General features: G+C 61.6%; 61 protein-coding genes, 2 tRNA genes and 2 pseudogenes. 22 read left to right on the forward strand and 43 right to left on the reverse strand.

Features of this window, described 5'->3' with window-relative positions; translation table 11 throughout:
- Positions 1-3: 3 nt before the first annotated feature.
- A complete protein-coding gene (locus F3H96_RS27505) occupies positions 4-186 on the reverse strand; it encodes a hypothetical protein (RefSeq protein ID WP_149804809.1) in 183 nt (60 codons plus the stop codon).
- A 454-nt stretch (positions 187-640) separates the two neighbouring features.
- Between F3H96_RS27505 and F3H96_RS27510 the strand changes: the two genes are divergently transcribed.
- Positions 641-3,238, forward strand: coding sequence for an EAL domain-containing protein (locus F3H96_RS27510; RefSeq protein WP_149804810.1), 2,598 nt, complete (start codon positions 641-643; stop codon positions 3,236-3,238).
- Here F3H96_RS27510 and F3H96_RS27515 read toward each other — a convergent pair.
- From F3H96_RS27515 to F3H96_RS27530, 5 genes and pseudogenes are all read right to left on the reverse strand, one after another.
- Positions 3,225-3,425, reverse strand: a pseudogene (locus tag F3H96_RS27515) (hypothetical protein); the annotation flags it as partial. The gene F3H96_RS27510 and the pseudogene F3H96_RS27515 overlap by 14 nt on opposite strands.
- A gap of 66 nt (positions 3,426-3,491) precedes the next feature.
- Positions 3,492-3,665, reverse strand: coding sequence for a hypothetical protein (locus F3H96_RS30740; RefSeq protein WP_188131554.1), 174 nt, complete (start codon positions 3,663-3,665; stop codon positions 3,492-3,494).
- A gap of 32 nt (positions 3,666-3,697) precedes the next feature.
- Positions 3,698-4,825: a WD40 repeat domain-containing protein gene (locus tag F3H96_RS27520; RefSeq protein WP_188131555.1), complete on the reverse strand. Its 1,128-nt coding sequence runs from the start codon at positions 4,823-4,825 to the stop codon at positions 3,698-3,700.
- Entirely contained in the window at positions 4,822-5,169 is a 348-nt protein-coding gene (locus F3H96_RS27525; RefSeq protein ID WP_149804811.1) for a hypothetical protein, read from the reverse strand. The genes F3H96_RS27520 and F3H96_RS27525 overlap by 4 nt, the downstream gene beginning before the upstream one ends.
- Positions 5,169-5,624, reverse strand: a complete 456-nt coding sequence (locus F3H96_RS27530) for a hypothetical protein (protein WP_244620172.1) — start codon at positions 5,622-5,624, stop codon at positions 5,169-5,171. Before F3H96_RS27530 ends, F3H96_RS27525 begins: the two co-directional genes overlap by 1 nt.
- Before the next feature lie 562 nt (positions 5,625-6,186).
- On the opposite strand from F3H96_RS27530, the gene F3H96_RS27535 reads away from it, so the two are divergent.
- The 9 genes from F3H96_RS27535 to F3H96_RS27575 all read left to right on the forward strand — a co-directional run bounded on the left by F3H96_RS27535 (position 6,187) and on the right by F3H96_RS27575 (position 15,984).
- Positions 6,187-7,860 (forward strand): aromatic/alkene/methane monooxygenase hydroxylase/oxygenase subunit alpha, encoded by a 1,674-nt coding sequence (locus F3H96_RS27535; protein WP_210248180.1) that lies wholly within the window; start codon positions 6,187-6,189, stop codon positions 7,858-7,860.
- A gap of 103 nt (positions 7,861-7,963) precedes the next feature.
- Positions 7,964-9,022: a 2Fe-2S iron-sulfur cluster binding domain-containing protein gene (locus F3H96_RS27540; RefSeq protein ID WP_149804813.1), complete on the forward strand. Its 1,059-nt coding sequence runs from the start codon at positions 7,964-7,966 to the stop codon at positions 9,020-9,022.
- A 52-nt stretch (positions 9,023-9,074) separates the two neighbouring features.
- Entirely contained in the window at positions 9,075-10,133 is a 1,059-nt protein-coding gene (locus F3H96_RS27545; protein ID WP_149804814.1) for an aromatic/alkene monooxygenase hydroxylase subunit beta, read from the forward strand.
- Positions 10,134-10,150: 17 nt separating this feature from the next.
- The gene (locus F3H96_RS27550) at positions 10,151-10,519 is read left to right on the forward strand and encodes an MmoB/DmpM family protein (protein ID WP_149804815.1); all 369 of its coding nucleotides are present in this window, start codon (positions 10,151-10,153) and stop codon (positions 10,517-10,519) included.
- 86 nt (positions 10,520-10,605) lie between these two features.
- Positions 10,606-11,628: an amidohydrolase family protein gene (locus tag F3H96_RS27555; protein ID WP_149804816.1), complete on the forward strand. Its 1,023-nt coding sequence runs from the start codon at positions 10,606-10,608 to the stop codon at positions 11,626-11,628.
- A gap of 4 nt (positions 11,629-11,632) precedes the next feature.
- Positions 11,633-12,430, forward strand: a complete 798-nt coding sequence (locus tag F3H96_RS27560) for an iron-sulfur cluster assembly protein (protein WP_149804817.1) — start codon at positions 11,633-11,635, stop codon at positions 12,428-12,430.
- Positions 12,431-12,505: 75 nt separating this feature from the next.
- Positions 12,506-14,137, forward strand: a complete 1,632-nt coding sequence (locus tag F3H96_RS27565) for a molecular chaperone GroEL (protein ID WP_149804818.1) — start codon at positions 12,506-12,508, stop codon at positions 14,135-14,137.
- Positions 14,138-14,180: 43 nt separating this feature from the next.
- Positions 14,181-15,224, forward strand: coding sequence for an NAD(P)-dependent alcohol dehydrogenase (locus F3H96_RS27570; RefSeq protein WP_149804819.1), 1,044 nt, complete (start codon positions 14,181-14,183; stop codon positions 15,222-15,224).
- Positions 15,225-15,294: 70 nt separating this feature from the next.
- Complete coding sequence (locus F3H96_RS27575) at positions 15,295-15,984, forward strand: MIP family channel protein (protein ID WP_149804820.1); 690 nt, start codon at positions 15,295-15,297, stop codon at positions 15,982-15,984.
- A gap of 89 nt (positions 15,985-16,073) precedes the next feature.
- Here the strand turns inward: F3H96_RS27575 and F3H96_RS27580 are convergent, their stop codons facing one another.
- From F3H96_RS27580 to F3H96_RS27605, 4 genes are all read right to left on the reverse strand, one after another.
- Positions 16,074-18,152: a sigma-54-dependent Fis family transcriptional regulator gene (locus F3H96_RS27580; protein ID WP_149804821.1), complete on the reverse strand. Its 2,079-nt coding sequence runs from the start codon at positions 18,150-18,152 to the stop codon at positions 16,074-16,076.
- An 81-nt stretch (positions 18,153-18,233) separates the two neighbouring features.
- Positions 18,234-18,707: a hypothetical protein gene (locus tag F3H96_RS27585; RefSeq protein WP_149804822.1), complete on the reverse strand. Its 474-nt coding sequence runs from the start codon at positions 18,705-18,707 to the stop codon at positions 18,234-18,236.
- 811 nt (positions 18,708-19,518) lie between these two features.
- On the reverse strand, positions 19,519-19,941 hold the full coding sequence (locus F3H96_RS27600) for a CBS domain-containing protein (RefSeq protein ID WP_149804882.1): 423 nt from the start codon (positions 19,939-19,941) through the stop codon (positions 19,519-19,521).
- A gap of 422 nt (positions 19,942-20,363) precedes the next feature.
- Positions 20,364-20,618 (reverse strand): hypothetical protein, encoded by a 255-nt coding sequence (locus tag F3H96_RS27605; protein ID WP_149804823.1) that lies wholly within the window; start codon positions 20,616-20,618, stop codon positions 20,364-20,366.
- A gap of 449 nt (positions 20,619-21,067) precedes the next feature.
- On the opposite strand from F3H96_RS27605, the gene F3H96_RS27610 reads away from it, so the two are divergent.
- Positions 21,068-21,982 (forward strand): complex I NDUFA9 subunit family protein, encoded by a 915-nt coding sequence (locus F3H96_RS27610; protein ID WP_149804824.1) that lies wholly within the window; start codon positions 21,068-21,070, stop codon positions 21,980-21,982.
- 122 nt (positions 21,983-22,104) lie between these two features.
- Here the strand turns inward: F3H96_RS27610 and F3H96_RS27615 are convergent, their stop codons facing one another.
- The 6 genes from F3H96_RS27615 to F3H96_RS27640 all read right to left on the reverse strand — a co-directional run bounded on the left by F3H96_RS27615 (position 22,105) and on the right by F3H96_RS27640 (position 26,128).
- Positions 22,105-22,443, reverse strand: coding sequence for a 4a-hydroxytetrahydrobiopterin dehydratase (locus tag F3H96_RS27615; protein WP_149804825.1), 339 nt, complete (start codon positions 22,441-22,443; stop codon positions 22,105-22,107).
- Positions 22,444-22,488: 45 nt separating this feature from the next.
- Complete coding sequence (locus F3H96_RS27620; RefSeq protein ID WP_149804826.1) at positions 22,489-22,644, reverse strand: PTD012 family protein; 156 nt, start codon at positions 22,642-22,644, stop codon at positions 22,489-22,491.
- Between the two features lie 67 nt (positions 22,645-22,711).
- Positions 22,712-23,410 (reverse strand): SAM-dependent chlorinase/fluorinase, encoded by a 699-nt coding sequence (locus F3H96_RS27625; RefSeq protein WP_210248181.1) that lies wholly within the window; start codon positions 23,408-23,410, stop codon positions 22,712-22,714.
- Positions 23,407-24,342, reverse strand: coding sequence for an oxygenase MpaB family protein (locus tag F3H96_RS27630; protein ID WP_244620173.1), 936 nt, complete (start codon positions 24,340-24,342; stop codon positions 23,407-23,409). The genes F3H96_RS27625 and F3H96_RS27630 overlap by 4 nt, the downstream gene beginning before the upstream one ends.
- 142 nt (positions 24,343-24,484) lie before the next feature.
- Positions 24,485-25,576, reverse strand: a complete 1,092-nt coding sequence (locus F3H96_RS27635) for a CapA family protein (protein ID WP_149804828.1) — start codon at positions 25,574-25,576, stop codon at positions 24,485-24,487.
- A 93-nt stretch (positions 25,577-25,669) separates the two neighbouring features.
- A complete protein-coding gene (locus F3H96_RS27640) occupies positions 25,670-26,128 on the reverse strand; it encodes a YbhB/YbcL family Raf kinase inhibitor-like protein (RefSeq protein ID WP_149804829.1) in 459 nt (152 codons plus the stop codon).
- 227 nt (positions 26,129-26,355) lie between these two features.
- On the opposite strand from F3H96_RS27640, the pseudogene F3H96_RS27645 reads away from it, so the two are divergent.
- Positions 26,356-26,623, forward strand: a pseudogene (locus F3H96_RS27645) (hypothetical protein); the annotation flags it as partial.
- Positions 26,624-26,979: 356 nt separating this feature from the next.
- Here F3H96_RS27645 and F3H96_RS27650 read toward each other — a convergent pair.
- The 12 genes from F3H96_RS27650 to F3H96_RS27710 form a co-directional block, all read right to left on the reverse strand.
- The gene (locus tag F3H96_RS27650) at positions 26,980-28,680 is read right to left on the reverse strand and encodes an adenylate/guanylate cyclase domain-containing protein (protein ID WP_149804830.1); all 1,701 of its coding nucleotides are present in this window, start codon (positions 28,678-28,680) and stop codon (positions 26,980-26,982) included.
- 931 nt (positions 28,681-29,611) lie between these two features.
- Positions 29,612-29,687: transfer RNA gene (locus F3H96_RS27660), tRNA-Phe, on the reverse strand.
- Between the two features lie 73 nt (positions 29,688-29,760).
- On the reverse strand, positions 29,761-30,021 hold the full coding sequence (locus F3H96_RS27665; protein WP_149804831.1) for a hypothetical protein: 261 nt from the start codon (positions 30,019-30,021) through the stop codon (positions 29,761-29,763).
- On the reverse strand, positions 30,018-30,233 hold the full coding sequence (gene yacG, locus F3H96_RS27670) for a DNA gyrase inhibitor YacG (RefSeq protein ID WP_149804832.1): 216 nt from the start codon (positions 30,231-30,233) through the stop codon (positions 30,018-30,020). The genes F3H96_RS27665 and yacG overlap by 4 nt, the downstream gene beginning before the upstream one ends.
- Positions 30,230-30,856, reverse strand: coding sequence for a Maf-like protein (locus tag F3H96_RS27675; protein WP_149804833.1), 627 nt, complete (start codon positions 30,854-30,856; stop codon positions 30,230-30,232). The genes yacG and F3H96_RS27675 overlap by 4 nt, the downstream gene beginning before the upstream one ends.
- A gap of 19 nt (positions 30,857-30,875) precedes the next feature.
- Positions 30,876-31,094 carry a translation initiation factor IF-1 gene (infA, locus tag F3H96_RS27680; RefSeq protein WP_006200926.1) on the reverse strand — a complete coding sequence of 73 codons (219 nt, stop codon included), beginning with the start codon at positions 31,092-31,094 and terminating at the stop codon, positions 30,876-30,878.
- An 86-nt stretch (positions 31,095-31,180) separates the two neighbouring features.
- Complete coding sequence (locus F3H96_RS27685; RefSeq protein ID WP_149804834.1) at positions 31,181-31,633, reverse strand: low molecular weight phosphatase family protein; 453 nt, start codon at positions 31,631-31,633, stop codon at positions 31,181-31,183.
- Positions 31,634-31,754: 121 nt separating this feature from the next.
- Entirely contained in the window at positions 31,755-32,240 is a 486-nt protein-coding gene (locus F3H96_RS27690) for a UPF0262 family protein (protein WP_149804835.1), read from the reverse strand.
- A 2-nt stretch (positions 32,241-32,242) separates the two neighbouring features.
- Positions 32,243-33,535 carry a histidinol dehydrogenase gene (hisD, locus tag F3H96_RS27695; RefSeq protein WP_149804836.1) on the reverse strand — a complete coding sequence of 431 codons (1,293 nt, stop codon included), beginning with the start codon at positions 33,533-33,535 and terminating at the stop codon, positions 32,243-32,245.
- A 6-nt stretch (positions 33,536-33,541) separates the two neighbouring features.
- Entirely contained in the window at positions 33,542-33,976 is a 435-nt protein-coding gene (locus F3H96_RS27700; RefSeq protein ID WP_149804837.1) for a DUF2948 family protein, read from the reverse strand.
- A gap of 236 nt (positions 33,977-34,212) precedes the next feature.
- The gene (murA, locus tag F3H96_RS27705; RefSeq protein ID WP_149804838.1) at positions 34,213-35,505 is read right to left on the reverse strand and encodes a UDP-N-acetylglucosamine 1-carboxyvinyltransferase; all 1,293 of its coding nucleotides are present in this window, start codon (positions 35,503-35,505) and stop codon (positions 34,213-34,215) included.
- 151 nt (positions 35,506-35,656) lie between these two features.
- Positions 35,657-35,833 carry a hypothetical protein gene (locus F3H96_RS27710; RefSeq protein WP_188131557.1) on the reverse strand — a complete coding sequence of 59 codons (177 nt, stop codon included), beginning with the start codon at positions 35,831-35,833 and terminating at the stop codon, positions 35,657-35,659.
- Positions 35,834-36,159: 326 nt separating this feature from the next.
- Here F3H96_RS27710 and F3H96_RS27715 point away from each other — a divergent pair.
- Positions 36,160-36,234: transfer RNA gene (locus tag F3H96_RS27715), tRNA-Thr, on the forward strand.
- 10 nt (positions 36,235-36,244) lie between these two features.
- On the forward strand, positions 36,245-37,852 hold the full coding sequence (locus tag F3H96_RS27720; protein WP_244620174.1) for a DUF6538 domain-containing protein: 1,608 nt from the start codon (positions 36,245-36,247) through the stop codon (positions 37,850-37,852).
- Positions 37,853-37,959: 107 nt separating this feature from the next.
- Here the strand turns inward: F3H96_RS27720 and F3H96_RS27725 are convergent, their stop codons facing one another.
- Positions 37,960-38,217, reverse strand: a complete 258-nt coding sequence (locus F3H96_RS27725) for a hypothetical protein (RefSeq protein WP_149804839.1) — start codon at positions 38,215-38,217, stop codon at positions 37,960-37,962.
- 489 nt (positions 38,218-38,706) lie between these two features.
- Here F3H96_RS27725 and F3H96_RS30750 point away from each other — a divergent pair, with 489 nt between their 5' ends.
- Positions 38,707-38,865 (forward strand): hypothetical protein, encoded by a 159-nt coding sequence (locus F3H96_RS30750; RefSeq protein WP_188131566.1) that lies wholly within the window; start codon positions 38,707-38,709, stop codon positions 38,863-38,865.
- 14 nt (positions 38,866-38,879) lie between these two features.
- On the forward strand, positions 38,880-39,173 hold the full coding sequence (locus F3H96_RS27730; RefSeq protein WP_149804840.1) for a hypothetical protein: 294 nt from the start codon (positions 38,880-38,882) through the stop codon (positions 39,171-39,173).
- 480 nt (positions 39,174-39,653) lie between these two features.
- Here F3H96_RS27730 and F3H96_RS27735 read toward each other — a convergent pair whose 3' ends face one another.
- Entirely contained in the window at positions 39,654-40,532 is an 879-nt protein-coding gene (locus tag F3H96_RS27735) for an RNA ligase family protein (RefSeq protein ID WP_149804841.1), read from the reverse strand.
- Positions 40,533-40,653: 121 nt separating this feature from the next.
- On the opposite strand from F3H96_RS27735, the gene F3H96_RS27740 reads away from it, so the two are divergent.
- Positions 40,654-40,839 carry a DUF3606 domain-containing protein gene (locus F3H96_RS27740; protein WP_127299312.1) on the forward strand — a complete coding sequence of 62 codons (186 nt, stop codon included), beginning with the start codon at positions 40,654-40,656 and terminating at the stop codon, positions 40,837-40,839.
- Positions 40,836-41,018 (forward strand): hypothetical protein, encoded by a 183-nt coding sequence (locus tag F3H96_RS27745; RefSeq protein ID WP_149804842.1) that lies wholly within the window; start codon positions 40,836-40,838, stop codon positions 41,016-41,018. Before F3H96_RS27740 ends, F3H96_RS27745 begins: the two co-directional genes overlap by 4 nt.
- 447 nt (positions 41,019-41,465) lie before the next feature.
- Here F3H96_RS27745 and F3H96_RS30755 read toward each other — a convergent pair whose 3' ends face one another.
- The 5 genes from F3H96_RS30755 to F3H96_RS27765 all read right to left on the reverse strand — a co-directional run bounded on the left by F3H96_RS30755 (position 41,466) and on the right by F3H96_RS27765 (position 46,269).
- Positions 41,466-41,630: a hypothetical protein gene (locus tag F3H96_RS30755; RefSeq protein ID WP_188131558.1), complete on the reverse strand. Its 165-nt coding sequence runs from the start codon at positions 41,628-41,630 to the stop codon at positions 41,466-41,468.
- A 29-nt stretch (positions 41,631-41,659) separates the two neighbouring features.
- Entirely contained in the window at positions 41,660-42,577 is a 918-nt protein-coding gene (locus F3H96_RS27750) for a hypothetical protein (RefSeq protein WP_149804843.1), read from the reverse strand.
- Between the two features lie 853 nt (positions 42,578-43,430).
- On the reverse strand, positions 43,431-43,907 hold the full coding sequence (locus F3H96_RS27755; protein WP_149804844.1) for a hypothetical protein: 477 nt from the start codon (positions 43,905-43,907) through the stop codon (positions 43,431-43,433).
- Positions 43,908-45,025: 1,118 nt separating this feature from the next.
- Positions 45,026-45,499, reverse strand: a complete 474-nt coding sequence (locus tag F3H96_RS27760) for a hypothetical protein (RefSeq protein WP_149804845.1) — start codon at positions 45,497-45,499, stop codon at positions 45,026-45,028.
- Between the two features lie 221 nt (positions 45,500-45,720).
- Entirely contained in the window at positions 45,721-46,269 is a 549-nt protein-coding gene (locus F3H96_RS27765) for a recombinase family protein (protein WP_149804846.1), read from the reverse strand.
- 185 nt (positions 46,270-46,454) lie between these two features.
- On the opposite strand from F3H96_RS27765, the gene F3H96_RS27770 reads away from it, so the two are divergent.
- Positions 46,455-46,649, forward strand: coding sequence for a hypothetical protein (locus F3H96_RS27770; RefSeq protein ID WP_149804847.1), 195 nt, complete (start codon positions 46,455-46,457; stop codon positions 46,647-46,649).
- A gap of 329 nt (positions 46,650-46,978) precedes the next feature.
- Here the strand turns inward: F3H96_RS27770 and F3H96_RS27775 are convergent, their stop codons facing one another.
- Entirely contained in the window at positions 46,979-47,401 is a 423-nt protein-coding gene (locus F3H96_RS27775) for a hypothetical protein (protein ID WP_149804848.1), read from the reverse strand.
- Between the two features lie 817 nt (positions 47,402-48,218).
- On the opposite strand from F3H96_RS27775, the gene F3H96_RS27780 reads away from it, so the two are divergent.
- Positions 48,219-48,737 (forward strand): hypothetical protein, encoded by a 519-nt coding sequence (locus tag F3H96_RS27780; RefSeq protein WP_149804849.1) that lies wholly within the window; start codon positions 48,219-48,221, stop codon positions 48,735-48,737.
- A 257-nt stretch (positions 48,738-48,994) separates the two neighbouring features.
- On the forward strand, positions 48,995-49,828 hold the full coding sequence (locus F3H96_RS27785; RefSeq protein WP_210248182.1) for an alpha/beta hydrolase: 834 nt from the start codon (positions 48,995-48,997) through the stop codon (positions 49,826-49,828).
- 65 nt (positions 49,829-49,893) lie between these two features.
- On the opposite strand, the gene F3H96_RS27790 is transcribed toward F3H96_RS27785, so the two are convergent.
- The 7 genes from F3H96_RS27790 to F3H96_RS27815 form a co-directional block, all read right to left on the reverse strand.
- Positions 49,894-50,187: an NAD(P)H-dependent oxidoreductase gene (locus F3H96_RS27790; protein ID WP_149804850.1), complete on the reverse strand. Its 294-nt coding sequence runs from the start codon at positions 50,185-50,187 to the stop codon at positions 49,894-49,896.
- Positions 50,188-50,214: 27 nt separating this feature from the next.
- Complete coding sequence (locus F3H96_RS27795; protein WP_149804851.1) at positions 50,215-50,691, reverse strand: DoxX family protein; 477 nt, start codon at positions 50,689-50,691, stop codon at positions 50,215-50,217.
- A gap of 11 nt (positions 50,692-50,702) precedes the next feature.
- A complete protein-coding gene (locus F3H96_RS31365) occupies positions 50,703-51,170 on the reverse strand; it encodes a hypothetical protein (RefSeq protein WP_244620175.1) in 468 nt (155 codons plus the stop codon).
- Positions 51,171-51,237: 67 nt separating this feature from the next.
- Positions 51,238-51,483, reverse strand: coding sequence for a putative DNA-binding domain-containing protein (locus F3H96_RS31370; RefSeq protein WP_244620176.1), 246 nt, complete (start codon positions 51,481-51,483; stop codon positions 51,238-51,240).
- Complete coding sequence (locus F3H96_RS27805; protein WP_149804886.1) at positions 51,470-52,495, reverse strand: DUF692 domain-containing protein; 1,026 nt, start codon at positions 52,493-52,495, stop codon at positions 51,470-51,472. The genes F3H96_RS31370 and F3H96_RS27805 overlap by 14 nt, the downstream gene beginning before the upstream one ends.
- 43 nt (positions 52,496-52,538) lie before the next feature.
- Entirely contained in the window at positions 52,539-52,808 is a 270-nt protein-coding gene (locus F3H96_RS27810) for a DUF2282 domain-containing protein (RefSeq protein ID WP_149804852.1), read from the reverse strand.
- Positions 52,809-53,041: 233 nt separating this feature from the next.
- Positions 53,042-53,902 carry a hypothetical protein gene (locus F3H96_RS27815; RefSeq protein WP_149804853.1) on the reverse strand — a complete coding sequence of 287 codons (861 nt, stop codon included), beginning with the start codon at positions 53,900-53,902 and terminating at the stop codon, positions 53,042-53,044.
- A gap of 230 nt (positions 53,903-54,132) precedes the next feature.
- Between F3H96_RS27815 and F3H96_RS27820 the strand changes: the two genes are divergently transcribed.
- Positions 54,133-54,402 (forward strand): hypothetical protein, encoded by a 270-nt coding sequence (locus F3H96_RS27820; RefSeq protein WP_188131562.1) that lies wholly within the window; start codon positions 54,133-54,135, stop codon positions 54,400-54,402.
- Positions 54,403-54,537: the final 135 nt, after the last annotated feature.

Consider the following 54,537-nt stretch of genomic DNA (forward strand, 5'->3'; position numbering starts at 1 on the left):
CATTCAGGGCTGCGTCAAACCGATCCGACAGGCAGCGTTGTTAACGTCCGTTGCCGGGCGCCGCGGCGATCTGAAACGCCAACGGTTTTCTAACTGCCGCGCAGTCACTTCGTGCAGCCCATCCGGGTCCGAAAGCAAAATGTCTTTGAGGGCGGCGCTGGCGGTCTTACTTTCAGTCTTGGTCATGGTGGCGTTCCTTCCAGGGAATCGGTGACGTTTGAGCATCGCCAGCCTGCCGTGCGCCCCCCTCTCAGCGAATTTGCAGAACTCTCAGCACACTACCGTCTTACTCGATTGTTTTTTACGCTCTGCAGCGATGATCACTGCGACTTTGACAATCTATAAACTCATGCCAACAAATGCCTGTTCCAGGAACTGCTTCACCAGCGGAAGTTTCTCCTGTCTTGCCACCGCCGTGCATATGACGATTTGGAGTGGGTAAGGACAAAATCTGTCCAAAGCTCGCCAACATCGCCACTTCCTCGACATTTGTTCCGGCGGAATCCGGAGCGGCACTGGGAACGGCGTCTTCTTAAGTCAGAATTAAGGCGTCAGGGACAATACTACAGAAAAGCACCTCTAACATCTTTACGGAATTGGCGCTTGCGGACAGGATTGGTCTCGTAAGATCGGCGTTCATATGAAGCGACTGAAGGATATCAGTGTCAGAACAAAGCTCTCGCTGGGCTTTGGCCTCGCGTTGCTGTGCATCGTTGCATTAGGGGTGTTTGGTGTCGCGCAACTTCGATCACTCAACGAGGTCACCAGCGAGATCACCGGCGTTTGGTTGCCGCAGGTTCAGATCGTTGGCGAGATGAAGCGAAATCTCGCGGGGCATCAGCTCAACGCGACACTGCGCATGCGCGGTACCGACGCCCGGCAGGCAGTCGGCATCGACAAGGAGATGGCGAGGGAAAGCGAAGAGATGCTCCAAGGCCGGCGCGCCTATCGCCGAAGCGCCGGATCGCCCGCCGAGCAGCAGCTATTCGATCAATTCGTCAACCTCTGGACGGCCTACCAGGACTCCCTCGCATCGATATTTCCGCTCCTCGACAATGGAGAGCGGGCGACGGCCGCGAAAGAATTCGAGACAGTTTCGCTCCCAACGGTTGCCGCGGCCGCACAGCGACTGAATGGCCTGCTGGAGCTCACCAACCAGCGCAGCACGGCTGCCGCGGCCATGGCCGATCGCACCTACACCGTCGCGCAGCGATTGACCTGGGCAGCGATTGTCTTTGCTGCCCTGTGCCTTGGCCTGCTTGTCATCTGGATAAGCCGCAACGTCAGCAAGCCGATCCTTGCCGTGAGCGAGGCGATGCATCGGTTGACGCTGGGCGAGCGCGGCTCGACCCTGGCTGCGCTTACAAGGGATCGGCGGGACGAGGTTGGGGTGTTGTTCTCGGCCTTTGCCGGTTACCGAGCCAGTCTGGAGCGCAGTGACGCCTTAGCCCGCGAGGCCGAGCTGGAACGGCAGCATCTGGCCGCCGCGGCCGCGAACATGCCCGTGGGCTTGTGCATGTTCGATGCCGAGCGGCGACTGGTTTTCTGCAACCAGGCCTATGCCGACCTCTATCACCTGCCGGAGACCCTGACCCGACCGGGGTCGCAGTGGGTCGATCTGATGCGGTTCCGGATCGCCGCGGGGCTTTATGTAGGCCAGGACCCGGACAGGTATCTGGAAGAGCTCTCGGCGACCATTGACCGCGCCGAGCGTATCGTGAGCCTGGTGGAACTCAGGGACGGGCGCACCATCGACCTCATTCATCAGCCCCTGCCGGGCGGCGGGTGGCTTGCCACGCATCACGACGTGACCGACTTGCGGCGCAGTGAGGCCCGCATCTCCCACATGGCGCGCCACGATGCGCTTACCGATCTTCCGAACCGCATATTGTTCCGCGAACGCGCCGAGGAGACTTTGGTCGAGATGGAACGCATGGGTGGCAAGGTCGCCTTCCTTTGCCTCGATCTCGATCATTTCAAGACGGTCAACGACACGCTAGGGCATCCGGTTGGCGACGCCTTGCTGAAGGAGGTCGCTGCCAGGCTGACGCAGGTCGTCGGTGAAGGCGACACAGTGGCCAGGCTCAGCGGCGACGAGTTCGTGATCATTCAAAGGGAGGCGGCTCAGCCGGTCGAGGCCACGGCCCTCGCGCAACGGGTCATCGATGCGCTGAGCGCGCCCTATGTCGTCGATGGTCATGGGGTTGTGATCAGCGCCAGCGTCGGCATCTCGATTGCGCCGAACGATGGCAGGAACGCCGACCAGCTGCTCAAGAACGGCGACATGGCGCTCTATCGGGCAAAGGCCGAGGGGCGCAGGACGTATAGGTTCTTCGAGCCGGAAATGGATGCCCGCATGCAGGCGCGGCGGTTTCTCGAACTCGATCTGCGCGAAGCGCTGGAACGAGGGCAATTCGAGATCTACTACCAGCCGCTCCTCAATCTCGGCCGCGGCGAGGTCAGCTGCTTCGAGGCGCTGCTGCGCTGGCATCACCCGACGCGCGGCATTGTCTCCCCGGCCGAGTTCATTCCCCTGGCCGAGGAGATCGGCCTGATCGTCCCGATCGGCGAATGGGTGATCAAGCAAGCCTGTCTCGACGCGGCACGCTGGCCCGATGGCATCAAGGTCGCCGTCAATCTGTCGCCGACGCAGTTTCGCAACGCGCGCTTGCTCTCGGCGATCGTCGAGGCACTGGATGTCTCGGGATTGCCCCCGAGCCAGCTCGAGCTTGAAATCACCGAGACTGTGCTGCTGGCCAACACCCAGGCGACGCTCGCGATGCTGCAACAAATCCACATGCTGGGCGTGCACATCGCGATGGACGATTTCGGAACCGGATACTCGAGCTTGAGCTATCTGCGCTCGTTCCCGTTCGACAAGATCAAGATCGACCAGTCCTTCATCAAGGACGCCAATGACGTCGACAGCTCCGTAGCCATCATCCGGGCAGTCACGAGCCTTGGCAGCAGCCTTGGAATGCAGACCACAGCCGAAGGGATCGAGACGGCCGAGCAGCTCGAGCGGGTACGAAGGGAAGGCTGCACCGAGGCGCAGGGCTTCCTGCTCAGCCGGCCGCTGCCTGCCCGGGACATTCCCGAAATGCTGGGGCGGGTGCGCGCGGTCGTAGTTGGCGACATAACCGAGCCCGCACCTGAAATGACGGGGGAGCGGAACAGAACGCAGGTCTCCACCGGTCGACGTCGCATCAGCGCGCCTGCCTCGTCTAACCGGGGCTGACGCGAAGACCACCTCTGCCTGCGACGCACCGGATTCGGACGCCGAGATGATGCAGCAACAGTCCCGGTTGCGCCTTGAGCTCAGCGGCCGGGCCCTCATGGACGATATGGCCGTTGTTGATGATGTAGACCCGGCTCGCCAGCGCGAGCGTCGCGGCGAGGTTCTGCTCCACCAGCACGATCGTCTGGGGCGAGATCGACGGCGCTGCCATAGCCGGTCTCTTGAGGGCGGCCCCGTCAAGGCGCCTTGACAGTCAATTGGTCTTCAGCGGGCCGGCTTTATTCTCGGCAATCCATCGAGCGGCGAGCACCAGCGCGCCCATGCTGAAATCCTTGCCGTGCTTGGCCACCATCTCTTCCGATAATTTGGCGAGCCGTTCGAAAAAGTCGTCCTTGCTCTTTTCCTCGGCTGTGAGTTCGGCTTGCATTCCATTCTCCTGTTTCGTGAGGTTCGCCGCCGTTATTTTAGAAGCAGCGCTGGGAGCGTAATGATCGCAGCAGTGCCATCCACCATGCCCGCAGCCAGATGCTGCCCGTCGCCGGACCAGGCCAGCGCGGTGATCGCACTGCCACCAGGTTTCACGACAAGTTCGTCGCGCGATCCGATCTGGGCGACAGTGATACGGCCATTGGCGTAGCCGGCGGCAATGTTTTTCCTCTGCGGGTGCGCTGTCACCGTCTCGACGGGAATCACCCCGGAGCGACCTGTCACCAGCGCACCGGAACTTGGGTCATGAAGCGGCGGGGCTGCCATCGACCAGCCGGCGATACGGAACGCGCCCGATGCAAACAGAGCGTTCTGCGGCTGGCTCCAGCACACCGTCCGGACCGGCGAGGGAAATCCACCGACAATGCCCGATCGGCCGTCAATCAGACTGACCAGGACAAAGCCTCCGGTCTCGAGTCCGCATGCCAGCCATGAGCCGTCACCGCTCCAGCGGAGCGACGTCGAGCCTGCCGGCGTGGAAAAATTGCGTATCGGCAGCGGATCGCCGTCGACGGTCCAGATCAACACTCCATCGCCGGAATCGAAGGCAAGCTGTTTCCCGTCCGGCGAGAAGGCAATTGCGTTTGTCGACGAGGACGCTGCTTGCGGCAGCTTCATCACGTCGGCGTGGGCGCGTGACAGGAAGACGTCATGTCCATTGCTGAGTGCAGTCGTGTCCATCTCAGCGTTATGATCGATGGCGACGATAGGTCCCTCGATATTGATAGGTGTCTCCATCACTTCCCCGTCCGCCGCCAGGTGGACTGCCTGGCCGGTCGTCGTACCAACGAGGAAGCCGGAACGCAGATAGCTCGTGATCGGCACGTCACCATCTCCCAACGCTGATGTGGCGATCAGCGGAACCGGGGGCTTCTGGCGCGGTCGGATCGTCGTTTGTCCGAGGTCGCCGCTTACCCTGATCCTAGCTTCCGGCGGCTCCTGATCAGCCACCGGCCCGAGGGCGACGGTTCCGTCCACGGACGTGAATGCGACCGTAGAACCGTCGGCGCTGAAACACACATCGGCAACCGCTCCCGGGCGCCGCCAGCTTCGTGCCAGCAGGTCGAATGGTGTCAGGTTTTGCATTGCTCGTTGGTTCACGGCTTGTCTCCACCACTGCCGCTCGTTGCCTGCGCAAGCGCGCAGTCGACATCTGCGATCTCGCCCTCGATTGCCACGATTCGGTCCTCGCTCTTCAGGCATGCCTGCCTAGCTGCCGCGGCACTCTCTTCAGCGTCATGCAAATCCTGCACCAGTTGCGCGCTGCCGCCGTGTCTCCCGATTTCGAGCTGCAGGCGCAGCACCTCCATCTCGGTGCCGGACAGCTTTTGATGGAACCGCAAGGCTTCGGCGGTGAGCGCCGAGACGTCGGCGACAAGAGCCAACCGGCGAGTGACCAGCGCGGCCAGTCCGGCATCCCTTCTGTTCCAGGAGTCGCCGCCCATCACTTTCCCTCCGCCGGCTTTTCGAAAGCCGAGAGCAATCCCGGCAGACCGCCGACTTGTGACTGGAACTGCCTTTCGGCGGTCTCGATATGGTTCTTCAGTTGGTCCCAGATGTCGACGCGGATCATGGATGTCGTGTCGCCGGTAAGGCGCTCGATTTCGGCGATCCGAAACTGACGCGATAGCGAAACGCCGGAAAACACGAAGTCGCGCAACAGGATCGCATGGCTCTCGATGAACAGGTGGATCATCGGATGCGTCTGCGTGGTCACGCCGCTGGCGGCAAGCTCGGCCCTTATGAAATCCTGGAAATGGCTTTGCAGCCGGTGCTGACTCTCGCCCAGGAAGCGCATGACGAAGACGAGATCGCGCGGCATGAGCCGGACGAGTTCGGCCGTCACGTCGTCCGACTGTTTGGACTGGGAAAAACCCGGGCTGTCATCATTGCTCGGCATCATCTCTCTCGTCGTTGGGCTCTCGCTCGAGATCAGCCATCAAATAATGTACGAAATAATCGAAATGAATAGGTGTCGGTTAATTTATTTGTACACCGCTCGCCGAGAGAATATATTGCGTTGCACAATGAATGTGTAAATATTACATATGTAATATACAACTGTAAAATATCGTTACAGTTATCCGGACGTTCGCTGGACAGACCCACGGGCATCTTCGGCCGAGCGTTGATCGCAGGCTCCAATTTCAAACTGGCACGACGCTTGCTTTACCTATTTGCATAAGAAGCCCATCGCGTTCCGACGCGGTGCCAAAAGAACGAAGGACCGGAGGAAGCAGCAGCATACGCGCTTCGATACGCCCATCGCAAAGAGCGACTGGCGTGTCGCAGCTCCCGCAGCCTCCCGGAAAACCTTTGCCGAGATCCACTTGAATGGCTTGGCCCCGTGTCGCGCCTGAGGGCGCAACCCTTTGTCGTGCCATTCGCAAACTCACTGGCGGCGTTGTGTGCCGTCTCATGCCCTGGATCGAGGGATCCATGGCTCAACCTGGTGGAGGCTTATGACGATGTCGTCGTTGACACTTAACAAGATTACCTCGCAGCGCGGTATTTCCGTGGGCGAGGCGACCAAGAAGATTTCCGACCTCGGTTGGAACCCGACCTATGTCCAGGAAGCGATGACGTTTCCAACCGACTACAAGATCGCCAAGGCGCCGCGCGATCCGATGAAGCAGGTGCTGCGCTCCTATTTCCCCATGCAGGAGGAGAAGGACAACCGCGTCTACGGCGCCCTCGACGCAGCGCTGCGCGGCGACATGTTCCGCAATGTCGAGCCGCGCTGGGTGGAATGGATGAAGCTCTTTCTCGCCATCATTCCCTTCCCGGAGATCTCGGCCGCCCGCTCGATGGCGATGGTGGCACGGCTTGCGCCGGGCGAGGACCTCAGGACCGGCTTCACCATGCAGATGGTCGATGAGTTCCGCCACTCCACCATCCAGATGAATCTGAAGAAGTGGTACATGGAGAACTACATCGACCCGGCGGGCTTCGACATCACCGAGGAAGCCTTCGGCAAGTGCTACGCGACCACCATCGGCCGCCAGTTCGGCGAAGGCTTCATCACCGGCGACACGATGACGGCCGCTTGCATGTACCTGACCGTCGTTGCCGAGACGGCGTTCACCAATACGCTCTTCGTCGCCATGCCCTCGGAGGCCGCGCGCAACGGCGACTACGCGCTGCCGACCGTCTTCCTGTCGGTGCAATCCGACGAGAGCCGGCATATCGGCAATGGTCACTCGCTGCTGATGGCGGCGCTGAAGGAGCCTGAGAACCATCTGCTGCTTGAGCGCGATCTGCGCTACGCCTTCTGGCAGAACCACGCCATCGTCGATGCCGCCATCGGCACCTTCATCGAATACGGCACCACCAACCGCGACAAGAACAAGGAATCCTACGCGGAAATGTGGCACCGCTGGATCTACGAGGACTACTACCGCACCTACATGCTGCCGCTCGAGAAATACGGCATCAAGGTCCATCACGACGATGTCCAGGCAGCCTGGGAACGCATCACCAAGAAGAATTACGTCCACAAGGTCGGCCAGTTCTTCGCAGTCGGTTGGCCGGTCAACTTCTGGCGCATCGAAGCCCAGACCGACAAGGACTTCGAGTGGTTCGAGCACAAATATCCGGGCTGGTACGCCGAGTTCGGTGACTTCTGGAAATGGTACGCCAAGCTCAGCCACAAGGGTGAGAAGGTGCTGCTGTTCAACAGCGATGTCGGCTACGTCTATCCGCACCGCTGCTGGTCCTGCCTGGTGCCTTGCCTGATCCGCGAGGACATGGTGGTCGATGAGATCGACGGGCAGCTGCACACCTTCGCCCACGAGCTCGACCGCTGGACCGCCGTCGAAGCCTTTGCCGACGAGTATCAGGGCCGTCCGACGCCCGCGATGGGCCGCTTCAGCGGCAAGCGCGAGTGGGAAACGCTCTATGACGGCTGGGATCTCGCCGATGCGATCAAGGATCTCAACTTCGTCCGCTCCGACGGCAAGACGCTGATCCCGCAGCCGCACCTGCGCTTCGGCGCCGACGAACAGTGGACGCTCGACGACGTGCGCGGCAACATTCTCGGATCGCCGCTCAAGGCGCTTCGCAGCATGTCGCCGGCGGATCGCGAGAAGCACCTGGCCGAGTATCGGGCGGGCTTCACCATCACACCCTTCAACTGATCATCCGTGCGCGGGGGCCGGGTTCCGACCCCCGCGACATTCCGGACGAAGGCCACTTCCCGCCCATAGGGGCGGGGAACGGAGAGGAATTGGGAGGTTATCGATGACTGGTGCTCACACGGTGCGGCTGGAGCCGGTCGGCGTCGAGTTCGAGGTCGAGCACGGCGAAACGGTCCTGAACGCGGCATTCCGCCAGGGCATTGCGCTGCCGCATGGCTGCAAGGAAGGGCAATGCTCGGCCTGCAAATGCGTGCTGCTCGAAGGCGAAGTCGACATGCTGAAATACTCGACCTTCGCGCTCAACGACATGGAGAAGGAGAGCGGCCACGTCCTGTTGTGCCGGTCGATCGCCTATTCCGACATGCAGGTCGAGCTCCTCAACTACGACGAAGAGGTTCTGGCGAAATCGATCGCGGTGAAGACGTTCAAGGGCCGGATCTCGAAGTTCGAGCATCTGACCCACGATATCCGCGGCATCGAGATCGAACTCGGCTCGCCGATAAAATTCTGGGCTGGGCAATATGTCGACATCACAGTCACCACGCAAAAAGGGGAGACGATTACGCGCTCGTTCTCCATGGCAAATACGCCGGACCAAACCCAAAGGCTCTCCTTCATCATCAAGAAATATCCCGAAGGAAAGTTCTCCGGAGAGCTCGATTCCGGCGGCATCCGTGTCGGAGCCGAGGTTACCGTCGTCGGGCCCTACGGAACCTGTTTCCGGCGGGAGCAGCGGCAAGGTCCCCTGATCCTGGTCGGCGCCGGATCCGGCATGTCGCCGGTCTGGTCGATCCTCAACGACCACCTGAAGAGCGGCGAGAAGCGGGACGTCTATTTCTTCTATGGCGCGCGCACGCCCAGCGACCTGTTCTATCTCGACAGCATCGCCGAGCTCGCCGGTCGACACCCGGAGCTGAACTTCATCCCGGTTCTGTCGCACGTCAACTGCGAGGCCTGGGACGGCGAACGCGGCTTCGTGCACCAGAGCGTCGATGCCAAGCTCAAGCAGCTCGCGGTCGACGGGCAGGGAGACGTCTACGCATGCGGTCCGCCACCAATGATCGATGCGCTGCAGCCCGTCCTGTTCATGAACGGCTTCGAGACCGAACGCATCTTCTTCGACCGGTTCACCACATCGTCCAACGCCACCCCGGCCCATTGAGGCGGGCCGGAGCCGACGACTTCAGAGCAACTGCAACAAGGGAGTGAAGACAATGGTAGCAACGTCGAGTTCAGTAGGATCGGGAGCCGCGGGAGCTGCGGTGTTCGCCGATTCGGACAGCCGCAAGTATCGGTACTTCGATCCGAAAGGTCAGCGCGCCACCCATTACGAGGATGTCACGGTCGACGTGCAGCCCGACCCCGAGCGCTACCTGATCCAGGACTGGATCATTTCCTTCTCGAACGGCAAGGGCGCCTACATCAAGGACAACACGGCTGCCAAGAGCTCGAACTGGCATGCGTTCCGGGCCCCCGACCAGGAATGGGAGCGCACGCATTATCAGCGCCAGTCGAAGATCGAGACGATGGTGCAGAGCGTCATCACCAATGCCCGCCGGGCCGGCGCGCCGAAGACGTTCGACAAGGTCTGGGCCAAGCTCCTGCAGGCGCATCTCGGGGCATGGAAGCATGCCGAGTTCGGCCTCGGCACGTCGCTCATGCAGGCGCAGCGCTACGGCTACACGCAGATGATCAACAATGCAACGCTGACCAACTCCTCCTACAAGCTGAGGCTCGCCCAGGACATCACCCTCTATCTGGCCGAGATCGGCATGGACATCGCCGGCTGGGACGACGAGCTCGGCAAGAAGCACTGGCTCGAGGACGGCGTCTGGCAGGGCACCCGCGAAGCGGTCGAGACCATCATGGGCACGACCGACTATCTCGAGCAGTACTTCGCCATCAACATCGTGTTCGAGCCGCTGGTCGGCGAATTGTTCCGCTCCGGCTTTCTCATGCAGGCGGCGGCGGCCAACCACGACTTCATCACGCCGCCGGTGATTTCGGCGGCTGAAGCCGACTACGAGCGCAACCTCGCCAACACCATCGACCTGATCTACCTGCTCGCCAACGACGACAAGCACGGCGCGGCGAACAGGAAGCTCTTCCAGGGCTGGGTGAACAAGCACGAGGCGCTCGCCGACAAGGCAGCCACCGGCCTCCAGCCGATCTGGTCGATGCCGCATTCCAAGCCGGTTTCCTTCACCGACGTTCGCGCCCAATCCGAGGAACGGATCGGCAAGATACTCGGCGAACTCGGCCTCAAGCGCTGAACAGGGAGAAGACTATCATGTCAGTAGCAGCACGCGACGCCTCGCAGTCCAACATCTTCAAGTCGATGAAGGACATCACCTTCGAGCAGACGATCTCGCACCAGTGCGGCGTCACCATGAACGACTCGGTCGAGGCCCGCGCCATCGCCGAATTCATGGGCAAGAAGCCGGGGGTCATCGTCACATACCAGCCGGCCATGATCCGCATCGACGGCAACGGCAAGCTGATCTTCAAGATGGACGAGATCAGCGAGTATCTCGGCCGCGAAATGACCGCCGAGATCTTCGAGGTCAACACCTCCACCCACTACGGCCGCATGGCGCGCATCGACGACAACACCGTGATCCTGTTCGGGAACATGGACGAGGTCTTCGAATATATCTGAGGAAGCCCCCGGCGCGCTGCCTGGGTGCGGCGCGCCGGCTCCATCAACGCGACGCCCCATCAACATGACGACTGCGGAGGCAAGAAATGTACAGGACACCTGAAGGCAAGGACATCTTCGTGGTCGACGGCCACACCCACTTCTGGGATGGCAGTCCGGAAAACCAGAAGAACATCCACGGCAAGCAGTTCATCGACTGCTTCTATGCTTATCACACGGGCCTGAGCCCGAAGGAACAGCTCTGGGAGAAGGGCAAGTTCGAGAAATACAGCGCCGACGATCTCTACCGCGACCTGTTTATTGATGGTCCGGACGACGTGGCGATCGTCCAGTCGACCTATCTAAGGGATTTCTACAAGAACGGCTTCAACACGATCGAGCGCAATGCCGAGGTCGCCAAGCGCTATCCCGAGCGCTTCATCGTCAACGGCGCCTTCGATCCGCGCGATGGCGAGAAGGCGCTCGAATACATCCACTTCATGAAGGAGACCTACGACATCAAGGGCGTGAAGATGTACACGGCCGAATGGAATGGCGCCTCCAAGGGCTGGAAGCTCACCGATCCCGACGCCTACAGGTGCTTCGAGCTTTGCGACAAGCTGGGCATCAGGAACATCCATGTCCATAAGGGCCCGACGATCATCCCGCTCAGCAAGGATGCCTTCGACGTGCACGACGTCGACCATGCGGCGACGGACTTCCAGGGCCTCAACTGGATCGTCGAGCATTGCGGGCTGCCGCGCCTCGACGATTTCTGCTGGATCGCGACGCAGGAAACCAACGTCTATGGCGGCCTGGCAGTGGCGCTTCCCTTCATCCACTCGCGCCCACGCTACTTTGCCGAGGTCATCGCCGAGCTGCTGTTCTGGATCGGGCCGGAAAAGATCCTTTTCGGCTCCGACTACGCGATCTGGACGCCGCGCTGGCTGGTCGAGCGGCTGTGGGCCTTCGAACTGCCGGAAGACATCAGGAAGGAGCGGGGAGTCGATCTCACACCCGAGACCAAGGAGAAGATCCTCGGTCTCAATGCCGCGCGCCTCTACAACATCGACATCGAAGCCAAGAAGAAGGCGCTGGCAAGCTCGCCCTTCAGCATCGCTGCGGAGTAGGCCCATGGCAACCGCCAGCGTTTCCGGTAGCCGCGAGAAGGAGCTCTGGCGGCGCCTCGGCGAGGTCAGCGACCCGGAACTCGACGAACCGGTCACCGAGATGGGCTTCGTCGAGCGGGCCGAGATCACGGGCGACGGCAGCGTTGAGGTCGACTTCCGCCTGCCGACCTACTGGTGCTCACCCAACTTCGCCTTCCTGATGCTCGACGGCGTGCGCAAGGCGCTCGACCAGCTCTCCTGGTCGCCCGCCTATCGCGTCAAGCTGCACGACCACATGTTCGCGGAAGAGGTCAATCGCGGCATCGAAGCGGGCAAGAATTTCGGCGACATATTCGCCGGGCTTGCCGGAGATGAGGATATCGGCGCGTTGCGCGAAACCTTCAGCATGAAGGCCTTCAAGCGGCGCCAGGAAGCGGTGCTGCTTGGCCTCAGGAGGCAAGGGCTGACGGATCGCGAGATCCTCGGCATGGACCTGGGCGCCTATGACGCCGCCCGTCTCGGGTCCGGCGAGATGACCAGCCAGAAGGCGAGATACCGGGCAGCGCTTGTCGAGCGCTTTCCGTCACGCAGGCGGGGCGATCCTGTCTTCGCGACCTGGGAGGGGCGGCAAATCCCACCCGCGGCCCTCGACGCCTATCTCGCCGAGCTGCGCTCCGTGCGCATCAACATGGAGTTCAACGGCGCGCTTTGCCGTGGGCTCAAGCAGGCAAGATACAAGGAACTGGACGTGATCGACGGCGAGCCGACGCTGGTCGATTTCATCCTGGACCGCGTGCCGGAGCGAAGCGCCCCGGTCACCTAAGCGAACCGAAAGCAACGGCCTCCTTCGCACGAGGCCCCCAACCAACAAACCGCCCGTAAGGCGGAAGGAGGAGTCATGCCAAAAATTATGCTTCACAATTCCGAGGCCCGTCGTGCTCTTGCCCGTGGCGTCTTTCGGCTGGCGACGGCCGTCGAGCCGACGCTAGGACCCAAAGGCATGAACGCCATGATCGACCGGCCGATCGGGACACCGATGGTGACGCGCGACGGCGTCAGCATCGCTTCCGAGATCGAACTCCATAACCGCTTCGAGAACATGGGAGCGCAGGTCGTCCGCGAAGTGTCGATGCAGACCAACGAGGTCGCCGGCGATGGCACGACGACCGCCATCGTGCTCGCCAACGCGCTCATCCAGGGCGGCGTCGAGGCGAATGAGCGCGGCGCGAAATCCGTCGATCTGTGCAAGGGCATCGAGCTTGCCGTGGGCGCGGTGGTCTCGGCCCTCAAGGCATCTGCCAAGCCTGCCAAGGGCAACGGCATCCTCGCTTCGGTAGCCAACATCGCCGCGACCGACGCCAGGCTTGGGGCGCTGGTGGCGGAGGCGCATGAGCGCGTCGGGGCCGATGGCGTCATCACCACCGACTTCAGCGTAACCACCGAGACCACGCTCGACGTGGTCGAGGGCATGTCTTTCGACCGCGGCTACCTCTCGCATCACATGGTCACCGATCAGGAGAAGATGGAGGCCGTGCTGGAACGGCCCTTCATCCTGATGACCGATCTCAAGATCAAGGAGCCCAGCGCCCTCGATACCGTGCGTCGCATCGCCGAAGAGGCCGGGCGGCCGCTGCTGATCGTGTCCGAGGAAGTTTCGCCGGAGGTCGTGGTGACGCTGCTCGGCAAGCAGGGGCCGGGCAAATACCTCATCGTCCATCCGCCGGAATACGGCCATTGGCGCAAGGCGATGATGGAAGATCTGGCGATCATCACCGGCGGCAGGGTGATTGCTCGCGACCTCGGCGGCCGGCTGGAGGACATCACGATCGACGATCTCGGGACCGCAGACCGGGTGAAGACCAGTTCCTCCTACACCTCGATCATTCGCGGCGGCGGCGACCCTGCCGCGATCCAGTCCCGCCGGGCCCAGGTGCAGCGGCAGTATGAGGCCGCGCCGCCGAACATCGAGCAGGACAAGCTGCGCGAGCGCCTCGCCAAGCTCTCCGGCGGCACCGCCATCCTCTATGCCGGCGGCGTCACGCCGGTCGAGCAGAAGCGGACCATCCAACTGATCGAGGATTCGCTGAATGCGGTGCGCGCCGCTTGCGAGGAGGGCGTGGTCGCCGGCGGCGGTTCCGCGCTTGCCCAGATCGCGCCTCTGCTCGACAAAGTGGCTGCCGGCGTCAATGGCGACGTCGCGGAGGGCGTGCGCCTGGTCCGCTCGGTGCTGACACGTCCGCTATGGCGCATCGCTGCCAATGCCGGCGCCGATCCCGAGGCTGTGGTGGCCGAGGTGACGCGCATCAACGGCGGCTATGGCTACAACGCATCCGCCGGCAGCTACCAGAACATGTTCGAAGCCGGGATCATCGACCCCGTCCGCGTCACCTATACGGCTCTCGCCAACGCGGCGTCCGTGGCGACGCTGATCCTGACCACCGAAACCTTGATCGGCGACCTTGCCGAGGACGAGGACCCGACCGCCGGGCCGGCGCTCGGCGGGGGCGCGGAAAAGCTTGGCCGCGCCTGACGCGGCATTCACCGAACGATTTCGACGTTGAAAGGACACGACGATGAAAGCTGCCAGACTCTACGAATACGACCCGAAAATGAACGTGAAGCTGAAGATCGAGGAGGTAGCCGCCCCGACGATCACCGCGCCGGATGAGGTGATCGTGCGCGTCGGCGCCGCCGGCTTGTGCCGCACCGACCTTCATATCATCGAAGGGGTGTGGAAGCCGACCATGGACCCCGACGGCAGTCTTTTGCCCTACATCATGGGTCACGAAAATGCCGGCTGGGTCGAGGAGGTCGGCAGCGGCGTCAGGTCGGTCAAGCGTGGCGATGCCGTGATCTGCCATCCGTTCCGCTCCTGCGGCATCTGCCTCAACTGCCGTCATGGCGAGGACATGTACTGCGACAATGGCCAGTTCCCCGGCCTTGGCATGAATGGCGGCTTCGCCGAATACTTCATCACCAGCGAGCGCTCGCTGATCAAGCTCAACGCCAACGTCACGCCGATTGAGGTGGCGCCGTTGGCCGACGCCGGCATCACCGCCTACCGCGCCGCCAAGCGGGCCGCAAAACTCCTGCGACCCGGCAGCTATTGCGTCCTGCTCGGCATCGGCGGGCTTGGTCATATCGCGCTGCAATCACTGCATGCGATTTCGGGCTGCCGGATCATCGCAGTGGATCGCGAGCCGGCGGCGCGTGTGCTGGCCAAGGATCTCGGCGCCGACTTCGTGCTCGATGGCGGCCCGAATGTCGTCGAGGAGGTCAAGGCGATCACCGGCGGCGGCGCGCATGTGGTCATCGACTTCGTCGGCGAGCTCGGTGTCGAGAACATCTGCTGGAAGATGGTGCGCAAGGGCGGACAGTTGTTCGTCGTCGGCTATGGCGGCGCGGTCAACGTGCCGACCGCCCATCTGGTCATCGAGGAGATCAACATCGGCGGCAGCCTGGTCGGTAATTTCACCGAGCTTGTCGAGCTGATGGAGCTGAACGCCGACGGCAAGGTGAAGATGCACTACACCGAGTACAACCTCGCCAGCATCAACACCGCGCTCGACGACTTCAAGAACCGGCGCTTCACCGGCCGCGGCGTCATCGTTCCCTGAACAACTCTGGGCTGAACGCCGTGCGAAAGCGGCGTCCGGTCCCAGCCAACACAAATCTGGAGAGGAAGAAGTGAACAAGTACATCTGCGAATTCGTCGGAACCTTCGCGCTGGTCTTCTTCGGCTGCGCGACGGTACTCTTCATGCGCTCCGAGGTCGGACTGCTCGGCGTGGCAATGGCATTCGGCCTGTCGGTAATTGCGATGGCCTATTCGATCGGGCCAATTTCAGGAGCCCACCTCAACCCCGCCGTCAGCCTCGGCTTCTTCGTCTCCGGCCGGATGAAGCCGAACGACCTGGTCGGCTACGTCGTCGCGCAATGCGTGGGTGCGATCATCGCGTCGGCCGTGCTCTACGTGATCGCGCAGGGCAAGGGCGGCGGCTATGACGTGGCGGCGAACGGGTTTGCCCAGAACGGCTGGTCGGCCTATTCGGCGACCTCGGCGTTCCTGTTCGAGGCGGTCGCCACATTCCTGTTCCTGGTCGTCATCCTTCGTGCGACCGCCGAAGGCGGCGCCGGTCCCCTCGCGGGCCTCGCGATCGGGTTGACGCTCGTCATGATTCACCTGGCCGGTATTGCGGTGTCCGGATCTTCGGTCAATCCCGCCCGCTCGCTCGGCCCGGCGCTGTTTGCCGGCGGGACGGCGCTATCGCAGCTCTGGCTCTATATTGTTGCGCCGTGCCTGGGTGCTGCCGCCGCGGGCCTCGCATTACGCGCAGGCATGGTCGGCGCGGGCGAACCGGCGCCTCAGGCCGCCTGATCAACGGCCCTTGCGGCCGGCTCGATCTGCAGGTCAGCAGTCCCCAAACCCATGGCGCAGATGCCATGGGTTTTCTCTTTGCCAAGATGTCAGACGAAGCCGCGTCGTATGCCGTATTGGCCAAGCTTGCGGTAGAGCGTCGGCCGCGAGATGCCCAGTCTCTGGGCGACCCTGCTGAGATTCCCGCCCTCAGCGGCAAGCGCGTTCCTGATCGCTTGGCGTTCGGCATCCTCGAATGTGCAGACCGGCGCCTCGAGCATGGCCGCGGGATGATCGCTGTGTGCGGTCGCGTCGTCTCGATTGCCGGCGGTGATTTCCCACGGGAGGTCATGGAGGTCGATGGTGCTGTTGCGCGCCAGGATATGCAGGCGCTCCATCAGGTTTTTTAGCTCGCGCACATTGCCCGGCCAGCGATAGGCAAGCAGCGCGTCGAGCGCGTGGCCTGAAAATTCCAGTGGATCGTTGCCGGCCTTCGCGGCGATCTGGCGGTTGAAATGCTCGACCAGCAACAAGACATCCTCGCCACGCTCGCGCAGGGCGGGGACACGGATCGAGACGGCGCCGATACGGTAATAGAGATCGCTGCGGAAGCGCCCGGCCGCGACTTCCTGCTTGAGATCGCGATTGGTCGAGGCGACCAGGCGCACGTCCACCGGCCGCCCTCTGCTGTCGCCGATGCGGTGGACGACACGCTCTTCCAGCACGCGCAACAGGAATGGCTGGATCTCAAGCGGCAACTCGCCGATCTCGTCGAGGCTGAGCACGCCGCCATTGGCCTGCTCGAACACGCCCGCCTTGCCTTCACGCGAGGCGCCGGTAAAGGCGCCGGCCACGTGACCGAACAACTCGCTGCCGAACAGCTCCTTGGTGATGGCGCCGCAATTCATGGCGATGAACGGGTCATTGTCCGTGCGCCGGCTGCCGGCATGGACAAGCCGTGCAAACAGCTCCTTGCCGACGCCAGTTTCGCCTTCTATCAGCAGCGACGTGACGCCGCTCGACCGCGCCACGCGGCAGGCGACATCGATGGCGGCCCGCAGCTTTTCGCTTTCGCCGACGATCATCGACGTCGCTGCCTGCAACTGTTTGTCCGCCTCCCGGTTGATCACCGCCGCGCCGGAAACGACCGGCGCGGCCGGGAACACCAGAGCCGCGCCGCTGAGATTGCCGTCCAGCTTCAGTGGCGTGATGTGGCAGGACCGCAGATGCGCCGGAAGCGCCTTGGCGAGATCGCCGTCCGAGCCTGATGCCGGCAGGTTCATGAGCCAGCGACCGCGGCCTGGCTCGATCGGGCCGTCCGTCATTTCGGTGATCTCGCCATTGGGCACGTTGTTGCAGAAGATCGCCCGGCCACGGTGATCGACGATCACCAAGCCGTCTTTCCCGCGGTAGCCGGGTGCCGAGGAAATGAAGGCCTCGAGCAGCCGGGTGCGCTGTTCCTGCTGCTGCTCCGCCAAGGCCTTTTCAATCTGCCTGGCAGTGGCGGCGACAAGTGCGGTGTTGTGGGGGCGGAAGATCGGCGAATAGCCTGACAGATCGACGACACCGATGATCTTTCCATCCAAGGGGTCGCGGATCGGCGCGCCGGCGCAGGTCCAGCCTTTGATACCAGCGCAAAAATGTTCGGCCGCGTGGACAAAGATCGGCTCGCCGGTCCAAAGCGCGGTGCCGATGCCGTTGGTCCCGACAGCGCCCTCATTCCATTTGCCGCCGATGGCGAGATGGATGTCCATGCCGTCATGCAAGGTCTTCTTGTCGCCGATGGCTTCGATCAGCACACCGTCGCTGTCGGCGAGCACCAGCATCGCTCCCGTCCCTTCCAGCAGCGGGCCAAGAGAGGCGAACGGCCGCCGCGCCGCCGAAAGCAGCTCGGCGTTGGCGCGGGTCAGATATTCGATCTCGTCGCGATTGCTGTTGAGGGGGGCCTCGACGCCCTGCGCGTTGATGCCGCCAGTGGCGCTGCGGTACCAGGAATCGTGGATCAGCGAGCGGACCTGGACCGGATCGCGAGCGCATTTTGGCGCGTCGGATAGAAAGTTTTCCCAAGCGCGCATGGTGGCGCGCTCGTCATAGTCGACGGTGTCCAACACCAGTTGTCCGGTGGCCATCGGCGCACGCGCCGCAAGAGCACCTGTCTTCATCTGGTTGGTGTCTATCCCGCGTTTCATTCAGTCATCACAGAACCTTTGGGGGGCATGCTATTTCTGTATGCTGTCGGACTGCGCTCGAATGGTCGTTCGCAAGATAGGCTAGGCGATGCCGAGTTTCACTCCGATGTCGGCGGCAAGCTGTTCTTCGGTGTAGGTGGCCGTGAGCCGGCACCCGTCCAGGTCGGCAAGGGCCTGTGCGACAGTTTCATCGACTGGCGAGAAGAAGCCATTCTGTTTCGATGCCAGGACAAAGACCTGTTCGCCGCCTCGGTTCCGGATGTCGCCGATATGGTGGAGTTGGCGGCCTGTATTGCGGTCCACCGAGATCACCCGGCCATTGATGCTGACGCGGATGGATGGATCTGCCTCGGCGGCGACTGGTGAACCGCCGCCGCCATGGATGATCAGCCCTTCCGCTTTCGGCTTCTGGCGCGGTTTCCTGGATGACGAATAGCTGCCGCCGCTGATCTGGTCGGCAAGGCGTACAATGGTCGAGCGGTTCTGTTCGATCAGCCGCTTGACCTGAACATCCTCACGCCGCGGGCCATCCCGCTTAGAGATGATTTCGACCATGAATCCTCCCAGATTCACCCGGCGCTTCATGCCAGGGTCCCATATCTTTTCTGACGCTACACGACTTCGGCGAGGTCCGCTATTCGTTCGTTGGCTAGCACGAAAAATTGCAGGGCTGGTAGCAGGGGGCTGCTACAGGCTTGGCTAACTGTTTGGATGTGTCAGTTGCGGTTCATGAGGCGTCAGATCGAAGCGAGAGCGAAAACTTGGGCTTTGGGTCGTCCGCGCCCCATGGCTTGCCAAGCACCACTACTATCCTGCTCCCGGTAGGCGCGGGATCAAAGGATCGAGTTCTTCCTGCTCCAGGTGTTTTGCGCCGGGTCTTGAAAGGTACGCGATCAACTCAAAGAGAGCCGATCCATCGGCCCAGCCATTCTCCCTGTCATTTGAGCCGGCGGACTACCGTGTGCTTCGGCTAATTCGATGCTCATAAGGTGCGGGAACAGCCGGCGGCCGAACGCTCTTTCGACCGTGAGAAAAATCCAGACGCCATCTGGATCGATGTCGGACCAGTGGTAAAAAGGGAACCTCGAGACGCCCCAAAGATTTGCCGGCCTAGTCGGCGCTCCTTCTCGACCAGTGCGTTGTCGCGGTGCAGCATGAAGGGTCGGTGTCGGCACCGAGTTCTGCGACGATGAACAACACGCTGGGCCATCAAGTCGGCAATAAACCCGATGTCGCGCGAGAGGCGATCGAGCTTGGCCACGAGGACCGGATATTACTGCCGGCGAGCGGTGGCCGGTCGAGGTCTTCGATCGAGAGCATAGGCGAAGCCCGACGGATATCGACTATCCGCCGGGCGAGCCGCCCTTCAGTGGTGGTGGGCGGAAACGCTCTTGACGTATTCGGACACAAGTTCCCTCGGCGCCGACTGACCGACGTCGCCGACGCTGAGGATGCCGACCATCCGCATACTCTTGTTGATAACCGGCAACCTGCGGATTTTCAGTTCCTCCATGTGCCGCATGGCCTTGGCCAGATCGTCGTCTTCGCGGCAGCAGTGAATGCCGGCCGTCATGACATCGCGCGCCGTCGCGGTGCGGCTGTCGAAACCGTCCTTCGCCAGTCCTTTGCAGACAATGTCGCGGTCGGTCACCATTCCGATCAGCCGGTCGTTCTCTCCGATGGGAATCGAACCGATGTCCTCGGCTCGCATCAATTTCGCCAGTTCGGTGACGGGGGTTTCGGGGCTGACCCAGTCGACACCCTTGTGCATTGCGTCTTTGACTTTCATGGCGGACCTCCCTTTCTGAGGTTGGTGCATGTCCCTCTGTCTCATGTTACCGCGGACTGGGTTTTCTGGAAACATGATGAGAAGGCGCGCCGGCACAGAACTGGTGGAGCAGCGACGAGTACGTTGAGTGCGTACTGATCGCCTTTCTCTTCGGACAGCCCAGCCGCTAATTTCTTCGGCACATGGCTCGGGTTAGAAAAGTTCCTCACATTCGACACCTGCCAACGACCGGCCCGAGCGGTGCGGACGCGGGGTTGGTTCAGCGCCATGGCGATGCTTCGAAGGCTTATGATGCCGGATCGCCGGATAACCGGCCGAATGGCTTAGGCGAAGCGGCAGGTTCACGGATGGAGACGGTGCCCCCACGTGCAGCCGCGTTGTCTACGCACAGTCTGGCGCACAAGGTGTAAGATGGCCCGTAGTTAAGTCATTCTCCGAACGACCCAGAGTGACCGGCGCGCATGAGCGATCCCGGACAACAATCGAAGGCGAGGATCATCTTTGAGCCGCTCAGCCTCGACCACATCAAGAAGCAGGACCTGCTGATCGGTCTCGTTGGCGTTCGGCGTAATCCACCAGCGCCGATCCTCGCAGCAAAGCCCGGCCTCCGGATGTTCCTGGAGGTATTCAATCGCATATTCGGCATCCACCTTTCTCGGTGCCGCATCCACGGACATTTGCTCTCTCCTCCGCCGTCGGCGATCGCTTAGGGACTATACCTGATGATGGAGTCCGGCGGACAGATTTATCGGGCGCGCTATCAGCTGATGCCCCGCCGCCAAGCTTCAATTTCCCGCCATCATGGCAGCCGGCCACAATGAAAACGCTCGACCTGTTCCGGCGTTTGCTGGCGGAACGGAACGCGCATTAGGAATTTGTCAGAATGCCTTTTCGCATGTTCCAATCGCCGGTCCTGATGCAATTGTGTTGGCTCTAACACATTCAAGTTGTTTGAGTTTTCGCGCTGCGCAGCGATGGTGGCGTAGGCAAACCAACAAATCGGACGAGATCGACCCCAATCTGTACGAGGCAGCCCAGATGGTAGATAGTGGTCAGTAGCCGTGCCATTCACGTGACCTGAACCGCCGGGTTGAGACGGATGACATGAGCCGACAAAGTCCGAGCCATGGCTGCCATGAACCATCGCGTCGTCACCGTGTTCGGTGGAACCGGGTTTCTCGGCCGCCGCATTGTTCGGCATCTTCGCGAAGCTGGGTCTTTCGTTCGGATTGCATCAAGACATCCGGAGCGGGCCAAGAAGTTGTTTGGTTCTGATGATCCGCAATTTCAATCGGTCGAAGCCAATATCCACGATGAGCGGGCGATCGCCGATGCACTTGCCGGTGCTTACGGTGTTGTAAATGCGGTCAGTCTTTATGTCGAACACGGACAGGAGACCTTTCATTCCGTGCATGTCGAGTCGGCCCGGCGGGTTGCAGCTCAAGCACGCCGGGCTGGCGTAAAACGGCTTGTTCACGTTTCAGGAATCGGCTCCGATGTTGCCTCGCCCTCGCTCTACATCCGCAAGCGTGGCGAAGGCGAACTGGTGGTGCGCGCCGCGTTTGCAGACGCCACTATCATCCGCCCGGCGGTGATGTTCGGACCGGACGACGCATTTCTCACCATTATCCTCAAACTTCTCCGACGGCTTCCAATCTATCCGATGTTCGGTCGCGGCCTGACGAGATTGCAGCCGGCCTATGTGGGCGATGTGGCAGAGGCGACCGCAAGAGCGCTGCAGGGGACGCATGCGATGACATATGAGTGCGGCGGTCCTCGTATTTACTCTTACGAGGAATTTCTCAGAGCCGTTGCACACCAAGCCGGCCTTATACCCATACTGGTCCCTGTGCCATTTGCCGCTTGGCACGCGCTCGCATGGGCCGCAGAAATGCTTGCGAGTCCGCCTGTCACCCGGAATCAAGTGGAACTGATGCAGGTCGACAACGTGTCATCGCCGCAGGTGCCCGGATTTGAAGAACTTGGTATTTCGCCGCACCCGGTCGAGGAAATACTCCGGGAGATGTTGCGCGATCACTGATCAACGAGCCTCTTTGGTAGCGCTCTGAGGCACCACGATAGATTGTCCGGAAATCGCGCTTACCGGCCAATCATGACTGCGAACTTTTGGACCGTTCCGGTCGTGGGGTGCCGAGTGCCTCTCTACGAACCGGCGAGCAGGTTGATCTTCGCGGCCATGATGAAGTCGTTCTCGTGCAATCCCTTGATCTTGTGAGTCTGCAGCGAGACTTCTGCATAACCCCAGCCGAAACAGATGTCGGGATGATGCCCTTCTTCTTCCGCCAGTCGGGCAACTTTGTCGACGAAGCTGAGCGATTGACGGAAGTCGGCAAATTTAAAGTTGCGGCGCAGCAGGTGCGCCTCCTCCTTCAGTTCCCAGCCAGGGGTCTGGGACAGATAGCCCTCGGCTGCCTCCTGCGTTAGCGGCGCAACGCCGCCGCGGCAGGGCGTGCAGGTTTTCTGAGCGATACCGTCGGTCATGACAACCTCCCTTCATGCTCGTTCCTGGTGCAGCGATCGCGTTTTTCACCTCGCCCGGTATTTGCTCGCATAGTGCTTGGCAAGAACCTTGCGGATCTGCTCGGCAAGGCGCTTGTTGCCGGTCTTCGCCCGCGCTTTGTCATCGCCTTTTCGCAGCTTCGGCAGATCGGCGCCCGGGCCTCGTTTTGTTGATTTGCGCATCGCAATAGATCAACGCCGTGACGGACAACCGGTTTCGTTCAAAGGACGATCTCCACCGGACTGCCGATCACGAGGCCGAGTTCGCCGTCCGCGCGCCCTTGGTTGACAGCAATCTCGACAAGTCCGTTAGAGTTCTCATACCAAAGGCCGTGCCTGGCGGCCGGCTGCTGAAGGTCGTCGCGCCCTCCAGGACGCGATCCGCTGCGGCGAGCCTTGCGCCTGCCGGCAGCCTGGCCGCCCTCAGGCCGGTCATGGCATTGCCGAAATGGTCGATATAGACGATCTCGGCGAGGTCCTCCGGCCAGTCTCTACGGCGATCTGCTTCATCCAGGCGCGGCCTGCCGGGCGGCCGCTCACCGCGTGCCAGCATGGCCGCGACCGGCGCAAACAGGTCACGCCCGTGAAAGCTGGCAGACAGGTGCTCCGGCTTCCAGTCGATATCCCAACTGAGCGTCTCAGCCGCGCGACGCTGGATCAGCTCGAACAGGCCGTTGCCGGGGCCGACATACCAGCGACCGTCGGCCTCGACGATGACGGATGGCCGCGTCCCTCCGACGCCTGGATCGACGACACAGAGAAAGACGGTTCCCGCAGGAAACCACTCCGCGTAGACCGCCAGCAGGTAGGCCGACGCCTTGGGATTGCCGACCGGCGCGTCGGAGAAGAGGTCGATCGCGGGGATGCCCGGCGCCATCTGATGCAACACGGCCTTCATCTGACCCGTGTAGGGGCCGTGCAATCCGAAATCCGTGAACAAGACAATCATGGACGGGCGCCGACTGCGCTGCGATGGACATACAAATAGTCGGCCGGAAGGCGCATCCTCCGGCAGGCCTGAACGGCCGGGTTGGTTTCCAAAACGAGGCGATCCGCCAAAACCCCTGCCTGCCGGACTACCTGGGCGTCCCAAGCGTGTAAATCGTGCCCGGTGAGCCTCAACTGCGCCTGCATCCAACAAGGCACCAGATCGACGGCAGCCGCTACCAGCAGGCGCTGAGCCGGCTTCAGCGGCAGCGGCAGGATAGGCGCCGAACGCATGATGGCGAGAAATTCATGCACAATCGCCGAGTGCTCCAGCCGTGCGGCTGTCGCGTGGAACAGTGCTTCAAGCTCGGCTTCCGATTCCGGTGCGCCTGTGGCGCCGAAAAGGCGCGCGGCGGGAACGCTCTCGGCATAACAGCGGTCGCGCTCCGATGCAGAGAGCTGCTGCACATAGGTGTGATAAGCTTGGACAAAGCCGTACACCGCCGTGCCTTGGACCCAGTCCAGAAGATCGGGGTCGTTGGCGCAATACGTCTCGCCTGACGATGTCACGCCGGCGACCCGGTCGTGTATCCGCCGAACGCGGGCGATCATGGCCTCAGCCGTGGTGCGGGAACCGTAGATCGTCACCATGGCAGCGAGCCCCGTGCTGTGGAGCCGCCGAATTGGATTGAGACGGAAAGACGTATGTTCCCATACGCCAGTGCGCACGCGTGGCTCGGCAAGCTCCATGATCACGGCTGTGACACCGCCGATGAACAGCGAAAGCGGGTTCTTGAACACGCGCCACGACACGGAATCCGGCGATACCAGTCCGGCCTCGCCGATCGGCCGCGAGAAATCGATGTGAGGCTGATCGCTAGGTTGCAGCACCGCCCGCGTCGCCGCCTCCAAGAGGCTTTGCAACGGCCAGGGCAGGACGATCGGCGTGGTCATGGCAACGAGCGCCATTCACAAGAAACGCGTGCTCCCGAGCAGCGAAGCAGGGCCGCCGGACGCACCTGGCGAAACCACGGCCACTTTCGCGGTGCTCGATCGCTCATCGTAGCTCAATTGGATGACCGTGCCCACCGCCAGCTCACATTGTCGGCCAGGACAGCGCAAGCCTCCCGCCTGGCGCAGTCCCAACGCGCGTACCAAACGGCCGACTTTCCCGGTCCAGGGTCTGCTGCAACCAGGCAACGTCCCTGTTCGCCGCCTGGATGAGTTGGAAACGGCGGATCTGGAGGGGCACCAGTTCGAGCGCGGCCAGATTGCTTCCAGGACCAAGGTCAGCGATATACATCAGGGCGAGGTCGGACCGGAATTCCCTGTGGCCTTTGATGCCTTCATAGTCATTCAGGAAGTCACCGCAGCCATAGAGAATAAGGCGGTTCTTGTACACTTCGATGGATTTGGCATGATGCGATGAATGGCCGTGAACGATGGATATATCGGCCCTGTTGATCAATTCGTGGGCGAACCATCGTTGCTCCTCCGGGATGTCGTAGCCCCAGTTTGGTCCCCAATGAAGGGAGACCACGACCACATCATTCTCTCGTCGGACATCGGCCACCAGGTCGGTGATCGCAGCGACGGTCGCATCGGAAAGCGCAGGTAGAAAATTTACTCCGGCTCGATCATGCGTCGCCGCCCAGTTTCGGGGGACGCCGCTGGTCTGCGAGGCGAACGAAAAAACAAGTGTGCGCCCCGCATTGGTTTCTGCCAAAATCGCCGGGGCGCTCGCTTGGGCGGCGTTGCGCCCCGCTCCGGCGGTCTTGATTCGCAGACGCTCGAGCGTCGCCAGGGTTTCCAGCAGCCCAGCGCGCCCCCAATCAAGAACGTGATTGTTAGCCAGTACGCAGCAGTCGACCCGCGCGGCGACGAGGCAGGCGGCGTTCTCGGGACTCATCCTGTAGTTGATGCCTTTGGCGACATAGGCGTCGCAGCGCGTAATGCTGGTTTCGAGATTTATGATGCTGGCATCCGGGCGCGCCCGCTTCAATTCTTGCAGCGCTGCGCCCCAGATGTAGTGCAAGTCGACGGGCGTCGGTATCGGCTGGTTCGCCATCCGGACATAGTCGATGGCCGATTTCACATAGCGCTCATGAAGACGAGGGTCACACGGATGTGGAAGCGCCTGGTCTATGCCTCGCCCCGTCATCACGTCGCCACAGAGAAAGATCCGCATGACGCGTATCGGCCGGGGCCATTGCGATCAGTGATGTCGCTGATGACCCGCAGGCCTTCCTCAACTTGCCTGAGTTCATACGAGCGAAGACCATCATCGCTCATACACTCCGACGAGAACCGCTTCGGCCAGGAGATGCTTGCGCGCTTCTCGTTCGACCCCCTGACACGATGGGTCGTTGCCGAATGGCAGGTGATCGATCGACAGCGCAAGCAGCCGGAAGTGGTAGCGGTGTGGGCCGTGGCGATGTGGTGGGCAGGGACCACCGTAACCCGGTCGTCGGAAATCATTGGTTGCCTGCTTGAACCCTTGCTTGCCGGCGTGCTCGCCAGCGCCTTCGGCCAACCCTACACAATCGGCCGCAATGTCATAGGCCGCCCAGTGATGCCAGACCCCCGCCGGAGCGTCCGGATCATCGCAGAGAAGGACAAAGCTGCGGGTTCCGGTCGGAGCGCCGGTCCAACTGAGGGGAGGGGAACGATCCTCACCGTCGCAAGTGAAACGCCGCGGGATCGTCGTACCGTTCGCGAAGCTGCTTGAACTGAGCTGCATGGGTCGCCCCTACGTGCTGCCGCGCCGCGCAACACTCAATCCCAAAACGCTAGGTGCCAGGCAGAACTGGTAGGAAGCGCGGGCGTCGCCTTGATGCTGCGTTCCGACACGAACTTCACGGTTGATCGGACGCAAGGATAAGCGCTCTATCGAAAATGTACGAGACAATATTGAATGGCAGTTCGTTTCGCGCTGCCGCCCCGCCTAAGCGCCGCGCCGCACACATCGTCGCGCAATGGATCTTCGAGACCTGCGAGCGCGCGGTGCCGGCGCGGCGCTTTCGCGATTTTCCGGCAGGCGGGCTCGATGTTTTCCGGCCCTGGCCCGAACTCCACGCCTATCTCGTCTGGCGCTTCGAGCCGGTCACCAGCCTCGCGCGAGGTGGCGCATCCGGCGACGAAAATCCTCATCATCGACCTCAAGGACGGCTGGATCGGCGGCTACGATCTCGCGGCGCTCGGCATGGTCTGTGATGGGGCGATCCTGTGCGCCTACAGCAACAGGGGGCTCAAGTAAATCCCGGCCAGGAGCAGCCTTGTCTTGGCGACAGATGACCCGACAGTGGCGATCGCTACGCGGCTGGTGTCCTTCAGGGGTGACGACCATCAAGCCGCCCAGCGGGCTTATAAGCGGCAGATGCTGTTCCGTCCGCGAGCGCCGCGTAGGCCGCCTGCCGAATTGCCCTTTCTAGCGCCGTTCTGCGCTATGCGCCGCATGTTCAGACAAGAACGGTTACACCCTCGAAATGGAGAAGAACCTGATTTCCGGAGTGCGACCGGAAGATTTTGTCAGCGACCTGCTACAAGGGAACGGCAACGCGGGAAATTCCGCGCTGAAGTTCGTCTTCCGCTTTAGCCGTAAACATCCACGCCTGCTTTGCGAAACCCCTCGAACCACAATTCACGGTCTTCGGCCAGCGCGCACATGCCTGCACAATTGCGGGCGAATGCCGGAATATCGAAACCTGTCGGTGCCTCGCCTAGAATTGCTTTTGCCTCATCGATCCTCCCCAGTTGGGAAAGGCACATCGACTGAAGCAATCTTACATAGAAAGGTGCGCCGTTAACTGTTTTGTAGGTCTTAAGGGCTCCTTCAAAGTCACGCATTAGATACTGTACGTCTGCCAAGATAACCGTCCATCCCGGCGGCACGCGTGGCTCAGCCCGATATACACGTTCAATTATTTCCCGTGCGCGATTGTGTTCGCCTATGAAGGCGAGAACTAGTGCGCGTGTGGCGGCCGTGGAGATGTCACGCGGATTGAGCAAACTTGCACTATCAGAGTATCGTCTTGCATTGTCTCCATCACCGAGCATTAGGTACGCAGCTGCTACCTGTTCAAGCACGTAGGCGTCTGTCTTGTCGGCAGCGATAGCTCTTTCAGCGTATCCGCGAGATAGTTCGGCGATTTTCATATGAGTGTCACGTGCGGATCCGGTGAATCGTCTATAGCCATACAGGCCACTCAACATGGCCAACGCTCTCGCATATTGAGGATCAACTTTGATCGCCTGATTCAGGCAGCTTATAGCATCCTCCTCATCGCCATTTCTCGAAGCCTGCCTGCCGCGCAACCACAAACTATAGGCGGTGGTGCTTGTCGTCGGATTTCGCTGACGAGCTTTGCTTGCTGCTTCATCTAGATTGTAGAAAAGCCGACCAAGAATAGCATCAACGATCTCGTCCTGAACTTGAAATATGTCTTCAATTTTCCGATCGAAGTTTTCTGCGAACGCATGAGTCCCAGTTTGAACGTCAATGAGTTGAACTGTAGCACGAACCCTGTTGCCGGCTTGCCGAATGCTTCCCTCGATCACAAAATCAGCCCGAAGCTTGCGGCCTATCTCCGCCACGTTTATGGACCGATCCTTAAACAGAGCTGTCGTGTTACGTGCAATCACTGACAGATGTTGATAGTGGGAAAGCTCCGTGATTATGTCCTCGGTTATTCCATCCGAGAAATAGTCTTGTGCTGGGTCGCCAGACATATTTGCGAACGGCAATACCGCCACCGTCGTACGCTCGTTGCCCCTTAAAAATTGGGCTTCTTGGTCTCCTTCTGCGTCGCTGGGCCTGATGCGATAGGCGCGAATTGTCCGGGATATATTCTTGAGGGAGCTTTCCCCAATATCCTCGATTGAAATCTCGAGCTTTCCTTGAATCGCGTCGTACATTTGGCCCGAAATGCAAATACCTCCCGGCTCGGACAGGGTTTCAAGCCGAGCGGCGATGTTAACACCGTCACCGTAGACATCCGACTCGTCCTCTATGATGTCGCCTAGGTTAATGCCTATCCGCAATCTGATCCGGTTAGCATCTGCTAGCGTTTCATTTGCCTTGGCCATGCGGAGCTGAAGTTCAAGTGCACAACTCACCGCATTTACTGCGCTAGCAAATTCGGCCAGGATTCCGTCGCCCATGAACTTGACAATTCGACCTGCGTGCTCTCGAACGGCCGGCACCACGATCTCCCTTCGCCGTTCCTTGATCACATCAAAAGTGCCGAGCTCATCCGCCTCCATGAGGCGGGAGTAACCAACCACGTCGGCCACTAGGATGGCAGCCAAACGGCGCCGCGCAGCATTTCCAACCACTGCCGACCAACCTCTTCGTTCCCATCGCCCCTAACCAGTCTACAACACGGCGCAAATGTCTGCCAGAAACTTGCCTCAAGACGGTCGAGCAGGTTTTTGGCGCGCGTGGTTCGCCCTGGACGCCGGAGACTGCGACCCTGGCGTGCGATCAGCTAACAATTGCTGTTTGTCGCCCCGACAAACGCCCGACAGCGTCGTTTTGTCCGTGGCCGGTGTTTGCGAGCCGCCATGCTCCCCACGCCGCGACATGGCCCTGCCTCGTACTTGCTGGCAGCAGCGGTTCCGCGCCATCGATTGATGGCACCCGTCGCGATGAACCACAGAGTTGACTGAACCAACGGGTTAGATATTTTTGGTGCGTGCTTTGAGAAGAAGCGGCGCCGGGCATTTTCTGAGCCGCATGATAACCGACGACGGTCTGACCTCACGTCGAAGATAAAAAGAAACAGCACCAGCTCAGGCTGGCCGCGCCGCCCGCGCGCTCGACAGCCTCAGTACGAGTGAAATGACAGGGTAGCTACCCAGAGACAGCAGCTTCTGCTTCCCATCGAACCGATAGGCGAGGCGCTATAGCTTTGTTCCAGATGGCTGGATCCATAGCTGCAGCGCACCGCCGTCGGACAGTTTGTGGAGCTTGGACGCGGGCCGAATGTTGCGGCATTTCACGTCGGAGAGAGCCATTTTGTGGGACCTCCTATTGGTGCTTCGATACCAACAGGTTCTCAGATACCAACAAATACCAACACCTCGCCGTTGGACGAAATTTGCCAAACCGCGACGAAACTCGCTCTAGCACCTCTTTCGCGCCGAAAAACGAAGCAAATTCAGCCATTTGCGGAGACTGAAGCGTAGACGCTTCGGCGAAAAGGGATATCGGGAGAGGAGGGGATGGTGCCCAGAGGCGGATTCGAACCACCGACACGCGGATTTTCAGTCCGCTGCTCTACCAACTGAGCTATCTGGGCCTGTGCCGGCTAACGGGATTCGCCTGCCGGATTTCGCAAGGGCACGCAGCGGCGCCCCTTGAAAGCGCGTGGGTTATAGCACGGCAATCCTGCCTGTCCAGAGCAATTCCAGGAAAAGTGCCCAGCGGTTTTCCGTTCCGGAATTGCGTGAAATAATCGCAATTCCAGGAAAAGTGCCCACCGGTTTTCCGTTCCGGAATTGCGTGAAAATATTCGCAATTCCAGGAAAAGTGCCCAGCGGTTTTCCGTTCCGGAATTGCGTGAAATCAATCGCTTGGCCGTTGATTTCGTCAGGACGGAAAAATCGTTGCGAAACGGCGGCTTGGCGCCTCACTCCTCGTCCGTGGGGCCAGGCTTCGGGCTATCGTCTTCTTCCTCCTCGCCGTCGCGGCCGGGAATGACATAGGCGCCCTTCAGCCAGCGATTGAGGTCGATGTCCTTGCAGCGCGCCGAGCAGAACGGATAGTGCTCGCGCGACGAAGGTTTGCCGCATTCGGGGCAGGGTCGCTTCGGCCGCAGCGGCGTTATCTTGTCGTCCAGGCTCATGAGCGCGCGGCATGCCATTTCTGGTGCGCTTTGAAACCTTCGCCTGAAAGCAGCGCGACACTTTCATAAAGCGGCAGGCCGACTACGTTGGTGTAGGAGCCGACCAGCTTGACGACGAAGGAGCCAGCCAAGCCTTGCACGGCATAGCCGCCGGCCTTGCCGCGCCACTCGCCGGAGGCGACATAGGCGTCGATCTCCTCGCGCGGCAGCCGCTTGAAGCGGACCCTGGTCTCCACCAGCCGCTGGCGCAGCTTGCCGCCCGGCGTGATCAGGCAGATGCCCGAATAGACCCGATGCGAGCGGCCGGATAGCAGGCCGAGGCAATTGATGGCGTCGTCGATCGTCTCAGCCTTGGGCAGGATGCGCCGCCCGACCGCCACGACCGTGTCGGCGGCAAGGATGAAGGCGGGCCCATAGTCGTGCTCGCTCTTCAGCGAATCCAGCGCCTTCTCGGCCTTGTCCTTGGAGAGCCGCTTGGCCAGCGAGCGCGGATGCTCGGCCCGCTGCGGCGTTTCGTCGACATCGGCGGGCAGCACCCGATCCGGCTCGATGCCGGCCTGCTGCAGCAATTCGATGCGGCGCGGAGAACCCGAGGCAAGCACGAGCTTCTGCAGGGTGCTCATCGCGGTTCTGGCCGGATTGTTACTTGAAACGGTAGGTGATGCGGCCCTTGGTCAGGTCATAAGGCGTCATCTCGACCAGGACCTTGTCGCCGGTCAGCACGCGGATGCGGTTCTTGCGCATGCGGCCGGCCGTGTGGGCGATGATTTCGTGTTCGTTTTCGAGCTTCACACGGAACATCGCATTGGGCAGCAGTTCGGTGACCACACCTGGAAACTCGAGGACTTCTTCCTTCGGCATTCGATACCTTTGCTTGGATGGCTGTTCCGGCGGCCGGCCGGAATTTGCGCGGAACCTATATGATAATCGACCGCTTGTGAACATGCTTAATCGGCGGCGCTTTTCGGGTCGGGAACGGCAAAACGCCTGCTGATGCGGGCCTTCAGCCGCTCGCGCACGTCGCGATAGGCGGCCATGATGTGCTCGCGCGTGCCGCCGGTGTCGGTCGGGTCGGGCATCGGCCAATATTCGACCTCGACGGCGAGCGAACGCGTGAGCTCCAGCGCGGCGTGATGGGCCTCCGGCGCCAGCGTGACGATCAGGTCGAAATAATCGTCTTCCAGATCCTCCAGCGTTCTCGGCTGCCGCTCGCCGAGCGTCAGACCCTCCTCGGCAAGCACGGCATCGACGAAAGGGTCGCGCTCGCCGCTGCGCACGCCGGCCGAGGCGACGAAAGTGGTGGCCGGCAGCAGCCGTCGCGCCAGCTGTTCCGCCATCGGCGAGCGCACGGCGTTCATGCCGCATAAAAAAAGGATCGAATGCGGCAAGGCGGCCAGCATTAGAGCATGATCCCGAACCGGAGGTCAGCGCACGCAATAATTGGGAACCGGTTTTCGGAGAAGATCATGCTCCAACAAAGAGTTAGGTCAGCATGGCGATTCAAGGAAACGTCATCCTGATCTAGCCTCGCCAGTGCAGCACGCAGACCAGCGTGAACAGCCGGCGCGCCGTGTCGAAGTCGATCTCGATCTTGCCGGCGAGCCGATTCATCAGCGTCTGCGAGCCTTCATTGTGCAGGCCGCGGCGGCCCATGTCGATCGCCTCGATATGGCTGGGCGTCGAGGAGCGGATGGCCTCGTAATAGCTTTCGCAGATCAGGTAATAGTCCTTGACGATGCGCCGCAGGGGCGTCAGCGACAGGATATGGGTGACCACGTCGGCGCCGTTCTGGCGGCTGACGGCGAGCACCAGGCGCTGCTCGGCCAGCGACAGCTTCAGCCTGTATGGGCCGGCACCATCGTCATTGACCGGCCGGAAACTGTTTTCCTCGATGAGGTCGAAGATCGCCACCGCCCGCTCGTGCTCGACGTCGGGTGTCGAACGTCCGATCGTTTCGTCGAGCTCGACGTCGATCAGCCTGTTGCGGGTTTCGTCGCGGCCGGACATCGCTACATGTTCAACCTGATCGCGACGGAGCGGGCATGGGCATCCAGGCCTTCCGCCTTTGCAAGCGCGATCGCGGCGGGCGCCAGCACCTTGAGCTGCTCCGGCCCGAGCTTCAGGATCGAGGTGCGCTTGACGAAATCGAGCACGGATAAACCCGAGGAGAAACGCGCCGAGCGCGCCGTCGGCAGCACGTGGTTGGAGCCGCCCACGTAATCGCCGATGACTTCCGGCGTATGCCGGCCAATAAAGACGGCGCCGGCGTTGCGCATCCTCGAAAGAAAATCCTCGGCTTCGTCGAAGGCAAGCTCGACATGCTCGGCCGCGATTCTGTCGACCAGCGGCAGCGAGGCTTCGAGCGCCGGCACCAGGATCACCGCGCCAAAGTCGCGCCAGCTTGCCGCCGCCGTCTCGGCGCGCGGCAGAACCTTCAACTGGCGTTCGACCGCCTGCTCGACCGCCTTGCCGAATTCGGCATTGTCGGTGATCAGGATCGACTGCGCCGAAGCGTCGTGCTCGGCCTGTGCAAGCAGATCGGCCGCGATCCAGTCCGGATCGTTGTCGGCGTCGGCCACGACCAGCACTTCCGACGGCCCGGCGATCATGTCGATGCCGACCGTTCCGAACACCTGGCGCTTGGCCGCCGCCACATAGGCATTGCCGGGGCCGACGATCTTGGCGACCGGCGTGATCGTCTGCGTGCCATAGGCGAGCGCCGCGACCGCCTGCGCGCCGCCGATGCGGTAAATCTCGGAGACGCCGGCGAGGTCGGCCGCCACCAGCACCAGCGGATTGATGACGCCGCCGGAGGCCGGCACGACAATGACGACACGTTCGACGCCGGCGACCCGGGCCGGCACAGCGTTCATCAGCACCGAGCTCGGATAGCTCGCCGTGCCGCCCGGCACGTAGAGGCCGACGGCTTCGATCGCCGTCCAGCGCGAGCCGAGCTCGACGCCGGCGGCGTCCGTATAGCGGTCGTCCTTCGGCTTCTGCCGCTCGTGGTGCGAGCGGATGCGGTCGCGCGCGAACTTGAGCGCTTCGACGGTGGCCGGATCGGCCGCTTCATAGGCCGTGGCGATGTCGTCCTTCGAGACGGCGATGCCGAGCTCGCCGAGGTCGGCCCTGTCGAACTTCAGCGTATAGTCGATCAGCGCCTTGTCGCCTTCGGCACGCACGCGGCCGATGATGTCGCGCACGACGGCGTCGACATCGGCCGACACCTCGCGCTTGGTGGTGAGGAAGCTCGAAAAGCGTTGCTCGAAGTCGGCGTCCTGCTGGCGGAGCGTTATAGCCATGGCGCGTCAGCCCCTATGCATGGGTCGCGAAGTGGCTTCCCAGGATCCGCCGATATCGGCAAGCCGCGCCTCGATGCATTCGACGTCGAGCATGATGGTGCCGCCACCCGAAAAGACCAGCTCAACGATGCCGGCCGGCTTGCTGATGGCGATGAAGCTGATCGCCAGCAGCGACAGCACCTCGGCGGGCTTGTCGCGGGCAATGCCGCTGGTCTTGGCGCCAAGCACCCGGTCGAAATGCAGAACGCTCTGCCGCCGTTCATTGTGCTGTCGGAACAAGCCGGATTTCGCTTCCCAGACGAAGCGGTTCATGGTCAGCACGAAGCGCTTGGCCGCCGGCAGGTATTCGAGGTCGGAGACCTTCATCACGGCGTCCTGGACATGCGCCGAGACGATGCTGAGATCCTGGTCGTCGAGCGCGATGAGCTTGAGGGCTGCCATGCGGGATTTTTCGCACCTAAGGTTGATTTCAGCCTTCTGTTAGGCGGTCTTTCCGGTCCGTGCAACCTCGGCACGGATGCAACCAAAGGCAATCGCTTGCGGTTCGCGCTGCCCTCGTCGCCCAGCCGGCATCTTCTCCCCATATAGTGACGGGGAGACGGCACGCTTTCGCCCGGAATTTCGCTAGTTGTGAAGGAGAAATCTTCCTTCCCCCGCGGTGCCCGCCTTGCGAAGCGTCAGCCCGAAATCCGCTCGATCACCGCGCCGCAGCCGGAAAGCTTTTCTTCCAGCCGCTCGAAGCCGCGGTCCAGGTGGTAGACGCGGTTCACCGTGGTCTCGCCTTCGGCGGCAAGCCCGGCGATCACCAGCGACACCGAGGCGCGCAGGTCGGTCGCCATCACCGGCGCGCCCTTCAGCTTGGCGACGCCGTCGACGATCGCCGTCTGGCCGGAAAGCGTGATGTGGGCGCCGAGCCGGGCGAGCTCCTGCACATGCATGAAGCGGTTCTCGAAGATCGTCTCGGTAATGCGCGACTTGCCCTTGGCCATCGTCATCAGGCCCATGAACTGCGCCTGCAGGTCGGTCGGGAAGGCGGGGAAGGGGGCGGTGGTGACGTCGACCGGCGCAATGCCGGCGCCGTTGCGCTTGACGCGGATGCCCTCATTGGTCGGCGTGATCTCGGCGCCGGTCTCGACGAGCACGTCGAGCGCGGTCTGCAACAGGTCCGGCCGGGCGCCGGCAAGCATCACGTCGCCGCCGGTCATGGCAACGGCCATGGCATAGGTGCCGGTCTCGATGCGGTCGGGGATGACACGCACCCGGGCGCCGGAAAGCGCCTCGACGCCATGGATGGTGACGGTCGAGGTGCCGGCGCCATGGATCTTGGCGCCCATGGCGATGAGACACTCGGCGAGATTGACGATTTCCGGTTCGCAAGCCGCATTTTCCAGCACCGTCTCGCCTTTGGCGAGCGAGGCCGCCATCATCAGCACATGTGTGGCGCCGACCGAGACTTTCGGGAAGACGTAGCGGTTGCCGATCAGGCGGCCGTTCCTGGTTTTGGCGATGACATAGCCATTGTCGACGTCCAGTTGCGCGCCGAGAACCTGCAGGCCTTCCAGGAACAGGTCGACCGGACGTGTGCCGATGGCGCAGCCACCGGGCAGCGACACCTTGGCTTCGCCCATGCGGGCAAGCAGCGGCCCGATCACCCAGAAGGAAGCGCGCATCTTCGAGACCAGCTCATAGGGTGCCGTTGTGTCGACGATGTTGCGGGCGGAAAAATTGATGGTGCGCGAATAGCCTTCCTGCTGCTTTTCGCGGCGGCCGTTGACCGAATAGTCGACGCCATGATTGCCGAGGATGCGGATCAGCTGCTCGACATCGGCCAGATGCGGCACGTTTTCGAGCGTCAGCGAGTCGTCGGTGAGCAGTGAGGCGATCATCAGCGGCAACGCCGCGTTCTTGGCGCCCGAGATCGGAATGGTGCCGGCAAGCTGCTTGCCGCCGACAATTCTGATGCGATCCATGAGAAAACGTCCCCTCAGCCTGAACAGGCCGCTTCAATCGGTTGAGTGCGCCCGGCTTAGACCATTGGCCGGCTTGGTTCAAGAAATAGGATTTCCCCGATTCCTTACCAAAGGTCCGAACCACTCTGGCCGGCCAGTATGGCTGATTTGGTCAGCCTTTGTGCATTTTTCCAGCAGCCGGCAACCCTTCCGGCCTTTCGTCTGCTCTGCCGGTGCGCCGCGAACGCGCCTGCGCCTTGCGCTTCTGCAGATTGGCGCGCAACGCCTCCGCCAGCCGGTCCTTGCGTTCGCCGCCGCCCTTTTTCGCTGGATTTGCCTTGTCGTTCATCGTCCAATCCCTGACCGGTGGCCCGCCGGCCGCGAGTCTGCAATGGCCCCGACCAATTCCGGGAAAGTGTGAGACGGTTTTCCGTCCCGAATTGCGCCCAAACAAAAGATAGGGCGGTTCGCCGTTTCCATGAAACGGTGAAACGCTCTACCATTTTAGCACGGCCATGTCATGACAGCAGGCCGTCCGGCGGGTTTCACACTGTGGATCAGCCATGCATGCCGTTCCAAACCGCATAATGGCGGCTCAGAATCACATGCGACGCTTTGGGTTTTTCTTGGCCTTGCGCTTGCCGGTTCGATATGGCAGAAGCGCCGCCATCGCAGGCTGCGGTAGCTCAGTGGTAGAGCACTCCCTTGGTAAGGGAGAGGTCGAGAGTTCAATCCTCTCTCGCAGCACCAGATTTTTCTGTTGGAAATCAGAAAGATAGGCGTTATCAGGGACTTGGAGCGACCTCGGTTCTACACAGAGGTGCTACACATGGTCCTACCTATGCCCAGCCCACAAAAAAGCAAATCAGGCGTCTACTACTTCCGACAGCGCGTCCCCGCCGACTTGAGGCGCAAGGTGGGGAAGGCTGAACTTCTCTACTCGCTCCACACCAAGGACCCCGCCGAAGCGAAAGCCCTGTTCGCGCAAGAGGCCGCAAAGGTCGCTCTGCGGTGGAAGGCGCTAAGAGCGGTCCCTGAACCGCTCCCCCATATCCAACTCGTGGCACTCGTAGGGGAACTCTACCGGCGACAGATGGCGCTGCTCCGGGTCGAGCCGGGGGAGCCTGAAGTGTGGGAGGAGGTTCTGAAGCTGTTGAGCCGGCTGGACGGCGACAGCGGCGCTCTCGAAAGATGGTATGGTCCTACAGCCGATCAGCTTTTGCTGGACCACGGCCTCGCCACGGACGCGGCCAGCCGGATGCGCCTAATTCAGGAAGCTCACGCCGCCTACCGGCAAGCGGCAGAGCAACTACTGCGGCAGGCGAGGGGTGACTACCGCCCTGACCCCAACGCGGATCGGTTCCCGGAGCTGACAGCGCCCAGCCAAAGCGCCGCGAAGGGTATCACCATCGGTGACCTGTTCGACCTTTGGGAACGCGATCACCTTGCGGACGGGAAGTCAAAGCGGACCCCGCGCGATCATCGGCAGAAGATTGATGATTTCATTGCCTACCTCGGCCACGAGGACGCCACCCGTGTGACCTCCAAGGACGTGGCGGACTGGGCTCAAGGTTTGAGGCATGAGCGTGGGCTTGCGGCGAAGACCGTGAGCGACAAGTACCTTTCTGCCTTACGCGCGGTGTTCGGTGCTGGGGTGTCCAAGTTCAAGATTGAGAGAAACCCGGTTTCGCCCGTCCGCGTCAAGGTTCCCAAGCGGGTTCGTGAGCGGTCCTCGGGGTATACGGACGACGAGGCCGTAAAGGTTCTGAAGGCGGCTCTGGAGGCCCCGGACGCACCCGGCAACACGTCTCCAGTGAACAGGCTCGTTTATCGCTGGCTCCCTTGGATTTGTGCTTACACCGGGGCGAGGGCTGGGGAGATAGCGCAGTTGCGGAAAGAGGACTTCACAGTCGAGCATGGTATCCATTGCATTCGCATCACCCCGGAGGCCGGGTCGGTGAAGTCGGGTGAGTATCGCATTGTCCCCCTTCACCCCCACCTTGTGGAACAGGGGTTGCTGAAGATGGTCGAGGGGGCGAAGGGCGGGCCCCTGTTCTATGCTGAAAGTAAGCGCCAGCGTAAGGCAGGGTCATCAAGGGCCGGCTATGCCCGAGGCAAGGTGAGTGAGTGGGTGCGCGATACCGTCGGGATCACAGACCCGCGTGTGCAGCCAAATCATGCTTGGCGGCACCGCTTCAAGACCATTGCCCGCGACGTGGGGATTGAGCAGCGATACATGGACGCCATCCAAGGCCACGCGGACGGAAGCGCGTCGGCAGAATATGGCGAGAACACGATGAAGGCGCTGTCCCGCGAGATACAGAAGCTCCCCCGCTACAACGTAGGGGCCGCCAGCAAATGCCGATAGGTCCTGCGCTATGTCCCGCGGCGCCGTTTGAGAGGCTTCGCGGGTCGGGGCGGTACAAACTACCGGCCAAACCTAAACGCCTCTAATTCGCCCCCACCGGACACGGATCAAGTGCGGTCAGGCGCAACGCGATCGCCCTTCTGCCGAAGCCGCAGCGACAGGCTGATCTCTGACAGCGTGCCGAGAGCAAGAGAAAGAAGTATGGCGTAGACGCCCCGATCCAAAACACGGGCGGGTGAGGCGCGTCCTGCATATCGTGCCAGCTCATCGGGGTTATCTGCGAGCAAGAAAAACAGCACGAGCTGGAGGACACCAAGCACCAAGGCGAGCACGGCTACGATCCGCGCCGAGTAAGTGAACAGCATTTTGAAAAAGCTCCCCGACAAAACGTGTGGGAGAAGATAGACGGGTGCCGCCGGTGAGGGAAGGCCCGAGCCGCTCTACTCGTCCCGCCAGATGACCCGCTTTTCCCACCTGATTTCCACGAGACGCCTGTATCGTATGGTGTGCGCCTGCTCTCCGGTCGGATGAAAGAGTTGGGCGCTCATCCACTCCCTGCTCTTGCATTCCTGGCAGCGCACCTTGTCTCGCACCTCGTCAATCGTGACGTTCCCGATCACCTCCCGAAGCTCTGCCGGCTTGTAGTAGCGCGTGACCCTACAGCGGGCGCAGCGGATACCCGCCACTTGCCCCGCGTCATGGGCATGGGTCAGGGTCCATGCGGCACCTCTAGGCCACTTCTCGGGTTGCTCGGGCATGACCTGAAATGAGGAACGGCGGCGGCGCCGGTCAAGAGGCGCTTGACAGATTTGTTCTCATTTTGTTCACTGTTGTATATGAGCGACGAAATCCGAGTGCCAAGACCTGAATATGCCACTCCGCCCGGTGTCCAGCACCACGTCTGCGAGCACGAAGGCTGCGCAAAGGATGCCGGCTGGGGCTTTGCCCAGCCGAAGCAAGCGCCGCACTGGTTCTGCTTCGAGCACCGGGCCGAGGGCGAGCATTACCTATAGCTGGAGGGCCGACCATGAACCGTCATGACATCGCCGCCGATCTGGAAAGCGCGGCCAATCACATCGCCGAGGTCTCCCGCGCGGACCTTCAGGTGATGCTCCGACGAGCGGCGCTGATGCTGCGAAACGTGACCGGGCTGGTACTCGATCCGAGCGTACAAGAGCCCCTGTCGGCCGTGGCTGAAGAAATGGGGCTCACGAGGGCCGACCTCATACGAACCATCGTGAGCGACTGGCTTGTGGCAAATGCCTATCTGCCAGTTCCGTATGCGTTGGACGAGGACAGCACAGTGGAAGGCAACGCATGATCAGCGCACCACGATATGAGCGCGGTTACCTAGACCGCGAGGTTGACTGTCAGGAGGCGAGGCCGAACTGGCGATTGCACGGGCGATGATCCGCGCGGGCAAGGCATCATAAACACCGAGCAACTTCGCCTTAAGGATGCCTTCTGATCACATTAGCAATAGCGTATATTCTTTGTCAGCCGGTGCCCTATAGCACATTGTCCCCGTAGCTATCCCCGGTTAGGCCCGGTGGCCTTGATCCCCAAAACGAACAAGACTACTGGGCCGCTCCAGCGTTCTCGTCTATAGAGCAAGCGACGAAGGCGGCCGCGCAGTGATGTCGCTGAGCTTCTCGCGCTTGGCCAGGACAGGCTTTTCATAGGTCTTCTTCAAGATAGTCCCCCACTCCAACGCTTTTGCCGGTGGTCCGCCTTGGGTCCGGCAAGCGAGGCGTGACCATACAACCGGCCGACGCAAGGCGCTGTAGCATACAAGCAACAGTTAATGCTCCTCGCGAAAGTCCTTCAGCGACGCGTGGCGTAGCTTTTCCTCTCCCTTGAGGAATTTCACCCGCCCCACCAAGCCCGGCTTGAGCCATTCAGCCTTCTCTTTGGCGAGCCCTTTCGGCGGCGGTGCGCCGGCTTTGCCTTGGACGCGATCCCATAGCGCCTGCCGCTTGTCGGCTTTGAAGGTGACGAACGCGCCGCCCATGTAGCGGCCCTTGTCAGCCATGAGAACCATGGCCGGCTTTCCGGTCTCCCGCTTCACGCCGATGATCTCCATCTCCTTCTCGACGTAGCACTTGATCTTGCGCCAGTTCATGGTCGAGCCGCTGCGGTAGAGGCTGTCAAGGCGCTTCGACACAATGCCCTCAAGGCCGGCCTCGCAGGCGAGATGGTAGACTGCCTCACCAGTGCCAGGCAGCGCCTCGCTGAACTGGATGCGGCCGCCGGCTGGGATCACCGCTTGCAAGATTTCGCGCCTGTCCCTGAACGGCATGTCGCGCAGATCGTGGCTGTTGAGGTGCAGAAGGTCGAAAGCCACGAGGTAGAGGTCTCGGGGGCGCTTGGTGATGGCGGAGCGCAGCGCGTGGAAGTCCGACAGTCCCGCCTCATTGGTGACGATTGTCTCGCCCTCAATGATGAAGCTCTCCGCGTCTATCGCCTTCGCCTCGTCGGCAAGCGGCTTGTACTTGGCCGTCCAGTCAAAGCCGTTCTTGGTGTAGAAGCGGATGCCGTCAGCGTCCTTGATCACTTGGGTCCGGTAGCCGTCGAACTTTACCTCATGGCCCCATTCGCCACCCTTCGGCGGCTGTTCGACCAGCTCGGGCTCCATAGGGCGGATGAACGATAGCCGAAGGGGGCCGGCAGGCTTACGCATAGGCACTCCACGCGACACTCGAATTTTATTCAATATCGCACAGCCGTAAGCGTTCCGTTAGCTGGCGCTTATGGAACAATCGAGCTCGGGCGCTGTTCTCTTTTCCCAAGGAGGAACGAGCATGGCAGACGACAAGAGCAAGCGCGGGGGCCGCGACCGGGACAGGGTGTCGGCGGAAGAGGACTACGAAGTCCGGCACTTCGCCAACAAGGTGGGCCTGACCGTTCAACAGGTCCGCGACTTGATCAAGCAGCATGGCAACGACCGCAAGACGCTGGAACGCGAAGCCGACAAGCTTAGAGGATGACCAAGCTTTCGGATCTTGGGCCGCCCATCGAAGGCAGGCGGCATGGTGGCGAGACGTCGAAGGAAGATGACCACTTCTACGCCTGTCCCGCGTGCGGCCAGACGGTCGACAAGCGCGATCTGCGGCAAGTGATCTGGCATGAACGGCCGGGACACAAGCAGCTCGAAATGGATGCGTGAGGATGCCGAGAGGCACCATACAGGCCCTAGTCTGTGTCCGGTCGGGGTAATTTAGCGGCTTCGTGTGATTTTTCGAGGGGGCGGGAGGCAGAAAGAACCGCCAGACATCAAGCGCCACCTCGATTGCCCCGACCGGACAGGATCATGCACTTAGGTCGGGATAGCTGCCACGGACTTCAGCAGCGTGTTTCTCTGCCGGGGTCATCGGGGCCGCCGTTGGTGCTTGTGCATCCCTTGGAGGTGCATCGTGCACACCCTCGGCGTCGGCCCCCGTGGCGGCACCCGGGTTAAACAGACGGTGGGTGGCGAAGTGAAGGCGCTCGCTTGTGCCCGGTCGGGTCACGATCCAGCCCCCTTTCCCATCGCTGGCGACACGGTAGAGGTGGGCCGTGCGGGAGCGCAGGACATATGCCTGCCACTCCCGGAGCGAAGCGTGTTGACGCGGTGTCATCGCTTCTCGGTGGAAGCCACCATGGCGGCATACGCGGCGGCCTCTCGTGCGCGTGTTTCCGCGTGTTCGGCCTGCCGTTCCCTCTTGCTGGTCGAGGGGGCGAGCATGTGGACGGCGCTCGCGATGTTGGCAGCGGCCGTGATCTTGTGTTCTGTGGTCATGGGTGATCCTTGGTGTTGTGAGCTTGGCATTAGCTGACGCGGACGATGCCGGCGCGGATAGCGGAGCCGAAGGACATGGCCTGTCGGCCCGGAACCTTCACCATCCACTCCCTACGCTCCTCGTTGAAGGACAGAGCCTTGCGCTCGGCTGCGGGCATGTCAGCGATGAGAGCCTCGAAGCCCTGCGGGTTCTGGTAGGGCATCGTTTCCATGCGACCGAGAGCGGTCCTGCCGAGGTGGGCGAGCTTCTCTCGGTCATTGTAAATCGTCGCCATGCGAGCCTCTCGAAGCTCGTTCTCGTTCAGGGTCTCGGTGAGCATGTCCACCGACGCGACCCCGGCGGGGAGACTGCGGAGGACGGCATTGGCTTGGGCGGTGAAGCCCTTGACAATCGCGGACACGGCGTCGTTTGTCACGCCCTGCGGGGTGCTGCCCTCGAAGTCGCCGCTCTCGGCCGCCTGCCAAATGCCGGTCTCTACAGCGTCAGCGCCCAACGCTCCCGCAAGCGTGTCCATCACCATTGCGGCGAGGTCCGTTGCGGCGTCACCTTCAGCGGCACCTTCGGCGGCCTTCTGGTCACCTTCAGCGCCCTTTGCGTCGTCTGCGGCGTTAGCGGAAGTGGCCTGTGCGGTGCCGGCCGGGGTGGCCTTGTTCCCGACAGGCCCATCAAAACCCGGCGGGAGAAGTCCTGCGGCTCGGGCGGCTTCGATGGTGGTCTCAACGCCTCCGATCAGGACGTTGCCGGGGCGGACTTGCCGCTGGGTCTCTACGCTGCGGGAGCCGAGGTCTTTCGTGACAATCCGGCCATCGCCGTGAGTGTCCACCTGGACCTTGCGATTGGTCTGGACTGTGGGAGCGGCGGCTGTTGTGCTGCGGGACTGTGCAGCGGCGGCTTGTGCCTCAAGGGCGGTGTCTGCGGTGATCTGGAAGTCGGCATAGTTTGCCATGGTGGTGTGTCTCTCTTTCTGCTGATTTGGGGTGGTTGAAAAACGGGGTCGTGGAGAGGCGTTCAGTCGAGGACGGTGCATTCCTCGTCCAAGGTGGTCGAAGCCTCTGAAAGGCCGCTACCAGACATGAACGGGACGTATGTCTTGCGCCTTGCCACGCTCGTTTGCGTGTCGACCCAATCCTCCCCCGCCCATGCGGACAGCTTTCGGTCTCGCTTGAAGACTGGAACGCCGTCGCGGACGACATGCATTCGGGTCTCGGGGTGGAAGCCCTCGCGGATAAGAAGGCGGGCAAGTGGGCCTAACGGGTCCTTGGGGGATTTGCGGATGTTGAGGTCTACGACGTGGCTCTTGTGTCGTGCTCCGTATGAACCGAACAGTTCAACGGCGATGGTCGCGGCGTTTCCGCCGTGGGTATGCGTGGAGATACCTTTGCTCCTTTCGAGCTTTGTGATGGATGAGAGTTACGGCCTCGGAAAGATGTCGTGGGCCGTCTTGTAGGAAACTGGGGCCGCAACCCGTGGCCGGTTGTGGACTGTTAGGTGGTCGTAGGTGGGCTCGGGAGAGAACCGCTCGGGGAGATGCGCCAGTGCGGCGTCAAGCACCTCTTGCGTGATCCCTTGGTCTTTGACGTATCCCGAATGCATGAGCGGGATGGCACGTGAGGAGAGGACCTCACGGTGCATGATGAATGAAGCGACCGCGAACCAGCGCCCATGTCCAGCCCGCCGCGCTCGGCGCTGCTGTAGGTTCCAGCCGAAGGCCCTGCGGTCCACTATGACGCGGAAACGAGGGCCTATGGTGGCGACGACGGCGCGGTAGTCGTCCGACCACTCGCATGTTTCCAAGATGCTCATTTCGAGGGCTCCTTATTCTCGACCAAGGCGAGGTCGTGTCGCTTGGTGTGTTTGCCGGTGCCGCCGGTCTCGAGCCGGAGGTTGGTCGTGCGGAGGTCAAGGCGATTGCCGTTGATGTTGCGGACGTACTCTCCCGCCTTCGCGTTCATGATGACCCGGGGAATGGTGACGAGGCTTCCGGCGGCCATCGCCCGCACTGACACTTGCATGTCATCGGTGGCGGTGCCGTCTCTGACCACGACCCAGCAAGCGCCTCTTACACGCTCGGGGAGACGGTCAAACGATCGCTGCTCTATCTTCGCGAACAGCGTTCGGCCGCGCTTACGGTCATTGATCGGGACCAGCACAATCTCGCTGGATACGCCCCACGCACGGTGGTCGTTCGGGGCCTTTCGGTATGTCTCGGGCCGCCCTGGAGTAGGGCCGTGAGTGCTCGGCACGAATGCCTCGTCACCCGTGGTGGTGATGGTCATTGTTACGGGGTCCAAAAAATTGAGTGGAGGGTGAGAGAGCCGTGGAGGCTCGGGGCGGCCGGATGGGGGCCTAGAGGGGTGTTACGGGGGCCGGAAAATAGATACAGACAGACACACTCTCACTTCGCTGCAAAAAGAGACGCAGGACGCCGAACACCTTTCGGCGGGAACAGCATGAGCCTACGCCGTCTCGGGCGGTCTATAGAGACGGAGCCACCGGAGAGGGCGTGAGGTTTGGATGAAGGACGTTGCTGGCGTCCTGCGTCGAGGGAGGCAGAGGAGAGAGAACGAAGGAGGAGCCCCGTTACGGGGAAGAAAACGATAGATGTCGGGCCAGCGTCGGGACGCTCGACCGAACCCTGTCACATCGAACGCTTACAACGTTCAGAGCAACCGGGGAGCATTCCTGAGCGACCTAACACGTTCAGCACACCGTACGGATGACCGTTCCTAATTGGAGGGGTAATTGGCAGGCAGGCTCCAGCCACACTTCAGAACAATGCGAAGGGAGGGCATTCCTGAGTTAGGGGGTAATCGCCGGCGGTGCCATCAAACACGTTCATAACCACGTGAGGGGGGCGAGCATTCCTGAGTGGAGTTGTAATTGGACCGGGCCACCATTCCTAAGTTACGTCGTAATTGGTTTGCCCTCCCTCAAACACGTTCATAGCACGTGAGGGAGACGGGCATTCCTGAAGGAAGGGGTAATTGAACCGGAGCCTCATTCCTAAGGCGGTCCCTAATCGCGAACACGTTCATAGCCACGTCAGGGGGGGGCGGGCATTCCTGAGGTACGTCGTAATTGAACCGGAGGCCCATTCCTAGCGCGGGCCCTAATCACGTAGGACCCCCGCAATCGGAGCCGCCATTCCTAAGGGGAGTTGTAATCGAACCGGGCCGCCATTCCTGAGGGAGCACCTAATCACGTAAGACCCGCGACCGGGTGCGCCATTCCTAGAGAGGGTTGTAATTGAAACGGGGCCGCCATTCCTAAAGGAGCGGGTAATTGGTTTCGTGTCCCGTCAGCCCCAAAAACGGCCGTCAGGGTCGGGACGGTACATTCTACCTCCCGAACCCTCGAAGCCACTGAAACGCCCTAACGGGACACGAAAGAGAGCCTATCGGAGCCGAACCGGCATCGCCTCCCGGCCCCACGTGTCCCGGATGGCCCCTTTGTACTCCTCCTCCGGGATCATGCGGACGAACTGGGTGAGGTAGCTGTCAGCCATGAGGGCGTAGCGGAGAACCTCCGGCGTTCCTTCCCCAGCCACAAGGCTCTCCAATGCCTGCGATATGGCCTCGGCGACTAGGGCGAGAGGTGAGACCGCCGTTAGGTCGTCGCTGTCCTCGACCGCTCCTGCGTCCCGCGATGCCTCCGAGAGCCGCTCAAATTCTGTCAGTGCCTCGTCGGTCCACCCGAGAGGCTCCAGCGTGAATGGGGCGGTGAGGTCCCTGCCGGACCCTACGGCGCGGATGGTGGTCGTAAGGCCGCCCATGGCCCGCGCAAGGTGGACGATTGCTTGCCTGTGGTGGCCATGCCCAGAGGAATTTCCGCTGGGAAGGGAAGGTGCGGTGCTGTTCTGGTCGGTCATGCTGTGGTCCTAGTTGGATGAGACGGTCACGGGATGCCGCACGGCCGGCGATCAATCAATAAGAATAAAATGCCCGCAACCGCGCCAATAATTGAGTTGTCCCGCATACGGGCAAAACAAACTCACCCAGCAATCCAAAGGAGCGTCGGGTGCTTGGTAGAGTGTCCCGCATCCGGGCTGAATTGATACATGGTTATTCTGCGGTCTGGCCCAACGTGTGCTTAGTTCGACAGCACCTTCTGTACCGCCGAGGGCGAGCAGCCTGCCTCTTTGGCAATCTGCCGTACGGAGCGACCCTCGGCCTTCAGGCTGCGAATGAGGTCATGGTCCAGCGTCACGGGCCGCCCGCCAAGAGTACGCCCCTCGGCCTTCGCCTTGGCGATACCTTCCATCTGGCGCTCCTTACGCAGGGCCGTCTCAAACTCTGCAATGCTTGCGAGGATGCCGAAGACCAGCTTCCCGGTGCGGGACGTTGTGTCGAGGGACTGGTCATCCAGCACCTTGAAGCCCACTCCCTTGGCGTTCAGGCCCTCCACGATCTCGTGAAGGTGCGCCGCAGAGCGGGCCAGACGATCAAGCTTGGTGACCAAGAGCGTGTCGCCCTCGTCCCGCAGGTAGTTTAGGCATTCTCTCAACTTCGGTCGGCCCTTGTCGGTGCCGGATTGCTTTTCCTCAAATATCTTGGTGGCCCCGGCGGCCTTCAGCTTCTCAATCTGTGTGGCGAGGTCCTGCCCTGTCGAGCTGACCCGCGCATATCCGACTACCGCCATTGCCGTGCCCTTTCCTCTAAGACCATTAATGCACACCAATTAGTGGACGCATAGTGCACACGTCAAGCGGAATGTGCACCAACGTAAACCTTTGTGGACACTCCCGGGGCCGCGAACTAGCCAGTCGCGGTTGCATGGTCCGGAGCCGATGGCTACTGGTAATAGCACTGGAATCGGAGGGCGAAATGTTCAAGCAGTACATGGAAACGATGGCCGGGTTCGCCCTAATCACAGTGTTCTTAGCGATCGTCGTCGCGCTGTGGAATTATCATCCGCTCGCGGCCGGGGCCCTCGTCGCCGCACTGCTCGTGGGCGGCATGATCTTCGAACGGCGATACGAGAGACGATGGCAGGCCAAGCATGGCCGGGATCGGCCTTGAAACGAACGGTGCGTGCCGCCTAGACCCGGTAGCAACGGGACCCAGCGACGAGCCTAATGTCAACGTTCGTTGTGCCTGACAAATGGCCTCGATGACCCTTGTGCAGGGACCGTGGCTGGAGCGTGGTTGCGGTCGGGACGATGCATTCCACCTCCCACACCCTCGAAGCCACTCCAGCCGCACTAGGAGACACGAATGGGAGGCGTTCCGGTGGCCTAGCCTGGTTCGAAGGTGGCATGAGCGCCGACGGAGGGTGAGGCGCAGGCGGCCGGCGGGGGGTATCGCGCTGCATGAACTGTCGAGTTCGACCCCTCGGATTTTTCTGCTGATTAGGGGGCCGAAATATCGCCCACGACATCGACCAGTTGCTGGCAGACGTCCCTTAGCCGATCAATATTGGCGTCGGTGCGTTCAAGGGCCTGCTCGGCCTCAATCACTTCTTTCTCAAAGCCGGGACTTGGCCGCCCATTGTTGAACTCAAGTGCGCGGTGCATCGCCTTAATGAGCTCCTCCACATGCGCGAGGTCGTCAATAAGCGCATTTGTGAAGTAGGCGTGCTTCCCTTGAGCGAGTTTGAACGACGTAGTCTCCGAGGAAGCCTCGTGCAAGCCAGACACGTCGAATGCCCTACTCGTCCTTTTGAACAACTCTAAAGCAGCTTGGATCGCCAACAAACGACGGTTCAGCCCGTCCTGAAGTACGTCTACCGCCTTCTGTGCCTTTGACCGGAACAGGCGAGAAAAGAGTGCCATCTAGTAGGACCTATGAAAGAAGCCGTGCAATGGGAGCTACGCAAAAGAAGGCGATGACAGGGCTTTCGGGCAGAAACAAATGATCTGTTAACACTATATTTAGTGTTTCCCCACAGGTTAACAACTAGTTAATATGGGATTGCAGCGGGCGGGAGTTTTGCCGACAGCGCCCGCTGCAAATGAAGGAGTTCAACGAAGGAGGCAGATATGCAACCGCCTTAGTCCGACCGCTTCCCGGAGAAACCCGAGTGCAACGGGCCAATCCGGCAGGGGACGCTAGGTCCCCACGGGACCGGGGAATGATCAACCCGGTTCCACCTCGATTTCCGACCATATCATGCGTGAAAATCGAGGGTCAAATGTCAGAGCCAAATCATCTGTTTACAAGCCCTTCGCCGGGGGGAGCCGCGATCCGGTCCTTTAGGATGTTCGAGCGAGAGGGCGTATGATTGACCTACGTAGAGGGCTAGCGGACGCCGCCGGGTCTCGACAAGGTGACGCGCATCTAACGCGACCCAGCAGCGCCAAACCACCGGATGAACGGGGCTTCCCTTCCCGACAACTGGGCTTGAAAAAAGGGCCGTCCCTGCGCACTTTCATAGCGGTTGAAACGGGGGGATACGACTGTGGCGGTCAACAAGCGGGGCACTGCCGCTTCGCGAACCAAGAAAGAGGAGCCTCCACGCGGGCTTTGGGCACAACTCCCGTCGTGGTTTCAAAAGACTGTAGCTCTGTCTGGCTGGACTGCTGCTGCGCTCATTTGGGTTCTGCAAGCGCCTGCAAGTGTGAACTCGTTCTTCACTGAAGCCCCAAGGCTGTGGAGAACGTGTCCACTTGGTGGAACCTCGACAAGAAGTTCACTGGAACTTGGTCCAACGAAGGGAATGTCGATGTCTCGCCAGACGACGTGAGGCTAATGGGGCTCGACGGTGCGCCAATAGCTATTGAACTCCGGGTCTATGGTGGCTCGGTTGATGGGTATGTCATCACCGGCGGGCTCGGGAAGCACTGGCTTCGCAATCAGGCATTGGTTGCGGGCGAGGTGATGGACGGAAAGATCAAAGGCTATGTGTACGATTTCCGAGACGGCCAGCGTGAGAAGATGGCGCTGATCGAGATATCGTATTCTACCGGCACCAACCAAGGTGAGTTTCTCTCCATCAAGACCCTCGACCAGCCGGTCCATTTTCTCCCCGAGGAAGGTCGCGTCTATAGGGTAGAGGAGAAATACATGCCTGCCGTCGAACTGAATATGGACCTCTTCAAAAGGGTAGAGGAGGAAGCAAACAAGGTGACCGAAGAACCCTCCAAGCCAGCGACGATCGCGCCCCAATGACCGGGCCGCATATCCACAGGGGTTCTACACAGAGATTGACGAGCAGGCAAAAAAGTACAATAAAAACAGTCGCGTAAGGTTCAACCGGCCGAGTTCAATCCTCTCTCGCAGCACCAGCCTATCTGTTCGCACTCTTGGACCACTGGCACCATCCGACGGGTATGGTAGTCTGCCGAGCCGCGGCAGTATCTGCCTGTCGAAAGGTCGGCACCTCCAGTGATAGCGATCTCGGCCGGGAGGAGGCGCCTGTGCAAGACTTGCAGATCACGCTGAGCGACGGACGCGTGCTTGCCTACACCGATATCGGCGAGCCGGGCTGGTCGACTGTTCTGTTTTTCCACGGCGCGCCGATGAGCCGCCTGCACCTCGCCTACCTCGAAGAGCAGTTCACCGCGAAAAAGGTTCGGGCCGTCTCGCCCGACCGCCCCGGCTATGGCAGATCGTCATCGTTCCCAGGCCGCTCGCTGACCGACTGGCCCGCCGACGTCGCGGCGCTGGCCGATGCGCTGTCCATCGACCGCTTCATGGTTGCCGGCCATTCCTCGGGTGGCCCCTATGCCGTCGTCTGTACGGCTCTTCTCCCGCGGCGCGTTTCGGCTTTGGCGGTCTTCGGCGGCGTTACCGACATGGGCTGGAGCGATGCCTGGGTCGGCTTCAGCGAAGTCGAAGGCGAGGCGATGCGTCAGGCCGACGAGGCTGCGGCGATCGCATGGTGCACGGAGAAATTTGGCGCGGATGGAAGTCGGTTCGAAGCGGTGTCTGATTTTGTCTTCGCTGAGCCCGATGCTGACCTCTTCGCAGACGAACGTGCCGGCCCGGCGATAGGGGCGGCCGCGGGCGAGGCGTTCCGGCAGGGGGTGATTGGCTACGCGCAGGACACTCTGGTGCAAGGACGGCCCTGGGCCTTCGACATCGGCGCCATCGTTGCGCCGGCCCGGATCATCCATGGCGCCTTGGATACGGCGTTGCCGATAGCCCACAGCGAGCACACCGCTCAGCTGATCCCCGGATCAATGCTCGCGGTGTTGCCAGGGCACGGGCACATGACGACGATCGCCGATCTCCCGACGATTGCGGCGCTCGGCGCCTGACCCGCGACCCACGCCTCGTGCACCTCCTTCACCGCCGTGAAGCGCAGGTCACAGAGGTCACCCAGCTACGCGGCGCTCCGCATAGTGGACCTATCCCAATCGATGCGGTTGTGAAAAGTTCGGAACTCGCGAACATGCCTTCCGCCTGACCCTGGCTTCATGAGCGCGACGAAATCGGGAACTCGTGTGCTCAGACGCGCGACGTTGCGGCGATCTGATACCGGGTTGAAAGCCATGGCGTAGAGGTCGGAGACGACCACCTCGTGTCCAGCCGCAGCCAAGGCCTCTTGAGCCGCGCGGGTCAGGGCACCATTAAAGCTGTCGGGCTCGGGGTGGGCATGGACGATGAAGATGCGCATCGTGCTTCCCCCACCCGAGCGCGACATTTATTTTCCGGATGCCGAACGGGTTCGGTCAGCAACGTAGTCGAGCGAGAAAATGCCAGCGCCGCGTGTGAGCACGAGGAGCAGCAACGAGGCCCACAACAGGTGCTCCGCCCAGTTTTCCGGATAAACGAAGATCTGGATGACGGAGACGACGCCGAGCAGCATCAGGGCTGCAAGGCGCGACAATAGTCCAAAGAAGAGCAGCACCGAGCCGGTGATTTCGGCAGTCGTCGCCAGTGGCGCCGCGATCGACGGATCGATGAACGGCAGGTTGTATTCGTTGGCGAACAGCTGCAGCGTCACCGGCCAGGACGCCAGCTTGCTCTGGGCCGATTGCCAGAAGACATGCGCCACCGCGACACGTGCGGCGAGTTGGACCAGCGAAAACGGAATGTATTCGGGCAGCTTGATGATACGCTTGTAGAGGCCGACAAAGCCGGCCGGGTTGGACGAGGATTGCTCCGATATTGCGGTCATGACTGTCTCCGTCAGTTTGAGGGGGAGTTCGCGGCGACCCGCACGTTGGTGACGAGCCTGTCGCGGAACAGACGCACAAGGGCCGAAACCAGGTCGAAAGCCGGGTCTAGCGCCAAGGCACGGCCAGTGGCATGCTCGAGGCCGAAACCGTGCTTCAGCGAATGCCAAAAGGCGAAGCTCGCGCGGTCGAGCAAAAAAAGCCGCACGTAGTTCCCCGATCGCCACAACGCCACGCGTTCGGGGCGCCTTGTCCAGGTGATGTTTTCGCCGACCGCCGTCTTCTGTTGATGCGCCATCCATACCGACAGGATCGACCAGTGCGATATGATCAGCCGCAGTGAGGGCTGGAGCAGGATATCCGGCGAGAGTCCAAGGTCGGTGCCGTCGAATTCTGTGAGGGTGCGGGGCGGCAGCGAGGCTGTATCGAGCGCCTCCGCAATGGCCCATTCGAGCCGCGCCGTTTCGGCGACGATCGGCATGTCGGACAGCGTGTCGATCGTCTTGAGGAAGCGCGGGAAGCCGGCTCCATAGTGCGAAAGACGCGATTCAACCGGCGCGTCGAATGAACTCGCTTGCCACGTAACGGAAGAACCGTTCATCCACCAGGCGAACGGTAACAGGGAAGACCGCCATCAGCACCGCTGTAAGGGAGCTGCGCGTGTTGTTCTGGTAGATGCGCAGGCGGGCTAGTGGATCGGCCTTGCCGGCGGTCAGCATTTTCGCGGAGACCGTTGGTTCGATGGCAAGCACCGAGCGCGCCATGGTCGTCTGCAGGTATTCAAGCGGCAACATCATATCCTCCTTCCATTTGCGTCAACGCCGCCGGTGTGACCAATCCGGCCTTGGCGGCAGCGAATGCTGCCAGCACTGGCATGCCGGTCCTCACGCTTTCGAAGGGGGTGAGGGGCATGGGCCGGGGCTTGGCTGCCTCGGCTTGTCTCGCAGCCTGCTTGCGGTTGAACATGATCGAAGCGGTAAGCATGTCGGCCCACATGGCTTCGCCAAGGAGCACATCGAGAACCGGAACGTCGGTATCCCATTCGATCAGGGTGGGACGCGGTCCTAGCCGGCCTATGGCGTGTTGATAGAGCGCCCAGACGACCGGCGGAACCCGTGAACCATGGTCGTCGATAAGCACAGTGTCGGCCCCGACCTGGTTGGTCGCATGACCTGCAAGATGGATCTCGCCGATCGCGCCCGCAGGCAGCGCATCGATGAAGGCCTTTGCATCGTATTGCAGGTTGTGCGCCGAGACTTGAACGTTGTTGACGTCCAGCAGCAGTCCGCAGCCGGTCTGCAGCACGAGCTCGGCCAGGAACTCAGCCTCGTTCATCGAGGAGTCCGCAAACGCGACATAGGCAGACAGATTTTCGATCAGCACCTGCCGCTTCAACGTTTCCTGGACGGTATCGACGTTGCGCGCCACGATCGCCAGCGCCCCTTCGTCATAGCGCAGCGGCAACAGATCGTTGAGGTAGGCGCCGTCGGCGACGCTCCAGGCAAGGTGCTCGGAAACGAGATCGGGCTGGAAGCGCTCACAGACCCCGCGCAGTCGCGCCAGATGATCGCGATCCAAACCTCGCGCGCTGCCCAGCGACAAGCCGACGCCATGCACTGAAAGCGGGTAAATCTCGCGGAGTCTTTCCAGCGCCTCGACGCCGGCGCCGTCTCCCATGTAGTTCTCCGCATGGATCTCGAGCCAGCCGGCGGAGGGCCGTCGCGTCAGCATTTCGCTGATGTGAGGCGAGCGAAGACCGATGCCCGCTGATGCGGGGATCGCGAGGGGCGGAAACGCACGGGACATCGGTCTGCTCCTTTGTAGGGGGTTGGCTCCAAGTCTGGATCGTTCAGGCTTTCGGCTTGTCGCTGCCACCGGCGAACTTCGCGCAGCTGCCGGCGGGCACGTAGACCCAGGAATCCGGCTGGTTGTCGGCGGTGGCGGTGCCGGCGCAGGAATGGGTCGCAGTCTGGCAGTCGTTCTGGCCGGCCTTGACGACGCCGTAGCACTTCTCGAAGGCGAAGCTGGGCTTGGCGGCGGGGCCGCTATAGGCGGCCGTTGCGGCGAGCGACGTGGCGGCCGCGAGGGCCGATCCGATCAGGGTCTTGGTGTTGATCACGGTCGTGTCTCCTGGTTGTGTTTCGAGAGGAAAGACCGGCCTTGCGGCCTGTCTGCTAGCAGTGTCCCCGATCGGGAGGCCGAGCTGAAATGCTGTCTCGGCATGGATTTGATACGCGGTCACTATGTTGAAGAACCTCGCGCAAAAAAGCCCTCCGACGGCGAGGCCGGAGGGCTTGGCGCCTGCATTCGGGAGTATGCGAAGCAGGCGCGGCTAGGCGGGAGGGAAGGCGCCTAGATGTATCGTCTTTCGCAGTCGATGGCTGGGCGGTCTTTCACGTCGAGGAGGCCGGCCAGAAGCCAGTCCCCCGCTCTTTGCCGTCCCCGGTCACGCATGTCGGTCAGTTCGCCCCAGTCGATCCAGGGCCTCAGCAGCAGCGATGCGCCGGCTCGACGCTGAACGTCATAGATGGTGTGAACCTGCGTGCACGTCATCGCGCAATCGGTGCCGGGTTGGCGGTCGGCGCATGATGCCTGGCGCGTCGGCGGTTGGCCGGCGATAATCAGCCGGTGGCAGGCTTCGGCAGACGGCGCCGGGGTCAATGCCGAAACATCACCGTCGCCCCAGTAGGAATCTCCGTCTATCTCTACGCCCGGAAACAGGAACGGGACGGCGGCCGCCGCCACGATCGCACTGATCGACAACTGGTCACCCGTGAAAGTCTTCAAAGCGTCGGTGCGGGCGTTGACAGCCAGGATGCAGAGTTTCACCGGGCAGCGTCCGTTGCGGATCTGCTCGATGTCGATCGACTGTTCCAGTATCGATCGAAGCAGGTCGGTTCTGTCGGCCGCGAGCATCGAGGCGTGGCTGATGCGCCGCCAGAAATTGGCGACCGCCGTCCGCGCGCCGCGCCTGCCGCCCAGGCCGAGGCCGTAGACAAGGACCGCCGCTTCCACCCCCACGAAACCGGACGCCGTAATGGTGCCGAATGCAAAGCCCGGCTCATCCAGCAGGCGATCGAGCACGCCCCAGGCGAACGCGCCGTGCACGTCGCTTGCCAGGACGACGTCGACAGGCTGGCGTTCTTCCAGCCCGGGGCTCGCGCCGGAAATGACGGCTTGCTGGGTTCTGACCCTGGTGGCCTGGACATGCATGGCTTGGTCTCCATCCCAAAATCGCCGGCAGGGGCGATTGACGGAGAGACTGCCGCACCTTTCTCAGCGGGCGAAATGCCAAGGTGGCATGAAGTCCATAGGCAGATGGCATTGGCGGCCGTTCCTCGCGCGCAGCAAGCTTGGTGCGATCGGCCGGAGCGACGCGGCGTTGCTTCGCCGCGGCGGCCGCGACGGCGTCCGGTCACCATTGAGAGGAGCGTGTCGTGAGAATGCGAACTGTCTGCCTGGGCGCCCTTGCCGTTGGTCTTCTTGCAGGGGTGGCTTCCGCCGACCCCTTCAGCGACCTGGCGGCGTTGCCGACATTCTATACGGACGCCGGCATGAAGACGATGAAGACGATGGCCGGGTTCAAGAGGGCCTGGCATGCCATTCCGAAACACGATCGCACCAAGATGACCAAGGCGTGCAACGACCCGGCAATGAGCAAGCCTCATGCCGCATTCTGCGCCAACGTGCTGGCCTTGGGCGGCGCCAATTAGCTGCTGCCGCCAATGCATCTATGGGGATGCAGAGCCGGCATGAATTCCAATCGCAGAGGGCATTGGCGGATGGGCCGTCGGATAAAGCAAAGTCCATCTCGGCGGGCAGGAACAACAGAGTTCCAAAATGCTGCC

This window comes from Mesorhizobium sp. NFR06, assembly GCF_900115245.1.
Lineage (GTDB): Bacteria > Pseudomonadota > Alphaproteobacteria > Rhizobiales > Rhizobiaceae > Mesorhizobium.

Excerpts from the sequence above, each read along its gene's own strand:
- F3H96_RS27505 (WP_149804809.1), bottom strand. The coding sequence starts at position 186 with ATGACCAAGACTGAAAGTAAGACCGCCAGCGCCGCCCTCAAAGACATT.
- F3H96_RS27510 (WP_149804810.1), top strand. The coding sequence starts at position 641 with ATGAAGCGACTGAAGGATATCAGTGTCAGAACAAAGCTCTCGCTGGGC.
- F3H96_RS30740 (WP_188131554.1), bottom strand. The coding sequence starts at position 3,665 with ATGCAAGCCGAACTCACAGCCGAGGAAAAGAGCAAGGACGACTTTTTC.
- F3H96_RS27525 (WP_149804811.1), bottom strand. The coding sequence starts at position 5,169 with ATGGGCGGCGACTCCTGGAACAGAAGGGATGCCGGACTGGCCGCGCTG.
- F3H96_RS27530 (WP_244620172.1), bottom strand. The coding sequence starts at position 5,624 with ATGCCGAGCAATGATGACAGCCCGGGTTTTTCCCAGTCCAAACAGTCG.
- F3H96_RS27535 (WP_210248180.1), top strand. The coding sequence starts at position 6,187 with ATGACGATGTCGTCGTTGACACTTAACAAGATTACCTCGCAGCGCGGT.
- F3H96_RS27540 (WP_149804813.1), top strand. The coding sequence starts at position 7,964 with ATGACTGGTGCTCACACGGTGCGGCTGGAGCCGGTCGGCGTCGAGTTC.
- F3H96_RS27545 (WP_149804814.1), top strand. The coding sequence starts at position 9,075 with ATGGTAGCAACGTCGAGTTCAGTAGGATCGGGAGCCGCGGGAGCTGCG.
- F3H96_RS27550 (WP_149804815.1), top strand. The coding sequence starts at position 10,151 with ATGTCAGTAGCAGCACGCGACGCCTCGCAGTCCAACATCTTCAAGTCG.
- F3H96_RS27555 (WP_149804816.1), top strand. The coding sequence starts at position 10,606 with ATGTACAGGACACCTGAAGGCAAGGACATCTTCGTGGTCGACGGCCAC.
- F3H96_RS27560 (WP_149804817.1), top strand. The coding sequence starts at position 11,633 with ATGGCAACCGCCAGCGTTTCCGGTAGCCGCGAGAAGGAGCTCTGGCGG.
- F3H96_RS27565 (WP_149804818.1), top strand. The coding sequence starts at position 12,506 with ATGCCAAAAATTATGCTTCACAATTCCGAGGCCCGTCGTGCTCTTGCC.
- F3H96_RS27570 (WP_149804819.1), top strand. The coding sequence starts at position 14,181 with ATGAAAGCTGCCAGACTCTACGAATACGACCCGAAAATGAACGTGAAG.
- F3H96_RS27580 (WP_149804821.1), bottom strand. The coding sequence starts at position 18,152 with ATGAAACGCGGGATAGACACCAACCAGATGAAGACAGGTGCTCTTGCG.
- F3H96_RS27585 (WP_149804822.1), bottom strand. The coding sequence starts at position 18,707 with ATGGTCGAAATCATCTCTAAGCGGGATGGCCCGCGGCGTGAGGATGTT.
- F3H96_RS27600 (WP_149804882.1), bottom strand. The coding sequence starts at position 19,941 with ATGAAAGTCAAAGACGCAATGCACAAGGGTGTCGACTGGGTCAGCCCC.
- F3H96_RS27605 (WP_149804823.1), bottom strand. The coding sequence starts at position 20,618 with ATGTCCGTGGATGCGGCACCGAGAAAGGTGGATGCCGAATATGCGATT.
- F3H96_RS27610 (WP_149804824.1), top strand. The coding sequence starts at position 21,068 with ATGGCTGCCATGAACCATCGCGTCGTCACCGTGTTCGGTGGAACCGGG.
- F3H96_RS27615 (WP_149804825.1), bottom strand. The coding sequence starts at position 22,443 with ATGACCGACGGTATCGCTCAGAAAACCTGCACGCCCTGCCGCGGCGGC.
- F3H96_RS27620 (WP_149804826.1), bottom strand. The coding sequence starts at position 22,644 with ATGCGCAAATCAACAAAACGAGGCCCGGGCGCCGATCTGCCGAAGCTG.
- F3H96_RS27625 (WP_210248181.1), bottom strand. The coding sequence starts at position 23,410 with ATGATTGTCTTGTTCACGGATTTCGGATTGCACGGCCCCTACACGGGT.
- F3H96_RS27630 (WP_244620173.1), bottom strand. The coding sequence starts at position 24,342 with ATGACCACGCCGATCGTCCTGCCCTGGCCGTTGCAAAGCCTCTTGGAG.
- F3H96_RS27635 (WP_149804828.1), bottom strand. The coding sequence starts at position 25,576 with ATGCGGATCTTTCTCTGTGGCGACGTGATGACGGGGCGAGGCATAGAC.
- F3H96_RS27640 (WP_149804829.1), bottom strand. The coding sequence starts at position 26,128 with ATGCAGCTCAGTTCAAGCAGCTTCGCGAACGGTACGACGATCCCGCGG.
- yacG (WP_149804832.1), bottom strand. The coding sequence starts at position 30,233 with ATGAGCCTGGACGACAAGATAACGCCGCTGCGGCCGAAGCGACCCTGC.
- F3H96_RS27675 (WP_149804833.1), bottom strand. The coding sequence starts at position 30,856 with ATGAGCACCCTGCAGAAGCTCGTGCTTGCCTCGGGTTCTCCGCGCCGC.
- infA (WP_006200926.1), bottom strand. The coding sequence starts at position 31,094 with ATGCCGAAGGAAGAAGTCCTCGAGTTTCCAGGTGTGGTCACCGAACTG.
- F3H96_RS27685 (WP_149804834.1), bottom strand. The coding sequence starts at position 31,633 with ATGCTGGCCGCCTTGCCGCATTCGATCCTTTTTTTATGCGGCATGAAC.
- F3H96_RS27690 (WP_149804835.1), bottom strand. The coding sequence starts at position 32,240 with ATGTCCGGCCGCGACGAAACCCGCAACAGGCTGATCGACGTCGAGCTC.
- hisD (WP_149804836.1), bottom strand. The coding sequence starts at position 33,535 with ATGGCTATAACGCTCCGCCAGCAGGACGCCGACTTCGAGCAACGCTTT.
- F3H96_RS27700 (WP_149804837.1), bottom strand. The coding sequence starts at position 33,976 with ATGGCAGCCCTCAAGCTCATCGCGCTCGACGACCAGGATCTCAGCATC.
- murA (WP_149804838.1), bottom strand. The coding sequence starts at position 35,505 with ATGGATCGCATCAGAATTGTCGGCGGCAAGCAGCTTGCCGGCACCATT.
- F3H96_RS27710 (WP_188131557.1), bottom strand. The coding sequence starts at position 35,833 with ATGAACGACAAGGCAAATCCAGCGAAAAAGGGCGGCGGCGAACGCAAG.
- F3H96_RS27725 (WP_149804839.1), bottom strand. The coding sequence starts at position 38,217 with ATGCTGTTCACTTACTCGGCGCGGATCGTAGCCGTGCTCGCCTTGGTG.
- F3H96_RS27730 (WP_149804840.1), top strand. The coding sequence starts at position 38,880 with ATGAACCGTCATGACATCGCCGCCGATCTGGAAAGCGCGGCCAATCAC.
- F3H96_RS27735 (WP_149804841.1), bottom strand. The coding sequence starts at position 40,532 with ATGCGTAAGCCTGCCGGCCCCCTTCGGCTATCGTTCATCCGCCCTATG.
- F3H96_RS27740 (WP_127299312.1), top strand. The coding sequence starts at position 40,654 with ATGGCAGACGACAAGAGCAAGCGCGGGGGCCGCGACCGGGACAGGGTG.
- F3H96_RS27745 (WP_149804842.1), top strand. The coding sequence starts at position 40,836 with ATGACCAAGCTTTCGGATCTTGGGCCGCCCATCGAAGGCAGGCGGCAT.
- F3H96_RS30755 (WP_188131558.1), bottom strand. The coding sequence starts at position 41,630 with ATGACCACAGAACACAAGATCACGGCCGCTGCCAACATCGCGAGCGCC.
- F3H96_RS27750 (WP_149804843.1), bottom strand. The coding sequence starts at position 42,577 with ATGGCAAACTATGCCGACTTCCAGATCACCGCAGACACCGCCCTTGAG.
- F3H96_RS27755 (WP_149804844.1), bottom strand. The coding sequence starts at position 43,907 with ATGACCATCACCACCACGGGTGACGAGGCATTCGTGCCGAGCACTCAC.
- F3H96_RS27760 (WP_149804845.1), bottom strand. The coding sequence starts at position 45,499 with ATGACCGACCAGAACAGCACCGCACCTTCCCTTCCCAGCGGAAATTCC.
- F3H96_RS27765 (WP_149804846.1), bottom strand. The coding sequence starts at position 46,269 with ATGGCGGTAGTCGGATATGCGCGGGTCAGCTCGACAGGGCAGGACCTC.
- F3H96_RS27770 (WP_149804847.1), top strand. The coding sequence starts at position 46,455 with ATGTTCAAGCAGTACATGGAAACGATGGCCGGGTTCGCCCTAATCACA.
- F3H96_RS27775 (WP_149804848.1), bottom strand. The coding sequence starts at position 47,401 with ATGGCACTCTTTTCTCGCCTGTTCCGGTCAAAGGCACAGAAGGCGGTA.
- F3H96_RS27790 (WP_149804850.1), bottom strand. The coding sequence starts at position 50,187 with ATGCGCATCTTCATCGTCCATGCCCACCCCGAGCCCGACAGCTTTAAT.
- F3H96_RS27795 (WP_149804851.1), bottom strand. The coding sequence starts at position 50,691 with ATGACCGCAATATCGGAGCAATCCTCGTCCAACCCGGCCGGCTTTGTC.
- F3H96_RS31365 (WP_244620175.1), bottom strand. The coding sequence starts at position 51,170 with ATGCCGATCGTCGCCGAAACGGCGCGGCTCGAATGGGCCATTGCGGAG.
- F3H96_RS31370 (WP_244620176.1), bottom strand. The coding sequence starts at position 51,483 with ATGTTGCCGCTTGAATACCTGCAGACGACCATGGCGCGCTCGGTGCTT.
- F3H96_RS27805 (WP_149804886.1), bottom strand. The coding sequence starts at position 52,495 with ATGTCCCGTGCGTTTCCGCCCCTCGCGATCCCCGCATCAGCGGGCATC.
- F3H96_RS27815 (WP_149804853.1), bottom strand. The coding sequence starts at position 53,902 with ATGCATGTCCAGGCCACCAGGGTCAGAACCCAGCAAGCCGTCATTTCC.
- F3H96_RS27820 (WP_188131562.1), top strand. The coding sequence starts at position 54,133 with ATGCGAACTGTCTGCCTGGGCGCCCTTGCCGTTGGTCTTCTTGCAGGG.